Raw genomic sequence first — 57671 nt, 5'->3', positions numbered from 1 at the left:
GGGGCCAGCGTTTAAACGCTTGGTTTCCTTTCTAGGTCTTTTGTCTTTTGGTGCTGCTTCTGTGATACCTTTATGCGCGTCGTCTACCGATGGAGGAAGATGCGCTGTCCAAAGTGTGGTTGTGAGGAATCAAAGGTTGTAGATTCTCGTCCGTCCGAGAGCCACGACGCCATCAGGAGAAGGCGTGAGTGCGTTCGATGCGGCACTCGCTTCACCACCTACGAGCGCAGGGAGGATATGCCCCTGCTGGTTGTGAAGAAGGATGGGCGCAAGGAGACCTTCAACAGGCAGAAGGTGATGCGTGGCCTCGTTGCAGCCACCGTCAAGCGAGACATCCCCATCGAGAGCCTCGACGCCCTCATCGATAGCATCGAGAACGAGCTGAGGGACAAGGGGCAGACCGAGGTCTCCTCGCAGGAGATTGGCAAGATGGTCCTCCAGAGGCTCGTGGACATTGACAAGGTCGCCTATGTACGATTCGCCTCGGTTTATCGCGACTTCAAGGACATCGACGAGTTCAGCGAGGAGCTCAAGAGCATCATGGAAGAGCAGTCCTAGCAGGTTGGAGGTCAGATGAGCAGGGACGAGCAGGCTCATATCCAGGTAGCGGTCAAGCGTATCGACGGGGGGGTCGAGCTCCCGTCGTATGCATACGCCGGCGATGCCGGGCTTGACCTCAGGTCGAGCGAGGACGTGGTCCTTAAGCCATTTGAGCGCAGGCTCGTCTCCACCGGGTTGGCGGTTGCCATTCCCGAGGGCTATGCGGGATACGTTCAGCCGCGTAGCGGCCTCGCTCTACGCGAGGGCCTGTCAATGGCAAACACCCCCGGTCTCATAGACTCTCACTATCGCGGCGAGCTCAAAGTCTGCGCCATCAATCTCGACCCCGTCAAAGACATTCACATTGAGCGCGGTGAGCGCATCGCCCAACTCGTCATCCTTCAGGTTCCCTTCGTCAAGCTGGTTGAGAAGGGTGAGCTCGACGATACCGATCGTGGGGCCGGCGGGTTCGGCTCCTCTGGGGTCTAGTTTCTTCCTTCTGGGTTTCCCGGCCGTGTGAGCGGCCGTGAGATTGGCTGGTGGGGGCATGCTGCCAGGTGTCCGCCGGTTTCTGTTGTTCTCTGGTGGCATGGGAGAGAGGTCTCAACATGGACAAGTTCTTCAAGACGGGCGAGAGGGGCTCGTCGGTCGGCCAGGAGGTGCGAGCGGGACTCACCACGTTCCTGGCCATGGCGTACATCATCGCCGTCAACCCCGCCCTTCTCCAGGAGGCGGGCGTTCCCGCGATGGCAGCCGTCACCGCTACCTGCCTTGGCGCCGGCATCATGACGATTTGCATGGGCCTGTTCGCCAACCGCCCTCTTGCCTGCGCCTCGGGCATGGGCATCAACGCCGTCGTCGCCTACACCCTCACTGGCATGACCAACGGTGACTGGCACGCCGCCATGGCCGTCGTCTTCATCGAGGGCGTCGCGATCACAGTCCTGGTTCTCTGCGGGCTGCGCGAGGCCGTCATGGACGCCATCCCCGTTTCGCTTCGCCATGCGATCTCGGTTGGACTTGGACTCTTCATCGCGATGATCGGCCTCAAGGACGGTGGCGTCATCGTCGCCAACGAGAGCACGATGGTGGCGCTTGGCAACGTCACGGACCCCGGGTTCATCGTTGGCATGATCTCCATCATCGCCTCGGTCATCCTCTTCGTCATGAACGTCAAGGGTGCCCTGCTCTGGGGCATCATCATCGCCATGGTCGCAGGCATCCCTCTGGGCGTCACCCAGGCCCCCAGCGGCATCGTCTCCGGCCTTGACTTCTCGACCTTCGCGGCGCCGTTCCAGACCGACGCCAACGGCGTCATGGGCATCGCCAAGGTGTTCGCCACTCCCGCGCTCCTCGTGTTCGCCTTCTCGCTCATGATGTCCGACTTCTTCGACACCATGGGCACCGCCATGGCGGTCGCCAAGCAGGGCGACTTCCTCACCGAGGACGGCAACGTGGAGGACATCCGCCAGATCCTGACCGTCGACTCCATCGCCGCCGCGGTCGGTGGCTTCGTCGGCGCCTCCTCCATCACCACGTTCGTCGAGTCGTCCTCTGGCGCCGCAGACGGCGGCCGTACCGGCCTGACCTCGGTGACCACCGGCGTCCTCTTCATCCTCGCTGCGTTCTTCGCCCCCGTCATCACCATCGTTAACTCCGCCGCCACCTGCGGTGCCCTCGTTATCGTCGGCTTCCTCATGATGGGCGACGTCGTTGACATCGACTGGTCCGACGTGCTCCAGGGCTTCCCCGCGTTCATGGTCATCGCGGGCATCCCCTTCACCTATTCCATCTCCGACGGCATCGGCCTCGGCTTCATCGCCTACGTGATCGTTGCCGCCGTCACCGGCAAGATCAAGGAGATCAAGCCGCTCATGTGGGTGGCCACCATCGCCTTCATCGTCTACTTCCTGCTCGTCTAGGCTTCCAAACAGATCTGGTCAAGGGACCCGCCCACAGGGGCGGGTCCCTTTTTCATGTCTACGCCCCATGAAAGATATGTGAGTCTCTGCCTAACATAACTGTCGTTGCCCCATATGGGGTATACGTGCAACAGTCAACGAAAGGGGAGTGCACCATGAGCACCCAGCATATAAGGGATTTGGTCATTGTCGGTGGCGGCCCTGCGGGACTCTCTGCATCTTTGTATGCCGCACGCGCTTTGCTCGACACCGTTACCCTCGAGCAGGAGGCCGTGGGCGGCCAGGCCATCCTCACGAGTGAGATAGACAACTACCCGGGTCTGCCGCACACCGACGGCTTTAGCCTCTCTGACGCAATGAAGGGGCAGGCCGAGGAGTTTGGCGCAGACATCCGCATGGAAGATGTCAGATCAATCGAGCGGGACGATACGACCGGAATCTTCACCGTTGCCACGTCCTCTGGGAGCTATGCCTCCAAGGCAGTCATCCTTGCCGGAGGAGCCTCGCCGCGCGAGGCGGGCTTTGAGGGCGAAAGGGAGTTTCGCGGCCACGGCGTCTCGTACTGCGCCACGTGCGATGGCATGTTCTATCGCGGCAAGCAGGTGTTCGTGGTGGGCGGCGGCAACTCCGCCTGCGAGGAGGCGCTCTTCCTGTCAAAGTTCGCAAGCAAGGTCACGCTGCTGGTGAGGAAGGACCACCTGCGCGCCACGGCGCTCGTCGCTCGCGAGGTGAGCCAGAACCCCAAGCTCGAAGTCAGGTTCAACACGTCGCTCGTTTCCGTGACGGGCGGGACGCTCCTGAGCGGGGTCACGCTTCGAGACAATCTCAGCGGACGCGAGACGACCGAGAAATACGACGAGGGCTCCTTTGGCGTTTTCGTCTTCGTCGGACGCGTTCCTGGCTCCAGCCTCGTCGAGGGACTTGCTGAGCTCGATCCCAGGGGCTACGTCGTTACCGATGACCACATGGCAACGCGTACGCCGGGACTCTATGCAGCCGGAGACGTCAGGCGTACCCCGCTCAGGCAGGTCATCACGGCTGCGTCCGATGGCGCCGTCGCGGCAACCAGCGTTGCCACGTTCCTCGGACAGCCGCTCGAGGGGTAGCTTCGCCAGAAACGTGGGATGCCAGAGGGCGTCGTTCCAAAGTGGGAGGCGCCCTTTTCTTTCCCCTTATATAACCGCGATAATATATGTTATGTAAAGTGGGAAATTAGTTCGAAGAATGGGGAGGGCGACCAATTCTCGTGGTCGCCCTCCCCGTGCGTAAGCTTCTGACAGGACCTACAGCAGAACCTACATGCGGTCGTGGCAGGTGCGCGCGATGACGTCGAGCTGCTGCTCGTGCGTTAGGTCGATGAACTTGACGGCGTAGCCAGAGACGCGGATGGTGAAGTTGGCGTACTCGGGCTTCTCGGGGTGCTCCATGGCGTCCTTGAGCTTGTCGACGCCAAATACGTTCACGTTGAGGTGATGCGCGCCCTCGCTAAAGTAGCCGTCCAGCACGTGGACCAGGTTGCCGATGCGCTGCCCCTCGTCGTTGCCCAAGGCACCCGGGTTGATGGTCTGGGTGTTGGAGATGCCGTCGAGCGCGTACTCGTACGGGAGCTTGGCGACGGAGTTGAGCGAGGCGAGAAGCCCGTTCTTCTCGGCTCCGTAGGAGGGGTTGGCGCCGGGCGAGAACGGCGTGTAGGCGGGGCGCCCGTCAGGCAGCGCGCCGGTCGCCTTGCCGTACACCACGTTGGACGTGATGGTCAGGATCGAGGTCGTGGGCTCGGAGTTGCGATAGGTGTGGTGCTTGCGGATCTTGGTCATGAAGGTCTTGAGCAGCCACACGGCGATGTCGTCGGCCCTGTCGTCGTCGTTGCCGTAGCGCGGGAAGTCACCCTCGACCTTGTAGTCGACCACGAGGCCGCTCTCGTCTCGAACGGTCTTGACCTTGGCGTACTTGATGGCGCTCAGGGAGTCGACCACGTGAGAGAAGCCCGCGATGCCCGTTGCGAAGGTGCGCCGCACGTTGGTGTCGATGAGCGCCATCTCGGCGGCCTCGTAGTAGTACTTGTCGTGCATGTACTGAATGAGGTCGAGGATGTTGACGTAGAGGCCGGCGAGCCAGTCCATCATGAGGTCGAACTTGTGCATAACCTCGTCGTAGTCAAGGTACTCGGACGTGATGGGCGCAAGCTCAGGACCGACCTGCATGTGGTTGCCCTGCTTGTCGTTGAACTTTGCGTCCTTGCCACCGTTGATGGCGTAGTTGAGGCACTTGGCAAGGTTGGCTCGGGCACCGAAGAATTGCATCTCTTTGCCCGTCTCGGTCGCGGAGACGCAGCAGCAAATGCTGTAGTCGTCACCCCAGACCGGGCGCATGACGTCGTCGTTCTCGTACTGGATGGACGAGGTGTCGATGGAGATCTTGGCGGCGTAGCGACGGAAGGCCTCGGGAAGGCGCTTGGAGTACAGCACCGTGAGGTTGGGCTCGGGCGCCGGCCCCATGTTCTCGAGCGTGTGGAGGAAGCGGAAGTCGTTCTTGGTCACCATGGAGCGACCGTCCTGGCCAAGGCCAGCGACCTCGAGCGTCGCCCACACGGGGTCGCCCGAGAACAGCTCGTTGTACGAGGGGATGCGGGCGAACTTGACCATGCGGAACTTGAGGACCAGGTGGTCGATGAGCTCCTGGGCCTCGGACTCAGTGATCTTGCCCGCCGCAAGGTCGCGCTGCATGTAGATGTCCAGGAACGTGGAGATGCGACCCACGGACATGGCGGCGCCGTTCTGGGTCTTGATGGCGGCAAGGTAGCCAAAGTAGAGCCACTGCACGGCCTCGTGGGCGTCACGCGCGGGCTGGCTGATGTCGTACCCGTAGGCGGCGGCCATCTCCTTCATGCCCTTGAGGGCGCGGATCTGCTCGGCGATCTCCTCGCGGAGCCTGATCACGTCGTCGGTCATGGTGCCGTCGCCGCAGTTGAGGAGGTCCTCCTGCTTCTTGGCGATCAGGAAGTCGATGCCATAGAGCGCCACGCGCCTGTAGTCGCCCACGATGCGGCCACGGCCGTAGGTGTCGGGCAGGCCGGTGATCACGTGGCTGTGGCGCGCCGCGCGCATCTCCGGCGTGTACGCGTCGAAGACCGCCTGGTTGTGGGTCTTGTGGTACTCGTTGAAGATCTTGTGGTACTTGGGGTTGATCTTGTAGCCGTAGCTCTCGGCTGCCTGCTCGGCCATCTTGATGCCGCCGTAGGGCATGAAGGCTCGCTTGAGAGGCTTGTCGGTCTGCAGCCCCACGACCTTCTCCAGGTCCTTGAGCTCGGGGTCGATGTACCCGGGACCGTAGGCGGTCAGGCCCGAGACGACCTCGGTCTCGCAGTCGAGGACCCCGCCGTTGGCGCGCTCCTGCGCCTGCAGCTCCTGGACCTTGCCCCATAGGGTGTCGGTCGCCTTGGTGGGGCCCTCAAGGAACGACTCGTCTCCGTCGTAGGGCGTGTAGTTGCGCTGGACGAAGTCGCGGACGTTGACGTCGTCCGTCCAGTGTCCAGCTGTGAAGCCGCCCCACTCTTCCCTCATGTGCATCGGTGCTCCTTCCATCGTTACTGGCGAATATTTGAGAGGCCCTACTCCCCCTTGCAGAGGATGCGCCTCGCGTGCTCAATGCTCTCCTGGCTCGGAGGTTCCACGCCCTCGAGCGGATACGGGATTCCCAGCTCGTCCCACTTGAACTTGCCCAGCGTGTGGTATGGGAGGACCTCCACGCGCTCGACGTTGGGAAGACCGTCCACAAACGCCCTGGTGGCTCGCAGCTGCCCGTCGTCGTCCGTGACGCCCGGGACCAGAACCTGGCGTATCCACACCGGCTCCCCCACCTCCGCCAGAAAGCGCAGGCCATCGAGGATGTTCTCGTTGTCGTGTCCCGTCAGCCACCTGTGGCGCTCCGGGTCAATATGCTTGATGTCTGCCAGCACGAAGTCGCAGAACTTGATGAGGCGACGGAACGTGGAGAAGAACGGCTCGTCGCGCGTGAAGGGCTGGAGCGAGGTGTCAAGGCAGGTTCCAATCCCCCGCTTGCGTGCCTCCTCAAAGAGCTCGGCAACGAAGTCCGCCTGGAGAAGCGCCTCTCCCCCACTGACCGTGATGCCACCTTCCGGCCCCCAGTACGAGCGGTACCGCTCGGCCTTGTCCAGAATCTGCGTTGCGGAGAGAAGCTGGCCGCCGTCCCTGTCCCAGGTGTCCGCGTTGTGGCAGTAGCGGCACCTCATGTCGCAGCCCTGGAGGAAGACGACGAAGCGCACGCCGGGGCCGTCTGCGGAGCCAAACGACTCTGTTGAGTGAACCCTACCCAGCACGACAGCCCCCTCGGATTGTTTCGTCTTGGTGACAGGGACAATCTATCCGAGGGGACCGCATGCGTTCCATGATTCTGGTCAAGTAACGAAAAGGTCAGGGTATTTCATACCTCATATTGTGGGGCATCGGCAGAACCACCCGAAATCTTGCGGAGCGCCTCGGGGTCCATGACCTTGAGGCGCCCGCGCCCAAGCCGCTTCACCACGCCCTCGCGCTCCAGGGAGGCCAGGTTGCGCGAGACGGTCTCGGGCCTCAGGCCAACGGAGGCAGCGATGTCCTCGAGCTTGAGCGAGATCTCGCCCCCCAGGCAGCGGTGGTCCCTCAGCAGGAGGAAGCCGGCAAGCCGACGGCGCGGCTCGCGAATCCCGAGCATCATGACCTTCTCCTCCGCGTCATCGAGCTCGGTGCAGACCATCCTGATCAGGCCCATGGCCACTTCGGGGCGCTGGGCGATCAGCTTTTCGAAGCTCTTGCTGTGGATGCGGCACACCTCGACGCGCGAGAGGCACCCCACCGAGTAGTGGTAAGACGTTGTCCTCCAGGAACATCCCGTGCCAGATGGCCTGGCCGTCGTGCAGGATGTCGAGAACTGTCTCCTCGCCGCTGGGGTCCACGCGGAAGGTCTTGATGCGGCCCGAGCGCACGATGAGTATGGAGTCGATGGGGTCACCCTCGGCGACGATGATGTCGCCCCGCTGGTAGGTGGTCTGCGTGGCATGCGAGAGGAGCTCACGCCTTGCCTCGAGGTCGAGGCCGGCGAAGAGGCGTATCTGGCTCATGCAGACCGCGCCGTTCCTGTGGAAGGCGCACTGAGTCCCAAACGGGCATTCGCTTGGCGCCATGGGCACTACCCTCTTCGCACTCGAATCAATCGGCACCTTCGTTCCTCCCTGACGGCGCTTGGCACTCACGCCTGACGGCTACCATTCGAGGGTACCTCGTACGGCAACCTGGCACACGTGGATCACGAATACTGAACCCTGGGACCCGGGCGCTAGCGCGAGCGCGGAGTGCGCTCAGTGGTCACCGAGCCTCGCGCGAGGTTCCAGACAGCTCGGTCGCTCTCGCCACCTGCGGTCATGATCACCAGGATCTCGTCCAGAGCGAGCAGCTTGGTCGACCCCGTGGGGACGATCTCGGTGGACCCGCGGCTGATGGTCACCACCCTGGCCCCCTCCGGCCAGGGTATCTCGGCAAGGGTGCGACCCTCCATCCTGCTTCCCGCGCCGACGGTGTAACTGTGCAGCTCCCTCTCGCCGCCCGCTCGTGTGCCGCGGGTGGGCTTGGTGGAGCCAAGGAGCCTCGAGAGCAGGTGCTCGTAGAACGGGTCGACCCCAAGCAGGCTCGCGGTGACATACGAGACCATGGAGACAATCGAGGCGCTCAGCATGGCGTCGAGGCTTCCCGTGAGCTCGAAGGCCAGCACCACGGCGGTGACGGGCGCCTGCACCACGGACGCGAAGAGCCCCGCAATGCCCAGCACCACGAAGTTGGTGACGTACGATGCGGGGAGGCCCAGGTACTGGTTGGCGAAGGTGCCAAACAGGAGACCGCAGAGCACGCCCATGACGCAGAGGGGGAATAGCGTTCCGCCCGGGGCGCCCGAGGCAAAGCTCACGGTCGTGTACAGATACTTTCCCACAAGTAGCAGCACGATGGTGCCCAGCGCCAGGTTTCCGGGCGCGGCGATCTGCTCCAGGATTGCGTCGCCGCCGCACATCAACTGCGGCGCCAGGAAGGCGATGGGGAGTGCGAGCGCAAAGGGGATGGCGATCCTGGAATACGGCACGCCCCTGGTGATTCGGGAGTACAGGCGCTCCGTGCAGGCGAACATCCCCCTGTTGTGGAGGGCCCCCGCAACTCCGCAGAAGAGCGCAAGCATCACCACGTAGGCATACAGGGGATGCGGGAGGTCGCGCGAGAAGACGAACTGGAGGACCGGCTTGACCCCCAGCACCTGTGACACCAGGAAGTCGGAGGCAATGGACGAGGCCATGACCGAGATGATGAGAGGGGCCGAGAACTCCTTGTGGATCTCCTCCAGGGCAAAAAGCACGCCCGTGAGCGGGGCGTTGAAGGCGGCGGACATCCCGGCGGCGGCGCCGCACGTCACGAGAAGGCGCTCCTCTCCCCTGCCGCGACCGAGGGCGCGTGAGACCGCCTTGCCGCCCATGGCACCCAGCTGCACGCTGGGGCCCTCCCTGCCCAGGGACAGGCCCGAGAAGGCACATAGGGTTCCCTCGGCGAACTTTGCGAGCATCACGCGGTGCCAGGGCATGTCGAGCTTGCCGATGACCTCCGCGTCCGTCTGGGGGATTCCGGAGCCCTGGGTGAAGGGCTCCCAGGTCATGAGCCTTCCGACGGCGAGGCACGCTGCGACGAGGAACATCGCGAAGAGCACCGTCACGATTAGGCTCGTCCTGGCAAGTGCGATGGTGCCCCTAAGGGCGCGTTCGGCAAAGGAGAGGGACAGGCGATACAGCGTGACGACTCCCCCGCCTGCCAAGCCAACGAGGACGCCCTCCCAGACCATGTCGACCTGAAACCTCCTTGAGAGCCTCCAGGTGACTCCCCTGCGCCCTGCGCCCAACACCATACCGAGAGCCCCGCTTTCCTCGTTTTCCATAAACCACCGTCCCATGGTAGGACACGGGGCGGTGTTGAAGCGTCGGGATAAGGAAGAGGGGCGGGTGCGGCAAGCCTGCCGAAATCCCGCCCCTCCGATGGTGCGTTGGCATGAGCCTAGTACGTTCCGCCGCCGATGAAGGAGTACACGGAGGCGATGCAAACCGTCCTGCCGGGATACGGGGCATGAATCATCTGGCCGTTGCCGATGTAGATGCCCACGTGACCCGAGCTGGGGAACACGAGGTCGCCCACCTTGAGGTCGCTCATGCTGGTCTTCCAGTCGCCGGAGGCCTTGAGCGAGGCGATCATGTCGTAGGTGGTGCGGCCGCGCTTGTAGCCGTAGGAATAGCAGACCAGGCCGGAGCAGTCGACGCCACTCGCGGAGGTGCCACCCCACACGTACGGCACTCCGATCATGGAGTAGGCGGTGCTGAGCCCGCCGCCCGAGGCGCCGCCAGTCGTGGAGGAGCTGCTATTGCCCGACGAGCTGGAGCTGGAGCTCGAGGAGCCGCTAGATGAGCTGCCCTTGTTGGAACTCGAGGAGTTGGAAGACCCGGAGCTTGAAGAGCCCGAGTTGCCCGTGCTGCCGCTTGAGCTAGATCCCGAGCTGGAGTCGCCGGACGAGGTGCTTCCGGAGGTGGAGCTACCGGAGGTTGAGGAAGCCGCAGATCCCGTGGAGGACGTGGACGAGGAGCTCCCCTGAGTGACCTGCTGGAGCACCGCTGCGGTCGCCGACGAGTCGCCGCTGCCGTCAGACTGTGACGCCTCCGCAGCAGCCTGCGCCTGCGCCTGAATCTGTGCCTGCTGCTCGGCACTCAGGCTGTTGTAGTAGCTCTGGGCCTCCGAGATCTTGTCGTTGTAGTCGGCAAGCTGGCTGTTGAGCGTGTCGACCGCAGACTGCTGCTGTGACTGCTGCTCCTTCAGGCTCGCTTGCTCCGCCTGCAGCTGCTCCTGCATCTGCTTGACGGACTCGATCTTCTCGGATCGCGACTCGTTCACCTTGGTTGCGTAGTACAGGCGAGAGACGAGGTCGCTGATGTTCGAGGAGCCCAGCACGACCGAGGTGAGGTCAATGCCGCCCGACTTGTAGTCGTTGCGCAGGCTCTGCTCCAGCTCCTGTTGCGCCTGGGCGACCTTCTGCTGGTCATCGTCTATCTGCGACTGCTTCTCGTCGATCTGGTATTGGGTGTCCTCGAGCTTCTGGGTCGTCTCGGAGAGCGAGGACTGGAGCGACTCGGCCTCCTTGCTCAGCGTCTCGATCTTCTGGGACGCCGCATCGAGGTCCGACTGGTCGACCGCCAGGGCGGCGGTGGGCACGCTCCCGAGGGCGAGGGTCGCGGCGAGACCAGCACAAACTGCCCTGCGCGCGATTGACTCCCTGTGGGAAGAGAACTTCATGAGACCATCCTTCCGTAATCTGGACCCATACATTCTAGCGCCAGCGACGCGAAGGGCATCAAAAGCCTCCTCCAAGCCACCCAAAGAGCGGCCCCGCCAGCAAGATGGCGGGGCCGCTACCTGCACGTTTCAGCAAAGATAGTGCTTGTGTGCTTCTAATGCACCTTGATGAGCGTGAACACGTCCTGGTCAAACTCCTCGCCTATGACCTTGCGGGGGTTGAGGAACTCGAGCTCGAGGACGAAGGAGAAGCCAACAACGGTCGCGCCGCCCTGAAGAGCGAGCTTGGCGGTTGCGACGGCGGTGCCACCCGTGGCGACGAGGTCGTCCACGATGAGCACGCGGTCGTCGGCGGTGACGGCGTCCTTGTGCATCTGGAGCTCGTCCGTGCCGTACTCAAGTGCGTAGTCCTGGGTGTAGACCTCGCGCGGGAGCTTGCCCGGCTTGCGCGCGGGGACGAAGCCGGCACCCAGGCGGTATGCGACGGGGGCACCGATGAGGAAGCCCCTGGCCTCCGCGCCCATGACCTTGGTGACACCCGCATCCTTGAAGTGGTCGGCAATCTGGTCCACGGCCTCGTGCAGCCCCTCGGGGGAGGCCATGAGGGGGGTGATGTCCTTGAAGATCACGCCGGGCTCGGGGTAGTCGGGGATGTCGATGATGTACTTCTCAAGGTCGACGGTAGACACGGGAGTTCCTTTCTCGCTGCGGGGGTCCCACATACCGCAGACGATGTTACTCCCTCTACTGCTCCATCTGGCTGAAGGTCTTGGAAATCTGCCGTCTGATGAGCGTGTCCCTCACCTGGTCGGTGAGCACGAGCATCTGCTGAAAGGCCATGCCAAACTGCTTGCGGTTCTCGTCGGTCAGTTCCATCTCGACCCCGCCGCCCTTGCGGGCGAACACCACGAGCGCCTGCTCAAACATGGCGCTCTCCCTGTTGGCCGCCGTGACGTACTGGCGCAGGTTCTTGGGGCCAATCCCAAAGTGGCGCAGCTCGTCGCACGCCCGGATGAGGGGGAAGTCCCTTCCGTCCACCAAGTCTCTGCCGTGAGGGGACTTCTTGAGGGGGATCACGCCCGCCTCGGAGAGCTGCCGCACGAAGCTGACCGGCACGCCAAGGAGCTCGGGCATGCGGTCGATGGGGTGGAGCTTCTCGGCTGCCTCCTCGTCCTGCGGGAGCAGAGTGGGGGACGAGATTGCGTCCAACGCTGAGCCGCCCTCCCCTGTCTTGCCGTCCAGCTGCTCTTTGATGACCGAGAGCGGCAGGAACCGGTTCTTCTGGAGGTAGAGGATGGTCTCGAGCCTATGGACGTCGTGCTGCGAGTACAGGCGGTACCCCGAGGGCGTTCTCGAGGGGTTGAGAAGCCCCTCGTCCTCGAGGTAGCGGACCTTGGAGATGGAGAGGTCGGGATACTGGGCCTGGAGCTTCTTCACGACCTTGCCGATTGTGAGGTACCCGGCGTCAGGCATCCTTAGTTCCCAGTCTCGATCCTGGTTGCGCGGCGGTTGGCGTGGAACACCATGCGGAAGGTGCCGATCTGGATGGTGGAGCCGTCCTTGAGCATGGCGCGGTTAACGATGGCGCCGTCGACCCAGGTGCCGTTTAGGGACCCGAGGTCCTCGATGGTCGCGAAGCCGGAGCCCAGGCCGGAGAGGTCCAGGCGCGCGTGGTGGCGCGACACCGTCATGTCGTTGAGGAACACGCTGTTGCTGGGGTCTCTCCCGATGCTTACCACCTTGTCGGTGAGCTCGAAGACCGACCCGGTCTGGGGGCCCTTGACGATGGTGAGGGTGGGATTGTTGGGCTGTGCCTGCCCCATGATGTCGGGCGAGGTTGCCTCTGTGGAGGGCATGCGAAAGATCTCGGTTGCGCCCATCTCTGCATTTGTGTCCTTGGACTGCATGCTTCTCCCATCAGATCGATTGCATTTCAGAACATGATACCGCTACCTGCAGGCGATGCAGTCCATCTCCACCAGCGCGCCCAGTGGCAGGGCTGCCACCTCAACGACGGAACGCGCCGGCGCGGGAGTGGGGAACCTCCTGGCATAGACCTCGTCGACGGCGGGAAGTAGGTTCAGGTCGGTGAGGTAGAGCGTGGTCTGGGCCACGTCCGAGAGGGAGCATCCGCACTCGTCGAGGAGGGTCTCGAAGACCTGGATGATACGGTCGGTCTGCTCGCGCACTCCACCGTCCACGAGCCGCTGGGGATCATGGGGGTCTACGGCCACCTGGCCCGAGGCGAAGATGAGTCTCCCGGCGGTCGTTCCCTGGGAGTAGGCGCCCAGGGGCTCGGGTGCGCCGGGGGCGTTGATGGAATACTTCATGCTACCTCCCTGCTGGCTGGCGTCTGAGGAACCCTGAGCGGCGGAGTCGCCAAGGGATATGCCTCGCCGTTGGTTGCGGTTGCCTTAGCTACATACCCTAAAGGGAATGTAGCTATCAACCGTCAGCCAAAGATGCCACGGGAACCGATGAAGCCGCCCTCCTCGCGGACGAGGCCATGGGAGAGAAGCTCGTTTGCATCGAGCTTGAGGGTATCCGTGGTGCCGAGGAAGGGCATCCAAGGAAGTGCCTGTTCGACCCTGGCGGCTAGCCCCGTGGTACCGAGCGGGGAAACCGAGGGGAACGAGAGGAGGCTCCTCCACATGACGCGCGCGAAGGCGGGTGGAACGAGAAGGAGGTACGCGGGTTCGTCGCCCAGTTTTGGCGAGGCGACGAGAGACTCGATCCTGCCGTCCAGCATGAGGTTGCCCACTCCACCCGGGGTTGGGACACCCTCCCCGCCGCGGGCGTAGTCCGAGAGGACGGCCGTGGCGGTGCTCCCCCACAGGAGGAGGGGCACGAGCCTCTCGCCCACCTCCTCGAGGCTGACGCCCCCATAGGGACGGAAGCCGTCACTCTCGATGCCCTTCACGAAACCAAGCCAGGCAAAAAGGGTCTCTCCCCTGGGGGTGAGGTCCCAGAGCACGTACTCCTGCCGTCCGGTCCTGGAGGCGAGGGGGACGGAGGCCATGGAGCCGTCGCCCAAGAGGGACGCCTCGAATGCCGTCTCGCCTACTGCGAGGCGACTTCCCGCGAGGGTTGCCTCGGCAAACTGCTGGGAGCCATCGCCAGAGATCAGAATGGTTGGTATTCCGCTGAGGTCGACGAGGACGCTGCCGTCCACGGGGTCTGGCTCACCTGTGGAGCCAATGGGATAGGAGCTGGGACCCAGGAGTCGGCGTCCCTCTCCCCCGTCAAAGGTGCCACCAAGGAGCAGGTGCTCCTCGTACAGCGGGGAACGTTCCATTGCGGGTCCTCCCCTACGCCGCGTCGCCCTGCGGGATCGTGTAGAACAGCGGCAGCTCGAAGATGTTGAACGCCGGAATCCGGTAGAGCCGCGTGCCTGCCACGTAGGTGGTGCTGCAGACCCTCCTGCCATCCTGCGTCCACTCCGCCATGCCGTAGGCCCCGCCGGGGTCCACGAGGTTGTTGGCGTTGAACAGGTTAGTGGTGTACGAGATGTCCGCCTTGGGATACGAGCGACCATTCGCGTTGGCCGTGCTGCTCACGAGCAGCTTGCCAAAGAAGCTGGTGGAGCAGTTGGCGACGCGGATGACCTGTCCCCTGCGAACAAAGCTCACGTGGTTGAGGTAGGTGTCGAACGCCCAGTCCATGAGGGTCTCGGTGTCCTTGAACCTGCCGTCGTTGGTGGAGCACCCCAGGACGCAGGTGAAGAGCTGGACGCCCCAACGCTTGGCGGAGCCCAGGAAGCTGGTGCCAAACTCGACCTTGCCGGTCTTGATGCCGCACAGTCCCACGTAGGTGTCCATGAGGTCGTCGGTGGAGTGCAGGGTTACGGATGCGCCACCCGCCGTGACGGTGTAGCTGCGCGTCATGACCGCCTGCGCAATGAAGGGGTAGTTCTCGAGCGCGTAGCGTCCCAGGACGGCAAGGTCATGCGCGCAGGAATAGTGCCCGTCCGCCTCGAGGCCGGAGGGGTTGGCAAAGTGTGTGTGCGTGAGCCCCAGCTCCTGCGCCTTCTTGTTCATAAGCTCAACGAAGGCGTCGACGCTCCCGGCGACGTTGATGGCGACGTTGTCGGCCGCGTCGTTTCCGGAGTAGACGAGCATCGACATCATGAGGTCGTAGAAGCTGGGTGTGTCGGTGCTGGTGTAGCCCACCAGCTGAGCCCCCGCTTCGAAGTCCTCCTCGGTGATGGTGCAGGTATCGTCCATCGACTTGCCCGAGTCGAGCGCGACGATGGCGGTCATGATCTTGGTTATGGACGCCATGGGCATCTCGGCGTAGGCGTTGCTCTCGCTCAGCACGTTCCCGCCCTGGTCCATGACGCAGTAGGCCTGAGCCTCGGAGAGCGTGGGTGCGGCGGCGCCCGTGGCTGCGAGTGCGAGGGACGGGGAGCAGACGAGCGCCAGTGCGGAAAGGGCGAGAGTCGCGAGGGCGAAGGCAAGGCGACGCATGGGGGCGCGCACGCTACCTCACGCTCCCAGAGTCCTCCGAATCGCCCTCCTGGGCTGCCTTGGCGCGCTCCGCGAGAACCTCGTGCTTGATGGCGAAGCCGATCTGGAAGTACCGCACGGCCGTGATGAACGAGCACACGACTCCCGCGTACACGAAGTAGATGCCCAGCGCCGCCCCCACGTCGTTGAACCCCGGGAGCCACGCCACGTGGACCAGGTGGAGCGCGGGAATCTGGGGAACGGACAGGAGCAGGTCGCAGAAGCCCGTCATGAGCAGTGCGGTGGCCACCTTGCCGATGTAGATCACGTCGACGGGGCGGGTACGGTAGCGCTGGAGCCTGAGCTCGCCCAGGAACAGGACCACGTCGCGACCGATCACGAACACGGCGACCCAGATGGGGAGCTCCCCCGTGATCATCAGGCCGAGCACGCCCGTAAAGAGCAGCACGCGGTCCATGATCGGGTCCATGATCTTGCCGACCCAGCTCACGGTCTGGGTTCGTCTTGCCACCTGACCATCGAGGAAGTCGGTGACGGCGGCGATGGCGTAGCAGCTGAGGGCGACCGCCCTGTTCCCGCCGTTTACGAACTGGACGAGGAAGGCGACAGTGAGCACGAACCGGCAGAGCGTGATGCAGTTGGCGACGGTGAGCACCTGGTTGGAGGGGTTGTTGGGGGTCCCGACGGGATCCGTGGTCGTTCCCGCGGCCTGGGCCACGGCAGCATCATGGTCGGCGAGGTTCTTGCCCTGCCTCTTGATCTTTTCCTTGGTCTCGGCCAATGGAACTCCCATATCACCGCAAGTGCCTGTAGTGAAAGCCATCTGATAGTACCGCAATAGCGAGACGGCACACAAAGGCTTCGAACGTAGGGGAGAACCCCTTGCCTCGGGTCCGTTATCCCGGGGCGTGTGGGGCTACTCCACCTTCTGGGCGAAGTTGTAGTACTGGATCGAACTCATCTCGTTGAGATCCTCCGCGAGCGTTGTCCCATCGTCCTGGTAGAGCGAATGCCAGGTTCCGCTGGAGTCGCGGTACCCGTAGATGTTGACCGCGGGGAAGGTGGTTCGAAGCTGGAGGCTCGCCTTCTGGTACGTGGTGAGCGGCGCGCCGATGACGCTCGAGAGCTTGGCGGCAAGGTAGTTAGGCGAGATGTTGTCCGTCTCGGCCGTCTGAGAGTTGCCCGCCACGTCGTAGTTGGCCCACAGCACGTAGGAGGTCTGGTGCGTGCGTTCCATTGCGGAGAGGTCGTCCTCGTCGGGATAGAGCGCCTTCTGGAGCGTGGGGGTGAACTCGGGTTGGTGGTCGCCAAAGAACAGCAGCACCACGGGCTTGTTGAGCTTGCGAAGCTCGGTCACGAAGTACTGCAGCGCCTCGTCGCTCTTCTGGATGCAGGCCAGGTACTCGGAGAGCTTGGAGTTGGTCTCGGAGTCGACGCCGGGCACCTCGTAGTCCACGAGGTCGCTTGCGGGGATGTTATTGGTCTCGTAGCCGCTGTGGTTTTGCATCGTGACATCGAGGATGTACTGGGGGTTGTCGTCGGTCTGCAGGAGCTCCAGGATCTTCTTGTAGGTCTCCTGGTCCGAGACGCCGTTGTGGTAGACCTCGGCACCCTGGAAGTCATCGATCGTGAGGAAGTTGTCAAAACCGAGCTCGGGATACACGCGGTTGCGCTTCCAGTTTGCCCCGTTGTTGGGGTGGATTGCGGTGGTGTCGTACCCCAGCGCCTTGAACTTCTTGGCGAGCGAGTCCACGTCCGAGAGGTCATAGAGCATGTAGGGGTACTTTCCGTCGCCGATGAAGGCCATGGAGTTTCCGGTGTTTGCCTCGAACTCGGTGTTGCAGGTGCCACCGCCGATGACCGAGACGGCCAGGCTCCCCTGCGACAGGGAGTCGGTCATGCCGGTCTGGAGGAACTGGGGGCCTGTGTAGCCGATGCCCAGCCCGTCGTAGTCGGTGGCAAGGTCGGAGAAGCTCTCGTTCATGACCACGATGACGGTGGGCTTGGTGGAGCTGAACTGCGCCGCAGCCTCGGCGTAGGTCTTGGCGGAGTCGCTCGCGTCGTACTCGCCGGCGAGCTGCTCCTCGGCCTTCTCTGCCGAGGAGTCCGAGTAGCCCTCGGGCTTCTTGATGGGCAGGTCGCGAGCGGCGGTGATGAAGCCGGGGAGGAAGCCCTGCTGGTCATAGTAGTCCATGGCAAACCAGTAGTTGCCAAACGTCACGCCCAGGTCGTCCCTCCACGAGGGGACCAGGACCAGGAGCGCGATTGCTCCGACGGAGACGGCGGCAACGAGCAGGTTGAGAAGGACGCGACGGGCGCCCCCCCGGCCTGCCTTGGACTTGGCATCGCTGTCCTCGCCAGAGGGGTCGGTGTCCTGCGCCGGATTGTCCTCACGCCACGCCGAGGGAACGATGAGCGAGAGGAGCAGGGCAGCCCCCGCAACGCACAGCAGACCCCACAGGCACATGTCCGTGACCGTGTAGGTGTAGCCACCTGCGACTTCGGCGGCGGTTCCCGCCGCAAGGACGTCGGAGGGCAGGAGCGCGGTTCCCTTGAACTCCCTCACGAAGAACTGGGCCATGCCGATGAGGAACAGGGCGAGGACGCCACCAACCGCAGCACCTCCATGGCGCTGGACGATGAAGACGAGGGCGAGGAGCGCCAGGCAGATGAGGACGAACTCGATGGCGAAGGTGTTGGGCGGGAAGAACGGGAAGTACCTGTTCCAGGGGAGCTCGAGCGCGCACATGCCCAGGAAGGCGGCGCCCAGGAAAGCGATAATGTTCTTGATGACCGTGCCCGCCTTCCCAAACCTGCCCGAGAGGGAGGCGAGGAAGCCGCCCCTGAGCAGCTCGAGGTAGGAGAAGAGGACGAGAAGGACCGCCACGATGGCGACCTCCCAGATGGGCGCAAGGTCAAGCCGGAGGAAGCCGATGATCGCGACCACCACGGCAACGAACACGTTGAAGCCGACGTAGGCGATCGTGCCGCCGGATGGTCTCTCCTCTCCCCCGTTGGCGAAGGGCCAAACGCCCTTGGTTCGAGCAAAGACGAGGAGCACGCACAAGGCGGCGGACGCTAGGCCCAGCAGGCCGGACGCGATGGCGGTAGTCATGTCGGACATCTTTGGAAGTTCCCCCATTTGTCACTTGGACAGGCAAAACAACAGAGCATTCTACAGGCAAACACAAGGCAGGTGCCTGAATCGATGGCCAGGTACCTGTCTTTCACACATAAGAGTCCAAAAGGGTTGGAGTAAATGGGCAAGAGTTGCGGCATTGCGCCGGAACGACTCTCTACCCGCAGCTATTGTATGCGCGCCTACTTTGAAGGGCATGGAGGAGAATGGGGAAATGGCGGGAGTCCTGGGGTTTGCGCTTTGCGCGCTTTTGCCTCCCTCAGACGAGAAGGCCAAGGCTGCACGTCACCTGCAAGAACGTTTGCTGCGGCGAGCATCGCCGGCATTAACGGGGCGGCGCGCGTGCTTAACAGCGCTAGCCCTCGTGCAGAATTACCCCCGATCGCTTAGCCCCTCTGACCCCCTTGTTAGCTGGATGGCGGAAACCCACAAGAGGCTGGGAAACGTTAAGCATGTAGGGGCGTTCTTTCCCCATGACGAGAAACGACCCCCATCTGCTCAATGACTATCGAAATCCCGTCACGAAAGTTGAAGCTTCGAACCTGTGGTCTTTGAAGATGGCGTCCCCGATGCGGCCGACCGAACGAACCAGGCCAACGCCCCAGATTGCCAGAGGCGTTGGCCTGAGAAATCGCTGTCCCGCAGCGCCAAAACCTACTCTGCGGGAGGCATCTGCGCGGTGGGGTCGGAGTCGCCCCTCCCCGGCCTGCGCGCGAAGCCCGCGGCTCGAAGCACGTCTGCCACGGTCTGCTCCTTCTGCGCGGGGGCCGGCGTCTCGCGGTACTGGCGCATCATCTGGGAGAAGAGCTCCGCCGTCGAGGGCGGGGTGAACGTCACGGCGTTGGCTCCCGCCTCGACCGTGGCGGCGCAGGACTCCTCGGTCCTTCCGGCGGAAGCGATGATGGGTACGTTGGGGAAGCTCTCGCGGATGTGCCTTACGATCGAGGCCGTGTTGGCACCCCCCGCCACGTTTATGATCGCGGCGCCTGCCTGAAGGCGCGCCTCGATGTCGGTGTCCTCACTCACTACCGTGATGACCGTGGGAATGTCCACGGCACGCGACACAGCGGCAAGGTTGACGTTGGAGACGGGCGAGTTGAGGACCACGCCCATGGCACCCTGGCACTCCACGTCGTGGGCAAGGGTCACGGTCCTGACGCCGCGGGTGGTTCCGCCACCGACGCCGCAGAACACGGGGATGCTCGAGGCGCTGATGATCGCGTCGCTGATGGACTGCTGCGGGGTGAACGGGTACACGGCGAAGACCGCGTCCGCGTTGCAGTTCTTGATCACGGCGAGGTCGGTGGTGTACACGAGGGTGCGGATCTTGCGACCAAAGATGACGATGCCGCTGGCGTCCCATGCTGCCTGGGGCATCCTCAGTATCTTGTGCCTGAGCCTCGCCTCGAAGATGGGCGCCTGCTTGTTCACGACCGGTGCGACGTTGGTCTCGGTTTCGTCCGCCATTATGGAGCCTCCCCTCTTTCGTCGCCCGAGGACCCCGGGCGACCAACCGAGCCAATTGTTCCCCAGCGTTGACAGCATCTTTCACGGCTGGCGCTAGATTGCGTCACGCGTGGCCACCACGTCCACGCCGGTCCCGCACACATCGCGCAGGACGACGTCTCCAATGTGGACGGGCGCCTCTGCCCTAACCCCCGATAGCTCAGCCACCACGGACTCGACGAGGCGCTTGGGGACATCGCCGGCGGTCTTCACCGAGACCACTGCCCAGTCCGTCGAGCCGTCCACGGGAACGGTTGTGGTCACGACCCTTTCGGGTGCGGTGACCTCCTTGCGGGCGTAGGCCTCCCCACGCGGGCAGCAGTTGCCCTCAACCGCCACGACCTCGCCGCCTTCCAGGCTCACGGTGACCTGGCAGCCCCTTGGGCAGCGTATACAAGTGAGAGTTTCGCGTTCCATCCTAGGCCCCCTCCACGACGACGGTGAGCGGCTCGTCTCCCCCGGCGCTGGCAAGCTGCTCCGCACGCACCTTGAGCTCCTGCATCTCGCCGGGGACCACGATGTCGCGCCTCCTGGTCGAAACGCGCTCGTTGCCCAGGTAGGCGCTCAGGCGGCAGTGCTCCCGCACGCCGGTGACGCGAAAGCGCAGTGTGACCGCCTCGGGCATCGTCCTGGGATGGAGGGAGCTGGGCACCGTGTACCGAACGCCATCACCGGCTACCACCGTAACGGCGACCCCAGTGTCCGTGGACCCATCACCCATCGCGTAGCGAGCCGCGCACTCGCCGGCATGTGCCGCCTCCTCGCTCACAAAGTCAACCAGGTCGTGGACGTGCAGCACGTTGCCGCAGGCGAAAACCCCGGGCACGCTCGTCATGAGCGAGTCGTCCACGTACGCACCACGGGTGGCCGGATTGATCCTCACGCCCGCCTCGCGCGAGAGCTCGTTTTCGGGAAGCAGTCCAACAGAGAGGAGGAGCGTGTCGCAGGGGATGCGCTCCTCGGTGCCCGGTATGGGGCGGAGGCGGTCGTCGACCTTGGCAAGGGTAATGGCCGAGACGCGCCCCTGGCCCTCCACGCCCACCACGGTATGGGAGAGGAGCAGGGGAATCCCAAAGTCGTCGAGGCACTGCACGATGTTCCTCTTGAGTCCCCCGGAGTAGGGCATGAGCTCGGCCACGCACCGCACGTGCGCGCCCTCGAGCGTGAGGCGACGCGCCATGATCAGTCCGATGTCGCCAGACCCCAGGATCACGACCTCCCTGCCGGGAAGGACGCCCTCAACGTTGACCAGGTGCTGCGCGGTTCCCGCGGTGAACACGCCGGCTGGGCGCGTGCCCGGGATGTCGAGCGCGCCGCGAGGCCTCTCGCGGCAGCCCATGGCGAGAACGACCGCCTTGCAGCAGATGCGGAACACGCCGTGCTCGGGACTCACCGCCACGATGCCCTGGCCCGGGACCACCCTAAGGACCGTGGTCTGGGTCATGACGTCGATGGGCCTCTCCCCCAGCGCCCTCTCATAGCGGGCGGCGTACTCGGGGCCGGTCAGCTCCTCGCCAAACCGGTGCAGGCCAAACCCGTTGTGGATGCACTGATTGAGGATGCCGCCCAGCCGCACGTCGCGCTCCAGGACCAGGACGCGGGTCGCTCCGGCATCGTACGCGGCGATGGCGGCGGAAAGCCCCGCTGAGCCCCCGCCGACGACCGCCACGTCGTAGTCTGCCAGCCTGGAAATCGCCTCAGGCCTCATGTGCCTCGCCCCCAATCCCGTCCTTGTCCCTTGCGACAGCGAGCTCCGAGCCCGGGCCCGACTTGCAGACGCCGAGCAAGTCGAGGTCTGGAACCTCCTCGCAGAGGATCTGCATGATGCGGGGCGTGCAGAAGCCGCCCTGGCACCTTCCCATGGTCGCCCCCACGCGTCGCTTGACGCCATCGACGCTCCTCGCGCCAGGGACCCTGCGGCAGGCGTCCCGTATCTGCGCCTCGCTCACGCGGCAGCAACGGCACACCACGCGCCCGTATGCGGGGTCCTTGCGCACGAGCTCGTCCCAGTCCTCAAGAGAGATCCGGTCGAGACGCGGGAAGCCCCTCCTGGTAGCGACGAATCCCTCCCGCTCCGAGAGGCCAAGGATGTCGCGGACGATCCCCGCGACCATGCGGCCGATGGCGGGGCTGGCGCTGAGGCCGGGGCTCTCGATTCCGGCGCAGTCCACGAACCCGGGCGCGTCGGGCACCTCGCCGATGGCAAACTCGTGCTCGGGACGGTGCGCCCTGAGGCCGGAGAACGACGTGATCGTCTCCCGGAAGGGAATGTCGCGCACCGTAAGCATGCTCGCCTCACGGACCCTGGCAAGGCCCTCCGCGGTGGTCTGGGTCCCATCCTTGTCCTCGATGTCCTCGGCCGTGGGCCCCACTAGCAGGTTGCCATGGACAGTGGGCGTCACCAGCACGCCCTTCCCCATCTTGGTGGGAAGCGCGAACACCGTATGCCGCACGTGGTTCCCCGCGGTGGTGTCGAGAAGCTCGTACTGCCCCCGCCTGGGAACGATCTTCATGGGCTGAATCGACGCCATGCCGTGCACCTCGTCGGCATGGACCCCGGCAGCGTTGACCACGACCCGCGCGACCCTTGTGCCCCGCGTGGTCGAGACCCCCCAGGTGTCGTCGGGAAGCCTGTGGAGTCCCGTCACGCGCTCGTTGAGGGAGAAGGACACGCCGTTTGCCGCGGCGTTCTCCGCAAGGGCACAGGTGAGGTCAAAGGGGTCGCAGATGCCGCCCGTGGGCGCCCACAGCGCGGCAACCGCTGCGTCGGACACGTTGGGCTCCATCCGCACCAGGTCGTCCCTCCCCACGATGGAGAGCTCGGGGACGCCGTTTGCCCTGCCCCGCTCAAGGAGTGCCCGAAGGGCGGGGAGGTCCTCCTCGCGGGTGCACACCACGAGCGACCCAATTCGCTCGTAGGCAAAGTCGAGGTCGCGCGACAACTGGGGGAAGAGGGAGGCGCCCTCCACGTTGAGCCTGGCCATGAGCGAGCCGGTCGGCGCGTCAAATCCTGCGTGCACGATGGCGGAGTTTGCCTTGGAGGTACCGCAGCACACGTCCTCGCGTGCCTCCACCACGAGGACGCTCGCCTGGAGCCGGGAGAGCTCGCGCGCTATGGCGCAGCCGCACACCCCCGCCCCGACAACGACGACGTCCCAAGTTGGATCGCCCATGCCTGGCACCCCCTCCTGTTTGCACGGACCCCGATTGAGCGACGGAACCGATGATACGGTCGTTGATATGTCACCCGCGGGTTCGTCTGGCGGACGGTAGAAAGGCGAGGGGCGTCTGGAGCGCTACGCGCCCGAGGCGGACTGGGCAAACTGGCTTTGGTACAGCCGCGCGTAGAAGCCGCCGCGGGCAAGCAGCTCGTCGTGCGTGCCGCGCTCGATGATCTGGCCGTCGCGCATGACCAGGATGCAGTCGGCGTTGCGGATGGTCGAGAGCCTATGCGCCACCACGAGCGAGGTGCGGTTCTCCATCATGACGTCAAAGGCGCCCTGGACCTGCAGCTCCGTCCTGGTGTCGATGGAGCTCGTTGCCTCGTCCAGCAGAAGGATGGGAGGGTCGGCGAGCATGACGCGGGCGATGCAGAGGAGTTGCATCTGACCCTGAGAGAGCGTCTCGCCCGAGCCTCCCACCACTGTGTCGTACCCCTTGGGGAGCTGCATCACGAACTTGTGCGCGTGGGCTCGCTTTGCGGCCTCGACGACCTCGTCCATGGTGGCGCCGGGCTTGCCGTAGGCGATGTTGTCCCTCACCGTGCCCTCGAAGAGCCAGGTGTCCTGTAGCACCATGCCAAACGCGGCACGCAGGCTGCCCCTGGTGAGTTCCTGGATGTCATGGCCATCCACGAGGATGCTGCCGGAGTCAACGTCGTAGAACCTCAGCAGGAGGTTGATCAGCGTGGTCTTGCCGCACCCCGTGGGACCGACCAGGGCGAACCTGCTCCCGGCGGGAATCGCAACATCCACGTCCCTCAGGAGCGGGCGGCCCTTGACGTAGGAGAAGCACACGTGGCTCAGCTGGAGGCTCCCCCTGGGGTCATGCAGCTCCTCGGCATCCGACGCGTCCGGCACCTGCTCTGGCGCATCGAGGAGCGCGAGGAGCCTCCTGCCCGAGGCGAAGGCGCCCTGCACCTGCGTGACCACGGCCGAGACAGCGTTGAAGGGCTTCATGTATTGGTTGGCGTAGGCAAGGAAGCTCTGGACCTGCCCAACGGTCAGGGGGGAGGGACTTCCGGTGATGACGCAGAGGCATCCCACGACGGCAACCGCCGCGTAGGTGATGTTGTTGACGAGCCTGGTGGAGGGGTTGGAGAGGGAGCTCACGAACTGGGCCCGCTCGCCCGCCCCATAGAGCCTGGAGTTGATTTCTTCGAATCTCTCGGCAAAGGCGTCGCCCTGCGCGAAGGCCTCCACGAGCTTCTGGTTTGAGACGACCTCCTCTACGAGGCCCCCGAGCTCGCCCTGGATGCGCTGCTGGGAGGCAAAGCTCTTGGTCGAGAACCGTGCCACCCCCCATGCCACGAGGATCGAGAGGGGTGTGAGCACGATCACCACGAGCGCCACGGGGACAGAGAGGGACAGCATGAATCCGATGGTCGCGACGATGGTGACGATGCCCGAGAAGAGCTGCGTCAGCCCCTGGAGCACGCCGTCGCCCACGGCATCCACGTCGTTGACCACGCGGGTGAGCAGGTCGCCGTGGCTATGCGAGTCCACGAACGACAGCGGGAGCCGGTCGAGCTTGTCGTAGGCGTCGTTGCGCAGGTCGCGCGCGGTCTCGTAGGCAAGGCGCGTGGTCACGAACGAGGCGAGCCACTGCGTCGCCGCCGCCGCGACCACCACGGCCACCAGCCCTGCCAGGAGGGGCGAGAGCGAGGCGAAGTCCACGCGTCCCTCTCCCACCATGGTGTCTATCGTCCTGCCCACGAGGATCGGCACGTACAGCTGAAGAACCGAGGTCACTACGGTGCAGGCGAACGAAAGCAGGAGGAGCCACGCATGCGGCCCTGCGTACCTCAGGACCCTGCCCACGACTTGGCCCGAGGAGTAGGAGAGGGCGGCCTCGTCCAGGGACGCATCTCCCCCATCGCCGGGGTCGAAGCCCCTCACGTTGGAGAGCGTTCCCTGTGCCGTCGCGGACGAGGTGTAGGGGTTTGCCATCAGCGCATCGCCTCTTCCCTGGAGAGCTGCGACTCCACGATCTCGCGGTAGAGCCCGCACGAGGAAAGGAGATCGTGGTGCGTGCCCAAGCCAGCCTTCCTGCCGTGGTCAAGCACGAGGATCTGGTCAGCCCCCATCACGGCCGAGACGCGCTGGGAGATGATCACCGTTGCGGTCTCGGGAAGCGTCGAGAGCGCCGCGCGCAGGCGGGCGTCCGTGGCGAAGTCGAGCGCGGAGGCCGAGTCGTCCAGCACGAGGACCCGGGGGTGGCCCACGAGCGCCCTTGCGATGGTGAGGCGCTGGCGCTGCCCGCCGGAGAAGTTCATCCCCCGCGCCTCGACTGGCTCGTCCAGGCCGTGCTGCTTCTGGGCCACGAAGTCTGCCGCCTGGGCGAGCCTGAGCGCCTCCCAGAGCTCGTCGTCGGTCGCTTGGGGCCTCCTCCAGAGCAGGTTGCTCCGGATGGTTCCGCTCACGAGCGAGGCGCGCTGGGGCACCAGCGAGACCACTTCGCGAAGCTGTTCCAGGGGATATTCGCGCACGTCGGTCCCCAGGACGAGGACAGAGCCCTCGGTCGCATCGTAGAGCCTGGGGAGGAGGTTGGCCAAGCTCGACTTTCCCGAGCCCGTGCCGCCGATGATGCCGAGCGTGCCTCCCTCGGCGACCTTGAGCGTCACACCGTCCAAAGCGGGCCGAGAGCTGTCTGCGTAGGAGAAGCCCACGCCCCTCAGCTCGAGGGCCGGCGCCTTGCCCGCGGGGGGAAGCGCGAGCTGCGTTGCCGAACCATCAGTGACGGAGGGCTCGCGGTGCAGGACCTGCATGACCCTCTCGCCCGAGGCGGCGCCCCTGGTGAAGGTGACCACCAGGTTGGCGACGTAGGCGACGGCGAGCAGGGTCTGCGTCATGTAGTTGACGAAGGCCACGATCTCGCCCTGGGTGAGCGTGCCGGCCTGGATCCTGAACGAGCCGGACCACAGGATTGCGACGATGCCCAGGTCGAGGGCGATGAGCGTCGCCGGGTTGAGGACGGCGCCTAGGGTACCTGCCCGCACTGCGGAGCGCGTCTGCTCGTCAGACGCCTGGTGGAACCTGTGCGACTCGAAGGATTCGCGCCTGAAGGCGCGGATGACCCTGACGCCCGAGAGGGCCTCCCTCACGATGAGAGTGATCCTCTCCAGGCCCTCCTGCATGCGCTGGAAGAGCGGGACGGAGCGTGACATGACCAGCCAGAAGACCAGGCACACGACCGCCATGCACCCCAGCAGGATCGACCCCAGCGAGGGGTCGATAAGGCAGGCGGCGACGATGGAGCCGATGGCCAGGAGTGGCCAGCGCACGAGTTGGCGGATGCCCAGGGCCACGGCGACCTGCACTTGGTTGACGTCGTTGGTCACGCGGGTCACCAGGGAGTCGCCGCCTAGGGCATCAACGTCTGCCGCCGAGAGGGAGCAGATGCGGCGGAAGACCGCGTTTCTCATGTCGGTGCCAGAGCCCTGCGAGACCAGGGCCGCCATCTTCTGGCAGACCAGGGTGAAGCAGTAGCCCAGCGCGGCGAACAGCACGAGCAAGAGGGCGTACCTCTCCACCAGGCCGACGTCGCCATTTGCGATGCCACGGTCGATCATGCGGGCGACTATGACGGGGGTGAGAAGGTCAAAGAGCACCTCGACGAACTTCGTCGTGACGGCCAGGACCACCTTCCCCCGATAAGGCCCGAGGAACCTAGAGAGCAGCTCCGTCACGCGATTCCGCCTTCCTAGTCGATCCCCAGTCGTTCGGCGAGCTCGAGCCACTCGCCCTCGAGCGAGTCGACCTCGTCCTGCGCGTCCTGCGCCTGCTGCTGGAGCCTCATGAGGCCCTCGTAGTCGGACGGGTCGCTCTGCGCCATGAGGGCGCGGATGCGGTCCGGCTCGCCGGAGACCTTGTCGAGCTTTCTCGCGACGGCGTCAAACCGCTTCTTGAGCTCCCTGCGCTCCGCGTTGGAAAGGCCCGTCTCCCCCGTCGCAGCAGCCTTGGTCGCCTCCCCTAGGCTAGGACCAGAGGCGGCTGAAGTCACATCCCTCTTTTGTTGGGACGCATTCAAGAGGCTAAGGTACTCGTCCACCCCGCCCGGGACGTGGCGGAGATGGCCGTTCAGGATGGCATACTGGTCGTCGGTGACGCGCTCCATGAGGTAGCGGTCGTGCGAGACCAGGATGAGGGTGCCCGGCCACGTGTCGAGGAGGTCCTCGAACACGGCGAGCATGTCGGTGTCGAGGTCGTTGCCGGGCTCGTCGAGCACGAGGACGTTGGGTTCCTCCAGCAGCACGCACATGATGGCGAGCCGCCTGCGCTGACCTCCGGAGAGGTCGCGTATGAAGGTGGGAAACTCCCTGCGCGAGAAGCCCAGGCGCTCGAGCAGCTGCTCGGGGGTCTGCTCCTTGCCGTCGATGTAGTAGTGGCTCTTGTATGTTGCCATGAGCTCGGAGACGCGCAGGTCCTCGCTCTTGGCGAGGCGCGCGAGGTTCTGCGACAGGAAGCCGAACTTGACCGACTTGCCGATCTTGACGTAGCCCTTGCTGGGGAGGAGACGCCCGGTCATGACCTTGAGCAGCGACGACTTGCCCGCGCCGTTCTCGCCCAGGATTCCCACGCGGTCCCCCGGGCCTATCAGCCAGTCGATGCCAGAGAGCACCACGTGGTCGCCGTAAGAGACGGTCACGTTCTTCATCTCGATGACACGCTTTCCCAGCCGGCTTACCGCGAGCCTCTTGAGCTCGACCTCGTTCCTCACGGGAGGGTCGTCGGCGAGCAGCGCCATGGCGGCGTCGATTCGGAACTTGGGCTTGCTCGAGCGTGCCTTGGCGCCGTGGGCGAGCCAGTTGAGCTCCTTGCGCAGGATGTTCTGGCGCCTGGCCTCGCTTGCAGCCGCCTGGCGCTGGCGCTCCACGCGCTGCTGGATGTAGGCGGAGTAGCCGCCCTCAAAGGGGTCTATGACCCCGTCATGGACCTCCCACATGTGCTCGCAGACCTCGTCCAGGAACCAGCGGTCGTGCGTCACAACGAGAAGGGCGCCCGTGCCTTGCGGCCAACGGCGCTTGAGGTGCTCGGCGAGCCAGGTGATGGCGCCCATGTCCAGGTGGTTGGTGGGCTCGTCCATCAGCAGCACGTCCCAGTCGCCGGCGAGGACGCGAGCGAGGTCCGCGCGCCTGCGCTGGCCGCCCGAGAGCTCGCCTATGCGGGCGTCCCAGGGGACGTCTCCCAGCAGCTCGTCCACGATGGAGCGGACCTTGGGGTCCGAGGCCCACACGTATTCTGGGACGTCGCCCACCACGGCGTGGCCGACCGTCTCGTCGTCGTCCAGCGAGTCGGATTGTCCCAGCATTCCCACGGTGATGTTGCTTCGGTAGGTAACCTCGCCGGAGTCGGGAGTCACGCGACGGGCGACGAGGTCGAGGAGCGTCGACTTGCCGTCACCGTTCCTACCTACTATGCCAATCCTCTCCCCCTCGTTGATGCCGATGGTCTGGTCCTTGAGGACCGTCTTGCCCGGCCACTCCATCGAGAGGTGCTCGCAGCCAATCAGGATTCCCACGTCAGTGTTCCCTTCCCTCCCGGGCCAGCGTCCTGAGGAGACGAATCTCGTCCCCGTAGCCCTCGAGGTCGTTTGGCGTCTCGAGGATCATGGGGAGGTCCCGCGTGCGGGGGTCGTTCACGATGCGCTCGAAGGTGGCGACCCCCAGGGTGCCCCTGCCGATGCGCTCGTGCCTGTCCTTGTGCGACCCGCAGGGGTTCTTGGAGTCGTTGAGGTGGAGGGCGCGCAGCCGGTCGAGCCCGATCACGCGGTCGAACTCGTCGATTACCCCGTCCAGGTCCGCGGCGATGTCGTAGCCCGCGTCGCTCACGTGGCAGGTGTCAAGGCACACCCCCAAGAGCTCGTCGTGCTCCACGCCGTCGATGATACGTGCCAGCTCCTCAAAGCGGGAGCCCACCTCCGTGCCCTTGCCCGCCATGGTCTCGAGCAGCACGGTGGTGCGCTGACCCGGTACCAGACACTGGTTGAGGCCCTCGACGATCAGGCGGATGCCCTCGTCCACTCCCTGGCCCACATGGCTTCCGGGGTGTAGGTTATACAGGTTGCCGGGAAGCGACTCCATGCGCTCCAGGTCGTCCGCGAGGGCGTCCCGCGCAAACTCCACGGTGCGCTCCCTGCCGGAGCACAGGTTCATGGTGTAGGGCGCGTGAGCCACCAGGGGACCGATGCCGGCTTCCCTCATGACCCGCTTGAGGCCCCCGACGTCCTCGGGATCCAGTGGCTTCACGTTTCCGCCGCGTGGGTTCCTCGTGAAGAAGGCAAAGGTCGTGGCGCCAAGGGATTGGGCGGTCCTGCCCATGGCCGCGTAACCGCCAGCGGTGGAGAGGTGGCATCCCAGGCAGAGTGCCTCTCCCCTCACTTTTGCGCCACCCGGATCATGGGGGACAAGCGGTCAAGGATGCGGCTAGCGACCTCGGCCTTGGGCAGGCAGGGGAATTCCTCCACGCCGTCGGCGGAGACGAACGCCACGCGGTCCGTGTCGGAGCCAAACGTGGAGTCGTCGCGCGACACGTCGTTGGCAACAATCATGCTGGCACCCTTGGACCGGAGCTTTCGCTCCGCGTTCTGGAGCAGGTCGGTGGTCTCGGCGGCAAAACCTACCACGGGACGATCCCCTCGCACAGAGCAGAGCTCGGCGAGGATGTCCGCCGTCTCGACGAGACTAATGGACGAGAGGGGCTCGCTCGACTTCTTGAGCTTGTGATCGGCGGGCTCGGCAGGGGTGTAGTCCGAGACGGCGGCGGCGCAGATGGCAGCGTCACAGTCATGGAAGGCATCGACGGCGGCATCCCGCATCTGGCTGGCGGAGACGACAGACACCACGCGCACACCAGCGGGGGCGGCAAGCGAGACTGGCCCCGACACGAGCGTGACGTCAGCTCCTCTGGCGGCGGCGGCTGTCGCAATGGCGTACCCCATCTTCCCGCTCGAGGAGTTGGCGATGTAGCGTACCGGGTCGATCGCCTCGTGCGTGGGCCCCGCCGTCACCAGGAGGCGGACCCCCTCGAGGTCGCGTGGCACATCGTCGTCGCCCAGCGCGCCGAGCGCCGCGGAGGCGATGGCATTGACCGGGGCGAGCTTGCCCTCCCCCACCTCGCCGCACGCCAGCATACCGGAGTCGGGCATCACAAAGCGCACGCCCCTCTTCCCTAGCGTCGCCACGTTGGCCTGGGTGGCGGGGTTCCTCCACATGTGCACGTTCATGGCGGGCGCCACCAGTACGGGGCAGGTTGTGGCGAGCAGCGTGGACGTGAGCGCGTCGTCCGCGATGCCCGCTGCCATCTTCGCCATCACGTTGGCGGTAGCGGGGACCACGAGTGCCAGGTCCGCCCCCTCCGCCAGCCTGATGTGCGGAATGGGGTCGCCGGGGTTGCCATAGAGAGAGGTGACCACGGGGTGCTTGGACAGCGCCTCGAAGGTGACGGTCCCCACAAATCGCATGGCGTCCTCGGTCATGACCACGCGCACGTCACGCCCCGCCTTCTGCAGGGAACGCAGCACCTCGCACGCCTTGTACGCGGCGATCCCCCCGCACACGGCGAGGAGGACGTAGCCGCGGCCCTCCCCCTCGCTACTCCGCATCGAGGGCACCCTCCACCACGAGCATGCGGTGGCAGTACGGGCACTCCGCTATGGGCTCGCCCGCGCTTCTCAGGTCACCGTACTGGCTGGGCTGCAGCTTGACGCGGCACACAGAGGGCACGTTGCCCTGGAGCCGCTCGACCGCAAGCCCACCAAAGCGCTTGGACTTCTCGTCGTAGGTCTGCGCGGTCTGGGGCGAGAGCTGTGCCAGGACCGCCTTGCGCTCGCGGGCGAGCTCCCTAACTCGCGCCATGATGTCGGCACTGTCACGCTTGTACGAGGCCTCGAGCTCCTCTCCCTCACGGTCCAGGCGCTCGCCGAGCGCACGCGCGTTTGCCTCCGCCTTCTCGAGCTTGCCGAGCGACGCCTGAAGCTCGCCGTGGGCAAACTCCAGCTTCTCGACCTTCTTGGCGAGCGAGGTCAGCTGGGACTCGATGTCCCCCACCTCGCGGTAGCCGGACTCCTGGGCCTTCTCCCTCACCTCGTCCATGATCTGGAGCAGCCTGATGTGACGCTCCTCGTTATCGTCCAACTCCATCTGGGCGTCCTTGCGCTGGCCAACGATCTTCTGCGACTCGGACTTGAGCTTCTTCTTGGCCTGGGCCAGAGCCGCGAGCCTCTTCTGCTGGGGCATCTGCCTCAAGGCGTGGCTGTCGCGCATGAGCTGCAGGTCGATCTCTTGGAGTCGCAGCAGAGCCTGTGATTCGGACATGTTCTTCTCTCCTTTGCCGGATGGCACGGGGACGTTATCTGGTGGTGCCGCGCTCGGCGGCGACAATCCTAAGGAGCGCGCTTGCGAAGGCGTCCAGGTCGTCCTGGGGAACCCTCTGGTCAAACGAGACCCTGAGCGAGCCCAGGGCCTGCTCACGCGGGATGCCCATCGCGGTGAGCACGTGGCTGGCGTCGAGCGATCCCGACGAGCAGGCGGAGCCGGCGGAGACCTCAAACCCCTCCTGGTCGAGCTTGAGGATCAGGGTCTCGGAGTCCAGACCCGGCGCCATGACCGACACGATGCCGGGGAGCCTGCCGGGGCCCACGGGGACGTTTGAGGTGGCGACGATGCCGGTGCCCTCCCCGCACAGCCGCTCCGTGAGCCGCGCCGCCCTGTTGCGGACCGTCCGCGCCGTACCGTCGAGGTCCGCAAAGCACGCGCGAGCGGCGGCGGCGAAGGCGAGGGCGTCCCTCACGCTCTGGGTGCCCGGGCGCCTCCCCTGCTCCTGCCCTCCGCCAAAGCTCTGGGGCCTGAGGGGGCAGCGCCCGCGGATGGCAAGTGCGCCAATGCCCACGGGGCCACCGATCTTGTGCGCCCCCAGGCTCACCGCGTCCACGTTTGCGAGGTCGAGCGGCACCTTGCCAAAGGCCTGGGCGGCATCGGTGTGGAACAGCGCCCCCGCAGCGTGGGCGGCCTTGGCGATCTGCCCCACGGGTTGCACGATGCCCGTCTCGTTGTTTGCAGCCATCACCGAGGCGAGCGCGACGTCGATTCCCATCAGCTCTCGCACGGCATCCGCGGTCACCACGCCGTCGCGGTCGGGCGAGACGAGCGACACCTCGAACCCGCGGTCGCGCAGCGCGGGAATCACGTCGAGCTCGGAGTCGTGCTCGATGGCAGAGACCACCACGCGCGTGCGACGGCGGTCGCGGTCCCGCGCCCCCATCGCCATGCCAAACAGCGCGAGGTTGTTTGACTCGGTGCCACCCGAGGTGAAGATGACGTCTGCCGGGCGGAACGAGCCCCCCAGGCACCTTGCGAGGTCCCTCCTCGCGCCATCCAGAGCCCGGTCCGCCTCGCGTCCCAGGGTGTGGAGCGAGTTTGGGTTTGCCCCCGCGATGCGGGACGACTCGTAGTCGGCCTCCGCCCGCAGTGCCTCCTCGCACATGGGTGCAGAGGCGGCGTAGTCCAGGTACACGTAGCGCTGCGGCATTCCCTAGGCCCTCCCAGCTATGCCGCGGGTTCCTGCCTCGCGGATCGTCTCTATTGCAACTCCCCTGTCCGGGGCGCCAAAGACCGCGCTTCCCGCCACAAGGACGTCCGCCCCCGCGGCGCACACGCGCTCAGCGTTGGCGACGCCAATTCCGCCGTCGACCTCGACGAGCGGCGACACGCCCAGCGAGGAGCAGAGCGAGCGGAGCTCGCCGAGCTTCTCGCATGACCCCTCGATGAAGCTCTGGCCACCGTAGCCGGGGTCTACGGTCATCACCAGGACCATGTCAACGTAGGGAAGGATGGAGGACAGCGCCGCGACGGGCGTGCCCGGGTTGATCGCCACCGAGGCGAGCGCACCGTGCTCGCGAATGAGCGTGGCGAGCCTGTGCGCATGGCGCTGCGCCTCGTAGTGAAAGGTCACGATGTCGGCGCCGGCCTCCAGGTACCAGCCTACGCTCTGCTCGGGGTCCTCGACCATAAGATGCACGTCGACCGGCATCTGAGTGTGACACTTGACCTGCCTCAGGATGCCCGGCCCAAACGAGAGGTTGGGCACAAAGTGCCCGTCCATGACGTCGTAGTGGACGTAGTCTGCCCCCGCAATTGAGTCGAGCTCCTCCCCCAGCCTGGTGAAGTCGGCGGAGAGAATAGAGGGTGCGATGCGCGCAGCCCTTTGCGTCATGGGTCCAACCTCCGTATTCCGTTGTCCCGACCCCGTCAGAGGCCGTAGAACTCCTCGTTTGGGTCCCTGTCCAAAAGCGAGTGCCGTGCCTCGTCCATGGGCATGCCCTCGTACAGGATAGCGTGAACGGCCCTCGTGATAGGGGTCTCGATGCCACGTTCACATGCAAGCTCCCAGGTGCCCCTCACGGCCTTGGCGCCCTCGACGACCATCCCCGTTCTGGCCTCGTACTCCTCGAGCGACGTGCCGCGGGCAAAGGCCTCGCCAAAGGTGCGGTTGCGCGAGTGGGACGACGTGCAGGTGGCCACCAGGTCGCCCATCCCCGCGAGCCCCATGCAGGTCATGGGGTCGCCGCCAACGGCGCTTACGATGCGGCCGATCTCGGCCAGCCCGCGCGTCATTAGCACGGCGAGCGTGTTGTCTCCCATGCCCAGGCCCCAGCAGATGCCGCAGGCAATGGCGATCACGTTCTTCACGGCCCCGCACACCTCCACGCCGCGGAGGTCGTGCGAGCAGTACACCCTGAAGTCGGGCGAGACGAACATGTCCCTCGCGGCTCGGGTGACCCCCTCGTCGGGCGAGGCGACAACGGCGGCCGACACCATGTCGCGGCAGATTTCCTCCGCGTGGTTGGGCCCGCTCAGGGCGGCGATGCGGCAGGGTTCGCCCACCTCGTCGCCCACGACCTCGCTCATCAGCTCGAGGGTGCCCTCCTCCATGCCCTTGGTCAGGACCACGACGGGGACGCCAGCCGGCACGTGGGGCGCGACGGAGCGCATGGTCGAGCGGAGGAAGGCCGACGGCGTCGCAACCACCACGGCGTCGGAGCCCTCGAGCGCCTCCGGCGCCTGGGTGGTGGCCCCCACGTTGTCGGGGAGCACGTAGCCCCGCAAGTGCCGCGGGTTCCTGTGCGCCTGGTTGATGGAGTCTGCGACGGCACCGGAGCGCGCCAGGAGCGTGACGTCAGCGCAGTTCCTGGCGAGAAGCCCCGAGGCTGCGGTGCCCCACGAGCCCGTCCCTATGACCGCGACCCGCTGGATGCCCATCACCTCTCGCCCCCCTTGCGGACGGTGAACTGGCGCTCCTCGTGACGCGCGAGCTTCCTGATGTTCTGGCGGTGCGACCAGATGACCACCACCGCCACGATTGCCATGGGCAGCGTGTTGAGAGGCCCAAAGCCCAGGGCGAGGCAGATCACCGGCAGCGAGGCCGCCGCGCAGATGGAGCCGAGCGAAACGTAGCGCGAGGGCACCGCGAACAGCAGGAACACCACGAGCAGGCCCACGCCCACGGGCCAGTACATGCCCAGGCCGGCACCAAAGCCCACCGAAATCCCCTTGCCGCCGTGGAAGTGCAGGTAGGGAGAGAAGACGTGGCCCAGCACGCAGGAGGCGTACACCAGCGTGGACGCAAGGCCAAACGGGGTGAACGGCGCCACCATGGAGGCGTCGCCGCCAAACGCGACGGCAGCTATCACCAGGCGTGCGACGATGGTGCACAGGACGCCCTTGCCGGCGTCGCACAAGAACGTGAGGAGGGCGGCGCGCGCACCCACGGAGCGCGCGACGTTGGTCATCCCGATGTTGCCCGAACCCACCTTGCGCACGTCCACGTGCCCCTCCGAGCCCCTGGCGATCAGGAGCCCAAAGGGGATGCCGCAGACGAGGAACGACGCGATGCAGCAGCCAAGCGTCGCCACGACCAGGGATGTCATTTTCTGGTGTCGTCCTTCCGCTTGAACTTGAGGCGAATGGGGGTCCCGCCAAAGTCGAAGGTGGAGCGCATACGGTTCTCGAGGAACCGCTCGTAGTTGTCGTCGATGAGGTCGGGCGCATTGCACCAGAAGGTGAACGAGGGCGGCTTGGTTCCCGTCTGGGTGCCGTAGTGGATCTTGAGACGGCGGTTCTTGTCGGTGACGGTGTGGCCGCCCTCCCTTAGCTGGGCAAGCAGCTTGTTGATGTCGGAGGTCTTGACCTCGCGCTGATGCGCCTCCGCCGCGGCGAGCGTTGCGGCGAGGATCTTGTCGACGGCGCGCCCCGTCAGGGCCGAGATGTTGACGTAGGGCACCCAGGGCGCGTAGCCCATCCGCATGTCGAGCGACTCCATCACGCGGTCGCGCTTCTCCTGGGTGTCAATAAGGTCCCACTTGTTGAGGGCCATCACCACAGCGCAGCCGCGGTCCACGGCCATGCCCAGCAGCTTCTGGTCTTGCTCGGTCACGCCCACCGAGGCGTCCACCACGAGGATGCACACCTCCGCGCGGTCCATGGCCTGGAGCCCGCGCACCAGGCTGTAGTACTCCACGTCCTCGTGAACCTGTGACTTCTTGCGCATGCCCGCGGTGTCAACGAGCCTGATGCGGTTGCCCTTCCACTCGATCAGGGTGTCCACGGCGTCGCGAGTGGTGCCGGCAACGTCCGAGACGATCGAGCGGTTGCGCTTGGCGAGTCGGTTGGCGAGGGAGGACTTGCCCACGTTGGGACGCCCGATGATGGCCACACCCAGGTAGCCGTCGTCCTCCTCGGACTCCTCGTCTTCGGGCGGGAAATTGGCCACGACCTCGTCGAGCAGGTCCCCCGTGCCGTAACCGTGGTTTGCCGAGATGGCATGCGGCTCTCCCACGCCAAGGGAGTAGAACGGCCAGGCCTCGTCCTCGCTGGACGGGTTGTCGACCTTGTTGACCACCAGGATCACGGGCTTGTTGGAGCGCCGGACAACGCGGGCGACCTCCTCGTCCTCGTCCGTGACGCCCACCGAGCCGTCCACGACGAATACGATGACGTCCGCCTCCTCGCAGGCGGCGAGCGCCTGCTCGCGGATCCTGGGGGCAAAGACGTCCTTGCTCTTAACTGACTCGATGCCGCCGGTGTCGATCAGCACGAAGTCGCGGCCATTCCAGTCGGCCTCGTGGTACGAGCGGTCCCTGGTGACTCCGCGCGACTCGTGGACGATGGCGTCCCTGCTCACGGCGATGCGGTTGACCAGGGTGGACTTTCCTACGTTGGGGCGGCCTACGACCGCCACGATTGGCTTGGGCATGATTCTCCTTGCTCTGGTTCCATCCCGTGAAGTCTAGCATGCGACAGTATCGCGACCACGGGCCGAGCAATTCCTACCCCTCTATTACCATATATTTTCTCGTAGTGTGTCTTGCCCCCGCACCAACCAAAGGTTGGTCGACCTTTGCCGGTGGCACGGGAGAAGCTCGTTCAGCAGTTGGCCGAGACGGGCGTGGCGGTGGCGACGGCTTGTCTCAGGGGTGAAAGAGATGGGGGTCAGCCATGCGGACTCGTCGCGTTAACTCACCCGTTGGCATCAATAGGCAAAGAAGAGGATGGTCATGCGTGCGATCCCGGCGGGAAGTGGCGTTGCGGAGAGGGGAAATCCGTGCCTGCTTAACATGTCCCGGTCTCTTGTGGATCTGGAGCCGGGATGCTTAGAGGCGCTACTCCTCTTGTGGGTTTGGAACCGAGGTGCTTAGCGATGCTAGGCCTCATGCTGGTTCTCTCTCCTCCAACCCACATGAGGGCTAGGGCGATTAAGCATTTAGTTCCGAATCGATAAGTGTGCTAGCGGGATTATGCATCATGTCATGAATTTGGCAGGAGGCCTAGTGGGATTAAGCACGATGCGTCGCGGTCAATGTAGGCGCAGCCCCTCCACCGCGTTTGGCGATTCCATCCCACAACGGCCTCCGTCATTTCTCAGGCTCTGCTATTTTGATCGAGAAAGGCGAGCGCTGCGGTCAACGACGAAGCGACGACCCCGTTCAATATAGAGGCCCACGGCACTACGAGGCCGTCCCCGTCAGCGCTTCCTCGCTCACTCGGACATCCGGCAATGCCCTACGATGCCGTCCCGGCTCTGGAGGATGTCCTGCTCGTAGGACGTCTGAAACGGGTCGTTGTGGTGGATCACATACGGCACGCCATCACCGTTCCTCCCGTCCGAGACGACATCGGCGTGATTGCTGAAGACTACGATGTCCCCGCCCCGCCAACTGCCGATGTCATGAACGTCCATCGTGAGCCTGGTCTCTTTTCGGGTCCAGCTGGCAGCGGAGGGCGTCGACCATGGCGGAGGGGGTCGTCTGGCACACGACCGCCCTGCCGCCGCGACGGTCTATCTCGTCGAGGATCTGCGCCTGCGAGCCACCGTCGAGCGTGACCTTGTCAAAGTTGAACATGACCTCGGGGAGCAGCACGACCGTCCCCGAGAGGTCCTTTGGGAGCTGGGCCAGCAGGTCCACGGACACGATGAGGCCCGTCACGTTGACGTCGCCGCCGTAGTAGTCGTTGTGGATGGCGAGGGCGGAGACCAGCCCCCGAGCCCACGCGGCGCAGAAGCCGCGGATAACGCCCTCTGCCGCCTCGCCGCACACCGCGAGCGCGCGGAGCCCACGCGAGCGAAGCGCGTCCACGATGCCGTCGAGCTCGTCCGCGTGGTCCTGGCAGATGTCGCGGGCCTCGTCCAGGAAGCTCCTGAGCATGCCAATGCCGTCGTAGAACTGCGGGTAGCCGTCGTAGGTCTCGGACTCCGGAACGGGCAGCTGGGCGTCGAGGTAGAACTCGTCCGAGAGCTGGAACCGTGTGCGGCCCAGCCGCTCCCTGGCACGGCGCTGATAGGGCTCGATGAGCCGGACGACCTCGCGGGACGCCTCCACGTCCTCGGAGAACGAGTGGGAGAAGTTCCGCGAGTACTTGGTGTAGCCCATGGGGACGAGCGCCAGCGAGGTGATGTTGTCCCTCTCCTCCACCCAGTCGAGCGTGCGGCGGAGCTCCTCGCCGTCGTTGATCCCGGCGCAGAGCACGATCTGCCCATGGACCTCAAGCCCGGCGTCGCAGAGCGCCTGCAGAACGTCCAGGCCCCGCTGGGCGTGCGGGCCGATGAGCGACCTCCTGACATCGGGCGACACGGCGTGGAGCGAGACGTTCATGGGCTCCAGCCGGCACTCGATGATGCGGGCAAGGTCGTCGTCCGTCACGTTGGTGAGCGTGACGAAGTTGCCCTGGAGAAACGAGAGCCGGTAGTCGTCGTCGCGCAGGCTGAGGGAGGCGCGGGCGTCGTCGGGCAGCATGCGCATGAAGCAGAACTGGCAAGCGTTGACGCAGGTGCGGATGCCGTCGAACAGCACGTCCTCGAACTCGATGCCCCAGTCCTGCCCTGCCTCGCGTTCCAGCGTGCAGGGATAGGTGAGCCCGTCGTCAGGCGTGAACACGCTCAGCTGGCAGGTGGCGTCGGAGGCCTCCCACCGCCAGTCGATGATGTCGCGGAGCGGCTTGCCGTTGACGGTCTCCACCCGCATGCCGGGCTCGATGCCCGCCTCCCAAGCGGGGCTTCCCTCCTCGACGCTCGCCACCACGGCACCCGTGGCCTGGGGGCGCGTGGAGGCGTAGTCGGCCCTGCCCTGCTGGCTGGCCCTCATCGCGTGCCGCCCATTCCCTCGACGGCGGAGCAGACCGTGTCGATCTGCTCCTGCGGCGTGGAAGCCCCGGCAGTGATGCCCACCAGGTCTGCTCCGTCGAACCACCCCGCCTGGAGCTCGGAGGCAGACTCGATGTGGTGAGTGCGCGGGCAGCGGGCGGAGCAGATCTTGGCCAGGCGCGTGGTGTTGGCGGAGTTCCTGCCCCCGATCACGACCATCACGTCCGCGCGCGCCGAGAGCTCCGCCGCCGCGGCCTGCCTGCTGGAGGTGGCCTCGCAGATGGTGTCGTGCAGCCTGAGCTCCTCGCACCTGCCGATGAGGGCGGAAACGATCGCCCTTAGGTTGTCCCTGGCCTGCGTGGTCTGGACCACGATGCCCACGCGCTTGCCGACCTTGATGCCCTCGAGCTCGGAGACGTTCTGGACCACCACGGCGCCGGGGGCGTTGCCCAGGGTCCCCAGGACCTCGGGGTGGCCCTTCTCGCCCACGATGATCACCTGGTAGCCCTGGTCGTACAGGGCGCGGGCACTTTGGTGGGCGCGCAGCACGAACGGGCAGGTGGCGTTGATCACGCGGTCGGCGTGCTCGTTGGCGCTGCGCTCCTCCTGCGGGGTCACGCCGTGCGTCCGCAGCACCAGGGTGCCGCCATCGACGTCCTCGGGCGACGACACGGGGGAGACGCCCGCCTGTGCCAGCTCCGCGACCACCTGGGGGTTGTGGATGAGCGGCCCAAGCGTGTGCACCTGGCCCCGTTCCGTCTGGACGGAGTCCCTGACCAACCGCAGTGCGCGCTCCACGCCGTAGCAGGCTCCCGCCTGGCTTGCGACCTCGACTCTCATGGCAGCCTCCTACATCTTTCCGGGATGCTCGCGGCGGAGCTCGTCGCGAAGCTGGTACACGCGCCCCATGGCGACCTCCTCCATCTTTGCGTTGCGTGCCTTCTTACCCCTCACACCCAGCTCGTCAAAGGTGATGCAGTCCCCGACCTTGAGGTACACCCTGCCAAACCGCTTGAGGTGCGACCCCTTGGGCGTGATGTCCCGTGCGCCCACGATGGCCATGGGCTGCACGGGCGCCTTTGCGAGCTGCGCCATCAGGGCAAACCCGCCGTGGATGGTGACCTCCTGGTCGTCGGACTTCACGCGCGTGCCCTCGGGGAACACCAGCACCATCTCGCCGCGCTTGAGGGCGCGTTCGGCCCTGCGCACGGCCTTTACGTCGGCGGTGCCCCTGACCACGGGAATGGCGCCCGCTCGACTAAAGAGCCAGGTCACGATCTTGGCGGAGTCGAACTCGCTCTTGTAAACGCACCTCACGCGCTGCCCGTGGAACAGGGCGCTCACGATGATGCAGATGGGGTCGAGCATCGAGGTGTGGTTCATCACGATCACGCGGCCGCGCTCGTCGCCCCAGAGCTTCTCGCCGTCCTCGATGGTCCACGGCCACAGGACCTTGGTCACACCGCCCACCACAGCCGCCACAAAGCGGAGCATCGCGCGGCTGGGTGCGGGGAAGTCCCTCATGTCGTGGTCAAAATAGTCGTCAAACGAGTTGCCGGCAAAGGCGCGCATGCGGTCTCGCTTGCGGGCAGGGGTCTCCGTCGCAGCGGCTACCTTGGGGGAGACGGGCTTCTCGACGTCCCCGCCAACCCCTCCCTCTGGCACCCCGGGCACCTTAGCTTTGCCGTTAGCCTTCGCCCCGGCAGCGCCTTCCTTGGAACTGGCCGCGTTAGCGCCGTCCGCCACGGGCTCGGGGCTTGCCGTCCCGTTGGAGTCACCCGAGGCGCCGGCGGAATCCGCCGCGGCCTCGTGGCCAGACTCCTCTCCCCCGCCTGCCGCGTCGGCGCCCTTGCCCCGCCACCCTGCGGCGACCATGAGCGAGACTATCCTCTGAACCTCCTCCTCGACGGTCATGGAGGAGGAGTCCATCTTCACGCTGCCCTCGGCGGGCCTGAGTGGGGAGTCCTCGCGGGTGGAGTCGATGCGGTCGCGCCTGACCAGATCGTCGAGGATCCTCTGCTCCTCGGCGGTGTCGGCCCCTGCCGCCTCGCCCCCTCGCTGCACGGCACGGCGGTGTGCCCGCGCCTTGGGATCTGCGGTGAGGAACACCTTGACCTCCGCGTTGGGGAACACGACCGTGCCGATGTCGCGCCCCTCGGCCACCACGTTGCCCGCGCTGCCGAGCTCGCGCTGCCGGGCGACCATGGCCTCGCGCACGGCGGGCACGGCCGCGGCGGCCGAGACGTTGTGGTCGACCTCGGCGGTCCTGATGGCGGAGGTGACGTCCTCCCCCGCCTCGCTCACCGTCTGGGAACCGTCCTCGGCGACGCCAAACGAGATGTCGCAGCCCCGGGCGACCGCGGTGACCGCCTCGGCGTTAGAGAGGTCGATCGAGCGCTGCAGGCACCTCAGCGCCACGGTGCGGTACATCGCGCCCGTGTCCAGGTACGTGAGGCCGCACCTCTTGGCGACCGCACGCGCAACCGTGGACTTGCCCGAGCCCGCCGGCCCGTCGATGGCTACTATCACTCGTCATCACTCCCAGATAGCTTCTCTGTTGTGTCCCTGCCCAGCAGGGCGGGGTTCTCGGACCTGCGGACGACCTCCTCGGGTGCGAGCCCCAGCGATGCCAGGCGAAACGTCCCGTCGTCGCAGGTGATGACCTGCGAGCTGACGTTGGGGATGCGCACGTTCCAGAAGGTGTCGAGGGGGACGCTCATCATGCGGCCCAGCAGGGCCCTTGTGAAGCCGCCGTGCGTGACGCAGGAGGTTCGGCCCTCGAGCGGCCTCAGCTGTTCCAGCAGGGCTCCCGCCCGCGCGTACAGGTGCTCAAAGCTCTCGCCCCCCTGGATGGGACGCGACCTGCCCTCGCCGTCCAGCTGCCAGGGGAAGTCGTAGCCCAGCTCCCTCACCTGAGCCAGCGTGAGGCCCTGCGCCCGGCCAAACTCGATCTCGGCCAGGTTGGGGTTGACCTCGCAGGGGATGCCCAGGGCGTTAGCCGCCTCGCGTGCGATGGACTGGCACCGCGAGAGGGGCGACGTCCAGATGCGGTCGGGCCGCCACGCCACGATGGCGCGGATGGCACGGTACATCTGGTCCTCACCCTCAGCCGACAGGTCCACGTCGCTGCGCCCCGAGAGCGTCCCCGCGATGTTGGCCCTGGTCTCTGGATGCCGAGTGACCAGGATCCTCTGCCTACGCACGGTCGTCTCCCCTCTCCCCCGTCGCGAGCGCCTCCACGGAGCGGACCTCCGCGGGGGTGAGCGGCCTCCACTGCCCGGGCAGGAGCCCCGTCAGCTCCAGCGGGCCAAACTCGTCGCGATGCAGCCGAACGACCTCGTGGCCCACGGCCTTGAGCATGCGCTTGACCTGGTGCTTGCGTCCCTCGTGGATGCGCAGCCCCACGACCGACATCCCCATGGGCAATCCCTCGGGAATAACGGGGATGGCGGCGGGGTCGCGGGGCGAGAGCACCTTGGCCTTTGCGGGCTGGGCGCTGCCGCCACGCAGGTAGACGCCACTCCGCAGCCTGCCGAGCTCCTGCTGCGTGGGGACGCCCCTGACCAGGGCCACGTAGTGCTTCCACACGTGACGCGAGGGGTGGAGCATGCCGTTTGCCACGTCCCCGTTGGTGGTGAATAGCAGTAGCCCGGTCGTGTCGCCGTCAAGCCTACCCACGGGGAACAGCCCCGGGTAGCGGTCGGTAGGCACGAGCGAGGCCACGCAGGGGCGGCCCTCCGGGTCGCTCATGGTGGTGAGGTAGCCCGCCGGCTTGTAGAGCATGATGTAGGCGTGCCCGTCCTCAAGGCGGACCCTCCTGCCGTCGACCTCCACCACGTCGAGATCGGGTGTGACCTTGCTCCCCAGCTCGGTCACCACTTCGCCGTTGACCCTCACGCGACCGGCGGTCATCAGGTCCTCTGACTTGCGGCGGCTCGCGACGCCCGCGCGCGCGAGGAACCGCTGCAGTCGCATGGTGTAGTGGATGTCGTCCGTCTCACTCACTCGTCGTCACCCCGCTCGTCTCGTCCGCGTCCGCCGCCGCCACGTCATCCTGTCCGGACTCGGCATCCTGCTGGGCGGGCTCATCGCCCTCGTCCCCGCCAAAGTCGTCGCCCAGCAGCTCACGCTCGTCCTCCATGTCCTCGGAGGCCTCCTCCAGGGTGGACGACACCGCGCGGCCTGAGAGGCGCTCGCGAATGAACTGGCGCGACTCCTCGTCGGGCGCGAAGTCCTCCAGGGGCGGCAGGTCCCGTAGCGACTTGAGACCGAACTCCTCCAAAAAGCGGCGCGTGGTGCCGTAGAGGGCGGCGCGGCTCCTGTCCCCCTCGCGCCCGACCTCGCGCACCAGGCCCTTCTCGCGCAGGGACGAGATCACGCCGTCGGAGTTGACCCCACGTACGGCCTTCACGCCCTCGCGCGTGACCGGCTGGTGGTAGGCGATGACCGCCAGGGTCTCGAGCGCCGCCTGCGAGAGGTGCCGGGTGTCCCAGGACAGCACGTACCTCTCCACCGCATCGTGGTAGGCGGGGTGCGTGAACAGCCTCCACCCGCCGGCGACCTCCCTCAGCTGAAAGCCGCGGTTGGCGTCCGCGTACTCGGCGGAGAGCTCCGCCAGCAGCGACGCCGCCTCGCCCGGGGCTATGCCCAGGATTCCCGCCAGGTCCGTGGCGGGGACGGGGTCGGACGAGACCAGGAGGAGGGCCTCCAGGGCCCCCTTGGTGGAGTCGGGTCCAAGGTTCTCTAGATCCTGCATCAGGAGTCCTCCTCAATGCTCGTGAGGTCGGAGCTGTCCAGCTCGAACGGCGGCGCACCCTCAACGCGGGCGACCTCGATCTCGCCAAACACCCTCGCCTGCGAGAGCGTGACCATACCGCGCTTGCACAGCTCCAGTATGGCGAGGAAGGTCGCCACGAGGGTCTCGGCACGCTCGTCTCCGTCCAACAGCTCGCTGAACGTGGTCAGCGGATGCGCGCGGGTCACGCGGTCCACCGACGCCACGGTGAGGGCGATTGGGAGCCGCTTTGGCGCCACGTGCTCGGCCTCAAGGAGGAAGCCCTGCCGCCTGCTGTCCAGGTCCGCGCAGATAACCGCCAGGGAACGCAGCGTGATTCCCTTGAGGTAGTCCGGCATCAACCCCAGGAACTCCGGGTCGGGTCCTGCCGTGCGCGGGACCATGCGTCCCTCGGCCTCGAGCCTGCTCCCCAGGGCCGCCGCCGCATTCCTGAACTGCTTGTACGCCACCAGCCTGGCAACCAGGACCTCGCGCGCCTCGTCAGGCGAGAGGCCCAAGAGGTCGTCATCCTCGTCCCCCTCCGCGTCGCTTACCCTCCCCGCTGGGTGCTCGGGAACGAGGGACGCCGCCTTGATCTCGAGCAACGTCGATGCCACCAGGAGGAAGTCGCTGGCAACGTCCAGGTCCAGCTCTCCCATGGCATCGACCTCGTCGATGTACTGGTCGGCAACCTCGGCGATCGATATCGAACCAATGTCGACCTTCTGCCGGCTGACCAGCTGCAGCAGGAGGTCGAAGGGGCCGCTGTACGCCTGCGTCCTTACCTTGTATGAACCGCTACGCGCCAAGGAGAAGACCACCCAACCCATATGCCGTCGCGTCCAGGTACCAGCTCACGGGGTCGATGCCAGCAAGCGAGGGGAGAACGTACAGCAGGATGATCAGCACGGGCATGGAGTAGGCCTGCATCATGCGGTAGCGCTCGCGCCCCTGGGCGGAGAGGAGAGGCGAGATGACCTTGGATCCGTCGAGCGGCGGCAGCGGGATCAGGTTGAAGAACGCCAGCCCGCAGTTGAGGTAGGTGAACTGCGACAGCGCCACGAGCACCCAGTACAGGGCGTCCTGTGCGCCACCCCACTGGGTGAAGAGGGCGCGGAACAGGATTGCGGAGACCAGCGCCTCGAGCAGGTTGCAGGCCGGTCCCGCAAGAGCCACCAGGACCTCGTCCCGGCGCTCGTCGCGCAGGCGGTACGGGTTGTACGGCACGGGCTTGGCGTAGGCGAAGACGGGACCTCCCAGGAGCGACATCAGCAGCGGCAGCACGACGGAGCCAAACGGGTCCAGGTGCTTGAGCGGGTTGAGCGACAGACGCCCGGCCTCCTTTGCCGTGGGGTCACCGAGCTTCCATGCCACCCAGCCGTGCGCCACCTCGTGGGGAATCACGGCAACCATGACCAGGGCGACCGAGGCGAGCGACGCCAGGATGCGCGACAGCGAGAGGGAGAGCATCCCTACCTCCTCAGGGAGTGCGCGGCCTTGGCCAGCGCCCAGTCAACCACGAACAGCACGACGGCGGCGACCATGAAGTCCCCGCGCATGACGCCGCCAAAGGGCGTCTCGAACACAAAGGCGCCCGAGAGCGCCGGGGGGAGCCACGTCGACACCATGGCCGTAATCGCCACGAGCCTGATGCGCAGCGACCCCAGCACAAAGGCGTTGGCCACCGAGAGGAGCGCGAGGGCTATCGCCGCTACCCTGCACAGGACGGAAAGCACGGAGAGGAGCGCGGGGACGGCCCTCCCGCCATGGCCAGTGGACGGCTTGCGGGAGCGGCGCTCGTTCCTCTCCCCCAGATACGGGTCCGCCTGGGGAGGGCTGGGGACGGCCTGGCGCTGCTGGTACTGCGGCCGTGAGGTTGCGCTGTACTGCTGGTAGGGGTCCTGGCCGTAGGTGGCGTCTGCCTGCGGGCGGTAGTAGGGGTCCTGCCCGTAGGCCTGGTTGGACTGCGGCTGGAAGGAGGTCTGGTTATAGCCCGCATCCGCCCGCTGACGCGTCTGCTGCGGCATGCGCCTGGTCGCCGTGCCCGAGGCCTTTGCACCGGTGCCCGGCGTCAGGACCGTCTTGTCCAGGCCAGCATCGGTGTCGTCCTGCCTGAACCTAGGCATCGGCACCCTCCTCGATCCGGGTGCTGAGCTCGAGCCACTCCTCCTCCAGCGAGGGGATCTTCTTCGCCAGGGCGTTGTACTCCCTCATGCACTTGTCAAACTTGTCGGCGTCGTTGTACAGCTCCTCGTCCGCCATCATCGCCACCAGCTCGTCGTAACGCTTCTGCGCGGGCTTCAGGGCCGCCTCAACCTGCCGGAGCCTCTTGCGCTCCTCCTTCAGGGCCCGGTTGGCGGCGTTGCGCGCCTGGGCCTCGGCACGACGCTGCTCCTTGGTCTTAACGTTGCGGCCCTGAGAGCGGGAGTCGTCCTCCTGCGGTGCGCTGGGCTTGGGGGCACCAGCGGCGTCGCCGCCCTGCTCCCGTGCCTCAAGCTCGGCGCGCTTGTACAGGTAGTAGTCGTAGTCGCCATCGTACACGGTGACCTTGTGGTCACGCACGTCGATGACCTTGTTGGCAACCGCCCTCACCAGGTGCTCGTCGTGCGAGATCAGGATGATCGTGCCGGGGAACGTCACCAGGGCCTGCTCAAGCACGTCGACCGAGTCGATGTCCAGGTGGTTGGTGGGCTCGTCCAGGCACAGCAGCGGGTCGGGCGCCACGAGCATGCGGGCCAAGGCCAGTCGTGCCTTCTCGCCGCCGGAGAGCACGCCCACCCGCTTGTCCACGTCGTCCCCGTGGAATAGGAAGGCGCCCAGGAGCCTGCGCTCCTCGGAGGTGGTCCAGCCGGGGGCCGCCGCGTCCATCTCCTGCAGAACGGTGTTGCCCTCGTGCAGGGTCTCGAGCTGGTGCTGCGCATAGTAGGCCTGCGTCACGTTCTGGCCCAGCTCGATGCGCCCGCTCGTGGGCCGCTCGTGCCCGTTGACCAGCTTCATCAGCGTTGACTTGCCTGCGCCGTTGGGGCCCACGAGCACGGCGTGGTCGCCGCGGTAGAGCTTGAGGCTCACGTGGTCGTACACGTCGTTGTCCTCGTAGTGCTTGGACACGTCGTCCACGCTCACGACCATGTCGCCCGTGCGGGGCGGCTCGGGAAACTTGAAGTGCACCTTCTTGGACGACTCGGGAAGCACCACGAGCTCTGACTTGACCTTCTCGAGCATCTTGATGCGCTCCTGCACCTGGCGCGCCTTGGTCGGCTTGTACCTAAAGCGCTCGATAAAGACCTCCAGGTGCTGGATGTCGCGCTCCTGGGCCTCGCGCTTGGCACGGAGCTGCTCCAGGTTGTCCTCACGCTGTTGCAGGTAGCTGGAGTAGTTGCCCACGTAGGTGACCAGGCGCTTGTTCTCCAGCGCGGCGATGTGGCTCACGCAGGAGTCCATGAACGAGCGGTCGTGCGAGACCAGCAGCACCGCCCCGTCGTAGGACGAGAGGAACTGCTCCAGCCACTTCACGCTCTCCAGGTCCAGGTGGTTGGTCGGCTCGTCCAGGAGAAGCAGGTCGGGGTGCCGCAGAAGGAGCTTGGAGAGCGAAATGCGCATCTGCCAGCCGCCCGAGAACTCCTCCGCCGGCTTGTCAAAGTCCTCCACGGGAAAGCCCAGGCCCGAGAGGATCTGCCGAGCGCGGGCCTCCAGCTCGTAGCCACCCAGGCGCTCAAAGCGGTCCTGCGCGCTGCCGTAGCTGGCGAGGAGGGCGTCCTGCTCGGGTCCTGGCTGAGACGAGCTTATGCGCTGCTCCATCTCCTCTATGCGTGCCTCGAGGTCCTTGATCTCGTGCGCGGAGTCAACGACCTCCTGCAGCGCGGACTTGCCGCCCACGAGCTTGGTCTCCTGCTCCAGGTACCCGACGGTCGTGTCCTTGGCAAAGCTCACGGTTCCCTCGTCGGGAGACTCCTGCCCCATGATGATCTTGAGCAGGGTCGTCTTGCCGGCGCCGTTGGGCCCCACAAGGCCCCAGCGCTCGCCGGCGTTCAGCTGCAGAGTTGCGGCCGCGTACAGGACACGGCCGCCAAAGGACTTGCTGATCTTGTCCGCAAGAGCAATCAAGCGTACCCCTTCGACGTTCAGGCATAATCCCTAGGATTATACGTGACGCCCAAGGCAGCCGAGCCCGATACCCCCAACACCATGCATCTTGCACTCGCGGTGCATCAACGAGACTCAACCTCACATACCTCAAACGGATGATGGGAGCCGCCGCTTAGCACCATTAGCCCTCATGCATTTTCGACGATCAGCTGCTTAACAAACCTAGACCTCTTGGGACTCAAAGGCCCAAAACTCCCATGAGACCTAGGCTTCCTAAGCAGCCAAACCCTCAAATCACAAGAGGCGTAGTATCGCTAAGCACCCCCTATGGACACGCAAGGCAGGTGCATTCTAGCCACCCCACCAGCAGGCTCGGTGACTCCACTCGCCGCGAAAGCTCCAGCCCCCAACCCATCGCCCCACTCTTAGCCGGTCTTTCCCAGGTCAATCAAGACGCCCAAGAAGGGCCTCACCCATACCGTGGAGCCCCCACCACACATATGCCAAGCGAGACACACGCCACAGACGCAGGCGCAGCCCGCGCACCCGGCCGGGTGCGCCCCTCTTAGCCCAAAGCCGTACTCCTCGAAGCGCGCGAGAGACCCAGCGCACCTTTCGCGTGAGTCCGCGCTCCGTCCACGACCCCTACTCGTCGCAGGTCAGATGGATCGCGAACCCCGCAATCTGATCCTTGAAGTACACCAGGTGCGTGGACCCGTCGGGGTTGAGCGCGCGGGCGTTCTGGTCGATCTGGAACCCGCGGGCCTCGAACCAGCGCTCTGCCGCCGGGATGTCGTTGACGTAGAGGCCGATGTGGCCCTTCTCTCCCCTGTTGCTGCCGGGACGCATCACCTCCACCAGCGTTCCGGCAAACACGGAGACGGGCGCCACCACGTTGCGCTGCAGCCCCATCAGCGTCTGGAACTTGGAGACGATCTGCTCCGCCTCCTCGTCGCTCGTGGCGTTGATCCCGATGTGGGAGATGTGCATGTTGAACAGCTGGACCGGATCTTCCTCTTGTGCCATGGGAGTCCCCTCTCGCTCGGGCTAACAAAAAACCCGGACATCTTAGATGCCCGGGCATATCTTACATGGTGGAGAATAGGGGATTCGAACCCCTGACCTCATGACTGCCAGTCATGCGCTCTCCCAACTGAGCTAATTCCCCGTTCGCGTTGGTGCGGTAGCTATATTACCAAAGGCTCAAAATGGGTCAAGCGGGAATTTGACTAATTTGGAAAAAAGTTTGGATGCGCCTCTCCAACTGGGCAAACTCCAACTACAAGCAAGCACCTACTTGGCCTTCTGCGCGGCGACCACCTGGCGGGCGTTGGCAAACGACACAAGAGCCAGGGCCAGCACCAGCAGGACCAGGATCATGTAGACCGTGTTGCGGTCGGCGCGCACGGGTGGCATGACCACGAAGATCGAGGCGACGAACTCGACCAGCACCATCACCGAGCTGGTGTCGCGGATGCGCTTTGCGTTGGACGGGACGTTGGCCCAGATCGACCCCCTCAGTCCCAGGTACGCCCCGGTGACACCCACCAGGGTCAGCATGTAGTGCGAGACGGACAGGGGGTTGGAGACGATGGCGATCACGCCGAGGACCACGGTGACGACGCCGACGATGAGGTCGGCGATGCAGGCGATTTTAATCCTCTTCATACTCTGGTTCATGTGCACCTCTTTGGTTTCGTGTCTCACGGCCATGGCCCGGGGCGTGTGCCGTCGGCACTCCCCCGCCTGGCGCCAGACGGCTGCAACACCCCTGAGTTTACCCTCGCGCAGGTGCCACATTCCCACGGCATAGGCGAGAGGTCGGCGATGGTGCGGGCATCAGCAGGCGAGAGACGCGCGGCCAGCCTGGTTGTCGCCAATCCCGCCGGCATCGGGCAGCACTACTGCGCGTGGGTCGTCTCACGGGACGGCTCGGGCGTGACGCAGGTCCAGGTGCCGTACGACATCATGACCCGCAACGGCTACGGGAGCTCCTACAAGTTCCTGTTCCACGGCTCGAACAGGGGCAACGGACTCCTGTGCTCCCAGCTCTCGAACTCCGGATCAGCCATGTCCACCACGCAGCGCTACGTTGTGAAGGACGTGAAGCTCGTGGCGGACGGCGACGCCATCCAGTCGCAGGACTCTCAGCCAAAGGAGAGCGCAACCCCCGACAAGGCGAAGGGCCTCGTCGTGCTCACTGGCACCGTGCGGAAGATGACAGGTGACGAGGTGCTCAACCTATGCGTGAGCCTTGGAGATAGGGGCGAAAGCTACGGCCCCGGGGCACACGACCGCTTACCGCAACCTGAGATATCACTGAATGCTTTGTGCCTAAAATCTCCTGAAAGCCATGTACAACAGATGGGAGATGACCATGAGGAAGCGTTTCACCATGCTTGCGATGGTTGCCCTCGCTCTCGGGCTAGTCACGGGCGCCATTGCGCCACCAACTGCGTTGGCAAATGACGCCGGCAAGACACAACCCATGTACCGTTGCTACAACCCCAACAGCGGAGAGCACTTCTACACCGCCAGCGAACAGGAGAGGGACCACATAGTCTCGGTAGGTTGGCGTTACGAGGGCGTGGGATGGACGGCCCCAGGGAAGTCGTCCACGCCCGTCTATCGCCTTTACAACCCCAACGCAGGCGACCACCACTACACTACGAGCCTCGCCGAGAGGGATCATCTCGTGAAAGTGGGCTGGCGCTACGAGGGCGTGGGCTGGTACAGCTCGGACACCAAACTCGTGCCGCTCTACCGCCAGTACAACCCCAATGCAGTCACCGGTACCCACAACTACACCACGAGCAAGGGAGAGAACGACTATCTGGTCAAGGTTGGTTGGCGTGCCGAGGGCATTGGCTGGTATGGGGTTGGCGGTGGAACCTATACCGTCAAGTTCGTAACGGAGACCGACCAGGGCACGAAGGTGGTTTCCGAGCAGAAGCTCAAGATTGGCCAGGCAGTTCAGCTGCCCGATAACCCCACTCGCGACCGGTACGAGTTCCGAGGATGGGGAGACGGCGTCTCGGATGGAATGGCCTGCCAGGGGGACGCCACATACGAGGCCGTGTGGGCGCCGGATGACGTCGACTCCACGTCGGGCGACTACGGCACCCAGCTCTCGTACATGGATAACACGAAGTCAGTCACCGGGACCGTCTCAGCAGACGGGAAGAGCGCGACGATCCCCACCGACCAGGCAAGGCAGCTCGAAAAGGACGACATCGTCGTCGTGAACCCAACCGACCCCTACGCGATGACCGCAATCAAGGTTGATAAGGTCGCTCAAAGCGGTGGCTCAACCGTGGTGAGCGGCGAAAAGGCAAATCCCGTCGACTACGTAAAGCAACTCTCAATGAAGAGTGACCCCCAGCAATCAGGCGATTGGATGTTCGTCCCCGAGAGCGAGCTTGAGGCGGCGGGTGCATCTCGTCCTACACGTAGGCCGTCGCAGGGAGATGCAGAGGTCGATTTCGCCGCCAATAATGACCTCTACCGAACGAAGGGGGGCATCAAGTCGAACGCTACAGGCATGACATTCACTGGAGAAGTCGCACGAGATGGGCTAACCAGGAAGATCACCACAGAGGATGTAAGAAAGTACCTTGGCCTGAAGGATGGCGAATCGAGCAACCTGTCAGTTGACGCCTCGATTACGGTCAACCCAAAGATCAACGTAGACATTGACTATAACTATTTGAAGGGCTTTACGAAGCTTCAGACCGACTTCGACATTGGCACAGACGTCAATGCAAACATTTCCAACTCCACAGACGCTGATGGTGAGCATCTGATCTATAGGTTGGGCGTATTCTACAGTCCAGATCCTAAGGTCCCCCTGGTATTTCAGCTCTTTGCCACGTTCCATGCCGATGGCAGCGTTGAGCTTACTGCTTCCCCTGAGGAGACGGTAAGCGTTGCCCTAGAAAACTGGAGGTTCTCAGCAACGAGGAGGGATGACCTCGGCAACCCGACCATTACTGCAAACGCAAATGCCAAGATCGGCATCATGCCCTCCCTAGCTCTTGGCTGGAAGGACCTTACTGTCGCAGACATAGACCTGGAAGGCGGCGCTGCTGGTAAAGCCAAGCTCACGCAGCATTTCGACCCAGTCCTACAGTGCATCGATCTAAATGCGTGGTTCTACCTCGACCTCAACACCGCGCAATGCGAGGGCTTGGAGAAGTCCGCCTTTGAGCTCCACAAGCAGCTTACGGGTGATGAGGTCCCCGTAAGCCTGAACCTAGTTGACGAGTCCAACTCTCCCCTCAAGGGCTCCTGGCATCTAGAAGACGGTAAGAAGGTGCCCAAGTGCACATGGGTAATATCCAATGCAAAGGCAAAAGGACTCGTCGTGCTCACGGGCACCGTGCGGAAGATGACAGGTGACGAGGCGCTCGACCTATGCGTGGGCCTTGGGGTAGTAAATCCCTCGGAGGCCGATTATATGAGAAGCTATCCAGGCTACGGCATAATGCTTTCCGATACCTATACGCTCTTCGTACTCGACGAGCCACAGGAGATTGAGTGGTATGAAGCCCTAGGGGAAATGACCACCGACGGGTTGAAGACCTACGTTATATCTATGCCGAGCGAAATGGGCTCGTACGACGGCCAGCATGTGACTGCCGCTTTCGACAACAAGAAGGGCGGATGGCCTTCCGAGGCCAACCCGATAGGCAAGAGTCCTTGGTGTTATAGCGTAGAAATCCTCGACGTGGGCTAGATTTCTCACTACCCGCACCCATATGTAGCGAGCCATGATACGGCCCGGGACCCTCGCGATTTCGAGAGTCCCAGGCTAGATCTTTAAAGATGCAAGCCAATTGCTTCAGGCGCTGCCCGTGGTTGCAGGAATCATGCCAGCGCGAAACTATGACGCACGGATGGTGGCGCAGCTAGCTTGGGACTCCGAGGGCGTACGCGAGCGCGTGTTCGTTACGAGTTCCTCCTGGCGCGGCGAGCCCCTGGCCAGTTGCAGGGAGGGGTCCTGCCGGTCCCCGCGGCGTGAGACCCGATTCCGGCGGGCGGGGCTGTGGGCGGGTCGTCTCGCTTGCTACATCGCCCGTCGCGCTACGCGACGGGCGTCTGCCGGGTGGCCCTCCCCGTCATGACTCAATTCGAAAGGAGGGGGTCCCGCCTCTGAACTGCCTCCCATTTCTTGGACATGGAAATGAAAGTCCGAGAGATGGGAGGCTTTTCCATGTCCATCGACCCGCGATGCAGGCACGACCGATCGGTCAGGGAGCTGGCCGCCGGGATGTTCGACGAGGGCCGGGGGTGCGAGTCCGTCGCCAAGAGCCTGGGCATCCCTGCCAAGGCCGTGCGAAAATGGCAGCTGACGTACCGGGCCGTCGGGAGGGACGGGCTGCTGAAAATGGGCAAGAAGCACGCGAGATACGACTTCGAGACCAAGGTCGCCGCGGCCAGGGCCGTGGTGGAGGGCGGGATGTCCAAGCCGGGGGCGATGGAGCGCTTCGGAATCGCGAGCTCCAGCCCGCTGGACCAGTGGTGCCGGCCGTACCGCGGGGGCGGCGCCGAGGCGCTCAGGCCCAGGCCGAGGGGCAGGCCGAGGGGGTCGGGCTCGAAGGCCGCGCCGATGACCCGCGAGCAGGAGCCCGGGCGCGAGGCCGGGAGGCCCGGGGCGCAGGTGGCGTACCCAAGAAAATCGATAGCCCCGGAGGCGGAGCCGCGCTCCCGAACCGGGAGAAGGCCCTAGCGGTCGCCGAGCTTTCAGGGCAGGGACACGGCCTCTCCGACCTGCTGGGGGCCGCCGGACTCGCCAGGCCGGGCTACTACTACGCGCTGTCCCATCCCAAGGCCCCCACCAGGCCGGAGCTGCGCGCCAGGGTGACGGAGATCTTCGGCAGGCTCCCCAACGGCGTCGGCCACAGGCAGGTGGCCATGGAGCTGCGCGCGGTGGACGGGGTCCGCATCGCAGACAAGACCGTGCTCAGGATGACGGACGAGATGGGCCTCAGCTGCGGCATCCGACGCGAGACGGACCGCCACGGGCACGGCTCGTACAGGGGGAAGGTCGGCGAGACCTTCGAGAACGTCATCGGCCGCGACTTCGCCGCCGACGGGCCGTGGCAGAAGATGGGCACCGACGTCACCGAGTTCAATTGCGGGTTCGGCAGGGCCAACCTCGCGCCCGCGTGCGACTTCGGCAGCAGGGAGATCGTGGCCTGGTCGGTCTCCGAGCGCCCCGACCTCGCCCAGCAGGAGGAGATGCTCGCCATGCTCGTGGCCGCCAAGCCCGAGGGCGCGGCGCCGGTCCTGCACTCCGACATGGGCTGGCAGCACCGGCACGCGTCCTACGTCGCGAAGCTCAGGGAGAACGGCTTCGTGCAGAGCATGTCGCGCAAGGGCAACTGCATCGACAACGGCGCGACCGAACAGGTCTTCGGGCACATCAAGGACGAGTTCTTCCGGGGACGCGACTGGAGCGACTTCGAGAGCTTCAAGCGCGACCTCGAGGCGTACATCCAGCATTGGAACCACGTGAGGCGCCAGGTCAGGCTGAAGGGCCTGACCCCGGTCGAGTTCCGGGACCAGGCCCTCCGGGAGACAGCCTAGCGGTTATTATTTATCGCGTCCAAGTTTTGGGGCGCAGTTCACTTTTCGGGTTCGTCCCCCTGTACTTCCTTTGCCCGGGGCGAGCTCGTCGATCCAATCGCAGAGGTACTCCCTGCTGGCGTGATAGCCCATCTTGCGCATGGTCCTGGCGAGCCTCCTTCCGTGCGCGAGGTAGTAGTCCACGGCAGCCCGCCTCATCTCCAAGGCGAGCCTGGGCTCCCGCTGCCGCTTCGGGGGGCCTGACCTCCCCATGCTCCAGATGGTCCTTGTGCCAGGCCCTGAGCGAATGCCTCGTCGGGTAGCCTAGCTCGGCAACGGTGTCTGCCGCGCTCAGGTCGAACTTGACGTAGGTCTCGATTGCCAGCTTGCGCTGCTCCGTGCCGTGCATGCGGTCCTCCGTGTAACCTTTTCCTGGTCCAGGATCACCACCGCAGTCCCGTCCGGTAAAAAACAAACAACATGCGAGTCCGCCAACGCTGCGAAGCTCCAGCGGTTCGTAGGCTACGGCCACGAAGCCTAGTCCACGGCCCTCACTCGCATCAGATGCGCCATAGCAAGATTGGAGTGCTTCTGACGTCCACTCGGCAGGGACGATGGAGATTGACAACTTCTACCTCGAGGCCAGGTCGGCAAGCACAGCGAAGCGGGAGCCACAGTTAGCTTATTCCGAAAGCATCATTACATTACCCCTCAGAGTCATTCACCTGTTTACCTTCTTCGCGAAAAATCTCCTTATATATATCCATCAATTCCAAATCTCGTTGAAAAGTAAGGCGAATAGCGGAGTATTGTATGCGTTTACGAAGATAATTTATATATTCTTGTAGATGCAAGACCTTTCCGTATTGCATACATTTGAAAATATAGCTTGTTAAAAAGAATATTATTATACAACTCATCAATAAGCACACATCTAAAGACCCGTTACAAACAGCTAGCATGATGATGAAAATTAGCGATGATACGAATGCTGCAACACCAGCCGAAGTTTGATCTGGAAGCCGTTTTATTCCGACACTCTCATTTGAGCCAACACAATTAAGGTACCGGCAAACTCGTTCTTCAGCATGTAGTTTTAAGATTTTTCCCACTGCTTTACTCTGAGGACCATCTGACAAGCTTGCTAATTTATTTGAGATCTCAAGCTCTTTATTAATTTTATCCCAGTTTTTATTAAATAACGCATCTTTTAAAAATAAGGTAGTTCCGATTGACAGCAAGCTTGTTAGCAACGTGCCCAATAATTGACTCATTGAAAAGCCCCCTCCGCATCTTTTAATTCTTTACTTTTTGACATTATATTGGCCTGAAGTAGATATCTATTGATTTAGTCCCATTATATGTTGCTTACGTATATACCTTAGATATCTATCCGAATGCATGCGCATTAATAGTCATTCCAACAACAGTCCTACGTGGTCGTAGGGGCGAGACGACCACCTTCACGATCAAGTTCGACAAGAGCGCCTATGGGCATTCGGACATCGTCTCCAGCGTCTCCGCAAAGGTGGGACCAGCCACACAACACTAATTTCCGAGACGAACTATTTCGATGTCAAGTTTGTGAATTTTGACACCAAGGCGGACGGGTCCGGGACAAGCTACGCGGACGGCGCAAGCTTCTCCTACAGGTCGTCCGGGTCCGGCAAGCAGGACGGCGTCACCCTCTACGCGCAGTGGAAGGTCAACACCTACACCGACACCATCGCGCACTGGATGGGCGGGCTCAAGAACGGCGAGGGTAACAACGGGACCGCAAAGAACTACTTCCTACTCGGGGCGACCTCCTGGAGGCAGGACTTCGGGACGCAGTTGACCTACGACGCCACCAGGCAGACCAAGGTCCCCAATGGCACGCTCCCCCGCACGTCCTTCAAAAGCCCGTCCTTCGGCACGGGCTGGGAGTCGTACACCATGCCAAAGACCTTCACCCTGCTCGGCTGGTCGGCGAACGCCTCCGACACGGCGGCCGACTACTCCGTGACCAACGCCGTCAACGGCGACTGGATCCTTGAGAAGTCGCCCAAGACGGACCTCTACGCCGTGTGGAAGATCAACCAGTACTACGTGGACGTGAACGTGATCATCGACGGCAAGGTCAGGAACAACTCCGGCGCCTGGGACGGCAAGAGCCTCGGGAGCTGGGGAGACAGGAAGATCGTCACCTTCGACATGTACGTGAACGGCAGCAGGGTCGGCACCGGCGTCAGCGACTTCTGGGAGAAGCACGACTACGGCAGCAAGATTGAGCTGAGGGACATACGGCCCGCGGAGGGCTTCGAGCTCGACCCGGCGTCGCCCACCTCCGAGACGGTGCCCGATTACGACACCCAGCTCAACATCCGCCTCAACCAGACGGCGTACAAGATCACCTACGACCTCGCGGGCGGCACGTTCGGGTCGCAGGCCGCCCCGACCACCTACCACATCGGCGACGCGCCGGTGACGATCCCGACGCCCACGCGCGACCACCACGTGTTCCTCGGCTGGACGGGCTCCAACGGGACCACCCCGCAGACGTCGGTCACCATCCCAACGGGCTCAACGGGAGACAGGTCTTACTCCGCCAACTGGAGGAGCGACAGGTACACAGTCAGGTTCGATAAGAACTCTGCGGACGCAAAGGGGTCGATCGCCGACATGGCCTGCGAGTGGGGCAAGGACCTCAAGGCGCCCGACGGCTCCGCCTACACGCGCACCGGCTGGCACGTGACGTCCTGGAACACCAAGGCCGACGGCAGGGGACGGTCATCGCCCTCGGCGCCACGACCAGGAACCTCGCGGCGGGCGACGGCGCGACTGTCACCCTCTACGCCCAGTGGGCGCCCAACTCCTACACGATCGCCTACGACGGCAACGGGGCCACGGCAGGGTCCATGGCACCCACCGCCGCCACCTACGGGACCGACGTGACGCTCGCCGCCAACGCCTTCTCGCGCAGCGGATACTCGTTCGCAGGCTGGTCCGCGTCCGCCTCGGGCGGGGACGAGCAGCTGACGGCGGCGGAGCAGGGCGGCACGCTCGCGGGCGAGATCGCGCCCAGCGTGACCGCGGGGGCCTCCGGCGCCCCGGACTGGGCACCCACCGCCTGGGGCGGCTACGCGAAGCTCGCGACGGCGGCGGCCCCCCAGGCCGTCTCGGCGAACGCCCGCTGGGCCGCGGGGGCCTCGGGGCGCCTCGCGCTCTGGGCCGCGCCCGAGGGTTCGGGCTCCGTCGAGCTGGCGCTGGAGCTCCACCTCGCGGACGGCTCGGTGGCCTACGCGCAGAGGGAGACCACGACTCTGACGGCGGGCTCCTGGCGCCTCGTGATAGCGCTAGCTTAGGTTTCACCAGATTGACCAACACGCGCCCCAATCCGACCAGCGCGAATGCGCCAGCCAAACCAGCGTAGTTTCACCACTTTCACCAACTAGGCTCAGCCCCGAACCGACGA

The 57671-nt window shown here is 64.8% G+C and carries 53 protein-coding genes and 1 tRNA gene; 10 read left to right on the top strand and 44 right to left on the bottom strand.

Annotation, left to right across the window (positions count from 1 at the left end; all coding sequences use genetic code 11):
- The first annotated feature begins 99 nt into the window (after positions 1–99).
- The 4 genes from nrdR to FYJ68_RS02980 all read left to right on the top strand — a co-directional run bounded on the left by nrdR (position 100) and on the right by FYJ68_RS02980 (position 3568).
- Positions 100–558 carry a transcriptional regulator NrdR gene (gene nrdR / locus FYJ68_RS02995; RefSeq protein ID WP_154433853.1) on the top strand — a complete coding sequence of 153 codons (459 nt, stop codon included), beginning with the start codon at positions 100–102 and terminating at the stop codon, positions 556–558.
- Between the two features lie 15 nt (positions 559–573).
- A complete protein-coding gene (dut, locus tag FYJ68_RS02990; RefSeq protein WP_154433851.1) occupies positions 574–1029 on the top strand; it encodes a dUTP diphosphatase in 456 nt (151 codons plus the stop codon).
- Positions 1030–1148: 119 nt separating this feature from the next.
- On the top strand, positions 1149–2462 hold the full coding sequence (locus tag FYJ68_RS02985) for an NCS2 family permease (protein WP_154433849.1): 1314 nt from the start codon (positions 1149–1151) through the stop codon (positions 2460–2462).
- Positions 2463–2617: 155 nt separating this feature from the next.
- Entirely contained in the window at positions 2618–3568 is a 951-nt protein-coding gene (locus FYJ68_RS02980) for an NAD(P)/FAD-dependent oxidoreductase (RefSeq protein WP_154433847.1), read from the top strand.
- A gap of 189 nt (positions 3569–3757) precedes the next feature.
- Here FYJ68_RS02980 and pflB read toward each other — a convergent pair whose 3' ends face one another.
- The 43 genes from pflB to FYJ68_RS02765 all read right to left on the bottom strand — a co-directional run bounded on the left by pflB (position 3758) and on the right by FYJ68_RS02765 (position 49318).
- Positions 3758–6022: a formate C-acetyltransferase gene (pflB, locus tag FYJ68_RS02975; RefSeq protein ID WP_154434411.1), complete on the bottom strand. Its 2265-nt coding sequence runs from the start codon at positions 6020–6022 to the stop codon at positions 3758–3760.
- 47 nt (positions 6023–6069) lie between these two features.
- Entirely contained in the window at positions 6070–6798 is a 729-nt protein-coding gene (gene pflA / locus FYJ68_RS02970; RefSeq protein WP_326832184.1) for a pyruvate formate-lyase-activating protein, read from the bottom strand.
- Between the two features lie 104 nt (positions 6799–6902).
- The gene (locus tag FYJ68_RS02965) at positions 6903–7229 is read right to left on the bottom strand and encodes a Crp/Fnr family transcriptional regulator (RefSeq protein WP_154433845.1); all 327 of its coding nucleotides are present in this window, start codon (positions 7227–7229) and stop codon (positions 6903–6905) included.
- Positions 7192–7641: a Crp/Fnr family transcriptional regulator gene (locus tag FYJ68_RS02960; protein WP_154433843.1), complete on the bottom strand. Its 450-nt coding sequence runs from the start codon at positions 7639–7641 to the stop codon at positions 7192–7194. Before FYJ68_RS02960 ends, FYJ68_RS02965 begins: the two co-directional genes overlap by 38 nt.
- Positions 7642–7793: 152 nt before the next feature.
- Positions 7794–9395: a ClC family H(+)/Cl(-) exchange transporter gene (locus FYJ68_RS02955; RefSeq protein ID WP_154434407.1), complete on the bottom strand. Its 1602-nt coding sequence runs from the start codon at positions 9393–9395 to the stop codon at positions 7794–7796.
- A gap of 146 nt (positions 9396–9541) precedes the next feature.
- Positions 9542–10825 (bottom strand): C40 family peptidase, encoded by a 1284-nt coding sequence (locus FYJ68_RS02950; RefSeq protein WP_195837697.1) that lies wholly within the window; start codon positions 10823–10825, stop codon positions 9542–9544.
- A gap of 155 nt (positions 10826–10980) precedes the next feature.
- Positions 10981–11514: an adenine phosphoribosyltransferase gene (locus tag FYJ68_RS02945; RefSeq protein ID WP_326832183.1), complete on the bottom strand. Its 534-nt coding sequence runs from the start codon at positions 11512–11514 to the stop codon at positions 10981–10983.
- 55 nt (positions 11515–11569) lie between these two features.
- Positions 11570–12298, bottom strand: coding sequence for a transcriptional regulator FtsR (ftsR, locus tag FYJ68_RS02940; protein ID WP_154433836.1), 729 nt, complete (start codon positions 12296–12298; stop codon positions 11570–11572).
- Positions 12299–12300: 2 nt separating this feature from the next.
- The gene (locus FYJ68_RS02935) at positions 12301–12732 is read right to left on the bottom strand and encodes an FHA domain-containing protein (RefSeq protein ID WP_154433834.1); all 432 of its coding nucleotides are present in this window, start codon (positions 12730–12732) and stop codon (positions 12301–12303) included.
- Between the two features lie 42 nt (positions 12733–12774).
- Entirely contained in the window at positions 12775–13155 is a 381-nt protein-coding gene (locus FYJ68_RS02930) for a RidA family protein (protein ID WP_154433832.1), read from the bottom strand.
- Between the two features lie 122 nt (positions 13156–13277).
- Positions 13278–14120: a hypothetical protein gene (locus FYJ68_RS02925; RefSeq protein WP_154433830.1), complete on the bottom strand. Its 843-nt coding sequence runs from the start codon at positions 14118–14120 to the stop codon at positions 13278–13280.
- A 13-nt stretch (positions 14121–14133) separates the two neighbouring features.
- Positions 14134–15303 carry a D-alanyl-D-alanine carboxypeptidase family protein gene (locus FYJ68_RS02920; protein ID WP_326832182.1) on the bottom strand — a complete coding sequence of 390 codons (1170 nt, stop codon included), beginning with the start codon at positions 15301–15303 and terminating at the stop codon, positions 14134–14136.
- Position 15304: 1 nt separating this feature from the next.
- A complete protein-coding gene (locus FYJ68_RS02915; RefSeq protein ID WP_195837696.1) occupies positions 15305–16084 on the bottom strand; it encodes a CDP-alcohol phosphatidyltransferase family protein in 780 nt (259 codons plus the stop codon).
- A 123-nt stretch (positions 16085–16207) separates the two neighbouring features.
- Entirely contained in the window at positions 16208–18415 is a 2208-nt protein-coding gene (locus FYJ68_RS02910) for an LTA synthase family protein (RefSeq protein ID WP_195837695.1), read from the bottom strand.
- A gap of 669 nt (positions 18416–19084) precedes the next feature.
- Positions 19085–19897: a beta/alpha barrel domain-containing protein gene (locus FYJ68_RS02905; RefSeq protein ID WP_229771986.1), complete on the bottom strand. Its 813-nt coding sequence runs from the start codon at positions 19895–19897 to the stop codon at positions 19085–19087.
- Between the two features lie 93 nt (positions 19898–19990).
- Positions 19991–20353 carry a DUF1667 domain-containing protein gene (locus tag FYJ68_RS02900; protein ID WP_154433823.1) on the bottom strand — a complete coding sequence of 121 codons (363 nt, stop codon included), beginning with the start codon at positions 20351–20353 and terminating at the stop codon, positions 19991–19993.
- Between the two features lies 1 nt (position 20354).
- Positions 20355–21644 carry an NAD(P)/FAD-dependent oxidoreductase gene (locus FYJ68_RS02895; protein ID WP_229771985.1) on the bottom strand — a complete coding sequence of 430 codons (1290 nt, stop codon included), beginning with the start codon at positions 21642–21644 and terminating at the stop codon, positions 20355–20357.
- Positions 21634–23109: an NAD(P)/FAD-dependent oxidoreductase gene (locus tag FYJ68_RS02890; RefSeq protein WP_154433821.1), complete on the bottom strand. Its 1476-nt coding sequence runs from the start codon at positions 23107–23109 to the stop codon at positions 21634–21636. Before FYJ68_RS02890 ends, FYJ68_RS02895 begins: the two co-directional genes overlap by 11 nt.
- Before the next feature lie 123 nt (positions 23110–23232).
- Positions 23233–25104, bottom strand: a complete 1872-nt coding sequence (locus FYJ68_RS02885) for an ABC transporter ATP-binding protein (protein ID WP_154433819.1) — start codon at positions 25102–25104, stop codon at positions 23233–23235.
- Complete coding sequence (locus FYJ68_RS02880; RefSeq protein ID WP_326832181.1) at positions 25104–26843, bottom strand: ABC transporter ATP-binding protein; 1740 nt, start codon at positions 26841–26843, stop codon at positions 25104–25106. The genes FYJ68_RS02885 and FYJ68_RS02880 overlap by 1 nt, the downstream gene beginning before the upstream one ends.
- A 14-nt stretch (positions 26844–26857) precedes the next feature.
- Positions 26858–28675 (bottom strand): ABC-F family ATP-binding cassette domain-containing protein, encoded by a 1818-nt coding sequence (locus FYJ68_RS02875; protein ID WP_326832180.1) that lies wholly within the window; start codon positions 28673–28675, stop codon positions 26858–26860.
- Between the two features lies 1 nt (position 28676).
- On the bottom strand, positions 28677–29534 hold the full coding sequence (locus tag FYJ68_RS02870) for a deoxyribonuclease IV (protein WP_326832179.1): 858 nt from the start codon (positions 29532–29534) through the stop codon (positions 28677–28679).
- The gene (gene coaBC, locus FYJ68_RS02865; RefSeq protein WP_154433817.1) at positions 29531–30757 is read right to left on the bottom strand and encodes a bifunctional phosphopantothenoylcysteine decarboxylase/phosphopantothenate--cysteine ligase CoaBC; all 1227 of its coding nucleotides are present in this window, start codon (positions 30755–30757) and stop codon (positions 29531–29533) included. The genes FYJ68_RS02870 and coaBC overlap by 4 nt, the downstream gene beginning before the upstream one ends.
- Positions 30747–31469 (bottom strand): zinc ribbon domain-containing protein, encoded by a 723-nt coding sequence (locus tag FYJ68_RS02860; protein WP_154433815.1) that lies wholly within the window; start codon positions 31467–31469, stop codon positions 30747–30749. The genes coaBC and FYJ68_RS02860 overlap by 11 nt, the downstream gene beginning before the upstream one ends.
- A gap of 34 nt (positions 31470–31503) precedes the next feature.
- Entirely contained in the window at positions 31504–32682 is a 1179-nt protein-coding gene (locus FYJ68_RS02855; protein ID WP_154433814.1) for a cysteine desulfurase family protein, read from the bottom strand.
- A 3-nt stretch (positions 32683–32685) separates the two neighbouring features.
- Complete coding sequence (gene rpe, locus FYJ68_RS02850; protein WP_154433813.1) at positions 32686–33366, bottom strand: ribulose-phosphate 3-epimerase; 681 nt, start codon at positions 33364–33366, stop codon at positions 32686–32688.
- Between the two features lie 35 nt (positions 33367–33401).
- Positions 33402–34412, bottom strand: a complete 1011-nt coding sequence (locus FYJ68_RS02845) for an NAD(P)H-dependent glycerol-3-phosphate dehydrogenase (protein WP_154433812.1) — start codon at positions 34410–34412, stop codon at positions 33402–33404.
- Entirely contained in the window at positions 34412–35080 is a 669-nt protein-coding gene (locus FYJ68_RS02840; protein WP_154433811.1) for a glycerol-3-phosphate acyltransferase, read from the bottom strand. Before FYJ68_RS02840 ends, FYJ68_RS02845 begins: the two co-directional genes overlap by 1 nt.
- Positions 35077–36405: a ribosome biogenesis GTPase Der gene (der, locus tag FYJ68_RS02835; RefSeq protein WP_154433810.1), complete on the bottom strand. Its 1329-nt coding sequence runs from the start codon at positions 36403–36405 to the stop codon at positions 35077–35079. Before der ends, FYJ68_RS02840 begins: the two co-directional genes overlap by 4 nt.
- A 783-nt stretch (positions 36406–37188) precedes the next feature.
- The gene (locus FYJ68_RS02830; protein ID WP_154433809.1) at positions 37189–37389 is read right to left on the bottom strand and encodes a DUF1287 domain-containing protein; all 201 of its coding nucleotides are present in this window, start codon (positions 37387–37389) and stop codon (positions 37189–37191) included.
- Positions 37376–38791 carry a DUF512 domain-containing protein gene (locus FYJ68_RS02825; RefSeq protein ID WP_154433808.1) on the bottom strand — a complete coding sequence of 472 codons (1416 nt, stop codon included), beginning with the start codon at positions 38789–38791 and terminating at the stop codon, positions 37376–37378. The genes FYJ68_RS02830 and FYJ68_RS02825 overlap by 14 nt, the downstream gene beginning before the upstream one ends.
- The gene (gene ispH / locus FYJ68_RS02820; protein ID WP_154433807.1) at positions 38788–39630 is read right to left on the bottom strand and encodes a 4-hydroxy-3-methylbut-2-enyl diphosphate reductase; all 843 of its coding nucleotides are present in this window, start codon (positions 39628–39630) and stop codon (positions 38788–38790) included. Before ispH ends, FYJ68_RS02825 begins: the two co-directional genes overlap by 4 nt.
- A 9-nt stretch (positions 39631–39639) precedes the next feature.
- Positions 39640–41319 (bottom strand): (d)CMP kinase, encoded by a 1680-nt coding sequence (gene cmk, locus FYJ68_RS10445; protein ID WP_326832178.1) that lies wholly within the window; start codon positions 41317–41319, stop codon positions 39640–39642.
- Positions 41316–41993: a histidine phosphatase family protein gene (locus FYJ68_RS02810; protein WP_154433806.1), complete on the bottom strand. Its 678-nt coding sequence runs from the start codon at positions 41991–41993 to the stop codon at positions 41316–41318. The genes cmk and FYJ68_RS02810 overlap by 4 nt, the downstream gene beginning before the upstream one ends.
- Entirely contained in the window at positions 41986–42765 is a 780-nt protein-coding gene (locus FYJ68_RS02805) for a pseudouridine synthase (RefSeq protein WP_154434395.1), read from the bottom strand. The genes FYJ68_RS02810 and FYJ68_RS02805 overlap by 8 nt, the downstream gene beginning before the upstream one ends.
- Before the next feature lie 22 nt (positions 42766–42787).
- Positions 42788–43546: an SMC-Scp complex subunit ScpB gene (scpB, locus tag FYJ68_RS02800; protein WP_154433805.1), complete on the bottom strand. Its 759-nt coding sequence runs from the start codon at positions 43544–43546 to the stop codon at positions 42788–42790.
- Positions 43546–44373, bottom strand: a complete 828-nt coding sequence (locus tag FYJ68_RS02795; RefSeq protein WP_229771984.1) for a segregation and condensation protein A — start codon at positions 44371–44373, stop codon at positions 43546–43548. The genes scpB and FYJ68_RS02795 overlap by 1 nt, the downstream gene beginning before the upstream one ends.
- Positions 44363–45034: a site-2 protease family protein gene (locus tag FYJ68_RS02790; protein WP_154433803.1), complete on the bottom strand. Its 672-nt coding sequence runs from the start codon at positions 45032–45034 to the stop codon at positions 44363–44365. Before FYJ68_RS02790 ends, FYJ68_RS02795 begins: the two co-directional genes overlap by 11 nt.
- Before the next feature lie 2 nt (positions 45035–45036).
- Positions 45037–45690 carry a hypothetical protein gene (locus FYJ68_RS02785; protein ID WP_154433802.1) on the bottom strand — a complete coding sequence of 218 codons (654 nt, stop codon included), beginning with the start codon at positions 45688–45690 and terminating at the stop codon, positions 45037–45039.
- Complete coding sequence (abc-f, locus tag FYJ68_RS02780; protein ID WP_154433801.1) at positions 45683–47668, bottom strand: ribosomal protection-like ABC-F family protein; 1986 nt, start codon at positions 47666–47668, stop codon at positions 45683–45685. The genes FYJ68_RS02785 and abc-f overlap by 8 nt, the downstream gene beginning before the upstream one ends.
- Positions 47669–48295: 627 nt before the next feature.
- Positions 48296–48676 (bottom strand): VOC family protein, encoded by a 381-nt coding sequence (locus tag FYJ68_RS02775; protein WP_154433800.1) that lies wholly within the window; start codon positions 48674–48676, stop codon positions 48296–48298.
- Between the two features lie 66 nt (positions 48677–48742).
- Positions 48743–48818: transfer RNA gene (locus FYJ68_RS02770), tRNA-Ala, on the bottom strand.
- 125 nt (positions 48819–48943) lie between these two features.
- Positions 48944–49318 (bottom strand): hypothetical protein, encoded by a 375-nt coding sequence (locus tag FYJ68_RS02765; protein ID WP_229771983.1) that lies wholly within the window; start codon positions 49316–49318, stop codon positions 48944–48946.
- A 159-nt stretch (positions 49319–49477) separates the two neighbouring features.
- Between FYJ68_RS02765 and FYJ68_RS02760 the strand changes: the two genes are divergently transcribed.
- The 4 genes from FYJ68_RS02760 (at position 49478) to FYJ68_RS02745 (ending at position 54238) form a co-directional block, all read left to right on the top strand.
- Positions 49478–50119, top strand: a complete 642-nt coding sequence (locus FYJ68_RS02760) for a hypothetical protein (protein WP_154433798.1) — start codon at positions 49478–49480, stop codon at positions 50117–50119.
- Positions 50028–52385: an InlB B-repeat-containing protein gene (locus FYJ68_RS02755; protein WP_154433797.1), complete on the top strand. Its 2358-nt coding sequence runs from the start codon at positions 50028–50030 to the stop codon at positions 52383–52385. Before FYJ68_RS02760 ends, FYJ68_RS02755 begins: the two co-directional genes overlap by 92 nt.
- Positions 52386–52862: 477 nt before the next feature.
- Positions 52863–53378, top strand: coding sequence for a helix-turn-helix domain-containing protein (locus tag FYJ68_RS02750; protein ID WP_195837694.1), 516 nt, complete (start codon positions 52863–52865; stop codon positions 53376–53378).
- Positions 53327–54238 (top strand): IS3 family transposase, encoded by a 912-nt coding sequence (locus FYJ68_RS02745; protein WP_326832223.1) that lies wholly within the window; start codon positions 53327–53329, stop codon positions 54236–54238. The genes FYJ68_RS02750 and FYJ68_RS02745 overlap by 52 nt, the downstream gene beginning before the upstream one ends.
- A gap of 683 nt (positions 54239–54921) precedes the next feature.
- Here FYJ68_RS02745 and FYJ68_RS02740 read toward each other — a convergent pair.
- Positions 54922–55491 carry a hypothetical protein gene (locus FYJ68_RS02740; RefSeq protein WP_154433796.1) on the bottom strand — a complete coding sequence of 190 codons (570 nt, stop codon included), beginning with the start codon at positions 55489–55491 and terminating at the stop codon, positions 54922–54924.
- A 310-nt stretch (positions 55492–55801) separates the two neighbouring features.
- Between FYJ68_RS02740 and FYJ68_RS10440 the strand changes: the two genes are divergently transcribed.
- Positions 55802–57151, top strand: coding sequence for an InlB B-repeat-containing protein (locus tag FYJ68_RS10440; RefSeq protein ID WP_154433795.1), 1350 nt, complete (start codon positions 55802–55804; stop codon positions 57149–57151).
- Complete coding sequence (locus tag FYJ68_RS02730; protein ID WP_154433794.1) at positions 57115–57561, top strand: InlB B-repeat-containing protein; 447 nt, start codon at positions 57115–57117, stop codon at positions 57559–57561. Before FYJ68_RS10440 ends, FYJ68_RS02730 begins: the two co-directional genes overlap by 37 nt.
- The last annotated feature ends 110 nt before the right edge of the window (positions 57562–57671 follow it).

It is taken from the genome of Olsenella porci (assembly GCF_009695875.1).
Lineage (GTDB): Bacteria > Actinomycetota > Coriobacteriia > Coriobacteriales > Atopobiaceae > Olsenella_H > Olsenella_H porci.
Note: the sequence above shows the minus strand (reverse complement) of the source record. Positions and strands in the feature narration are given on the sequence as shown.

Bases quoted from the DNA above. Each gene is read 5' to 3' on its own strand.
- nrdR (WP_154433853.1), top strand. From the start codon at position 100: ATGCGCTGTCCAAAGTGTGGTTGTGAGGAATCAAAGGTTGTAGATTCT.
- dut (WP_154433851.1), top strand. From the start codon at position 574: ATGAGCAGGGACGAGCAGGCTCATATCCAGGTAGCGGTCAAGCGTATC.
- FYJ68_RS02985 (WP_154433849.1), top strand. From the start codon at position 1,149: ATGGACAAGTTCTTCAAGACGGGCGAGAGGGGCTCGTCGGTCGGCCAG.
- FYJ68_RS02980 (WP_154433847.1), top strand. From the start codon at position 2,618: ATGAGCACCCAGCATATAAGGGATTTGGTCATTGTCGGTGGCGGCCCT.
- pflB (WP_154434411.1), bottom strand. From the start codon at position 6,022: ATGAGGGAAGAGTGGGGCGGCTTCACAGCTGGACACTGGACGGACGAC.
- FYJ68_RS02965 (WP_154433845.1), bottom strand. From the start codon at position 7,229: ATGGGCCTGATCAGGATGGTCTGCACCGAGCTCGATGACGCGGAGGAG.
- FYJ68_RS02960 (WP_154433843.1), bottom strand. From the start codon at position 7,641: ATGGCGCCAAGCGAATGCCCGTTTGGGACTCAGTGCGCCTTCCACAGG.
- FYJ68_RS02955 (WP_154434407.1), bottom strand. From the start codon at position 9,395: ATGGTGTTGGGCGCAGGGCGCAGGGGAGTCACCTGGAGGCTCTCAAGG.
- FYJ68_RS02950 (WP_195837697.1), bottom strand. From the start codon at position 10,825: ATGAAGTTCTCTTCCCACAGGGAGTCAATCGCGCGCAGGGCAGTTTGT.
- ftsR (WP_154433836.1), bottom strand. From the start codon at position 12,298: ATGCCTGACGCCGGGTACCTCACAATCGGCAAGGTCGTGAAGAAGCTC.
- FYJ68_RS02935 (WP_154433834.1), bottom strand. From the start codon at position 12,732: ATGCAGTCCAAGGACACAAATGCAGAGATGGGCGCAACCGAGATCTTT.
- FYJ68_RS02930 (WP_154433832.1), bottom strand. From the start codon at position 13,155: ATGAAGTATTCCATCAACGCCCCCGGCGCACCCGAGCCCCTGGGCGCC.
- FYJ68_RS02925 (WP_154433830.1), bottom strand. From the start codon at position 14,120: ATGGAACGTTCCCCGCTGTACGAGGAGCACCTGCTCCTTGGTGGCACC.
- FYJ68_RS02915 (WP_195837696.1), bottom strand. From the start codon at position 16,084: ATGGGAGTTCCATTGGCCGAGACCAAGGAAAAGATCAAGAGGCAGGGC.
- FYJ68_RS02910 (WP_195837695.1), bottom strand. From the start codon at position 18,415: ATGTCCGACATGACTACCGCCATCGCGTCCGGCCTGCTGGGCCTAGCG.
- FYJ68_RS02905 (WP_229771986.1), bottom strand. From the start codon at position 19,897: ATGGCGGACGAAACCGAGACCAACGTCGCACCGGTCGTGAACAAGCAG.
- FYJ68_RS02900 (WP_154433823.1), bottom strand. From the start codon at position 20,353: ATGGAACGCGAAACTCTCACTTGTATACGCTGCCCAAGGGGCTGCCAG.
- FYJ68_RS02895 (WP_229771985.1), bottom strand. From the start codon at position 21,644: ATGAGGCCTGAGGCGATTTCCAGGCTGGCAGACTACGACGTGGCGGTC.
- FYJ68_RS02890 (WP_154433821.1), bottom strand. From the start codon at position 23,109: ATGGGCGATCCAACTTGGGACGTCGTCGTTGTCGGGGCGGGGGTGTGC.
- FYJ68_RS02885 (WP_154433819.1), bottom strand. From the start codon at position 25,104: ATGGCAAACCCCTACACCTCGTCCGCGACGGCACAGGGAACGCTCTCC.
- coaBC (WP_154433817.1), bottom strand. From the start codon at position 30,757: ATGCGGAGTAGCGAGGGGGAGGGCCGCGGCTACGTCCTCCTCGCCGTG.
- FYJ68_RS02860 (WP_154433815.1), bottom strand. From the start codon at position 31,469: ATGTCCGAATCACAGGCTCTGCTGCGACTCCAAGAGATCGACCTGCAG.
- FYJ68_RS02855 (WP_154433814.1), bottom strand. From the start codon at position 32,682: ATGCCGCAGCGCTACGTGTACCTGGACTACGCCGCCTCTGCACCCATG.
- rpe (WP_154433813.1), bottom strand. From the start codon at position 33,366: ATGACGCAAAGGGCTGCGCGCATCGCACCCTCTATTCTCTCCGCCGAC.
- FYJ68_RS02845 (WP_154433812.1), bottom strand. From the start codon at position 34,412: ATGGGCATCCAGCGGGTCGCGGTCATAGGGACGGGCTCGTGGGGCACC.
- FYJ68_RS02840 (WP_154433811.1), bottom strand. From the start codon at position 35,080: ATGACATCCCTGGTCGTGGCGACGCTTGGCTGCTGCATCGCGTCGTTC.
- der (WP_154433810.1), bottom strand. From the start codon at position 36,405: ATGCCCAAGCCAATCGTGGCGGTCGTAGGCCGCCCCAACGTAGGAAAG.
- FYJ68_RS02830 (WP_154433809.1), bottom strand. From the start codon at position 37,389: ATGGACGTTCATGACATCGGCAGTTGGCGGGGCGGGGACATCGTAGTC.
- FYJ68_RS02825 (WP_154433808.1), bottom strand. From the start codon at position 38,791: ATGAGGGCCAGCCAGCAGGGCAGGGCCGACTACGCCTCCACGCGCCCC.
- ispH (WP_154433807.1), bottom strand. From the start codon at position 39,630: ATGAGAGTCGAGGTCGCAAGCCAGGCGGGAGCCTGCTACGGCGTGGAG.
- FYJ68_RS02805 (WP_154434395.1), bottom strand. From the start codon at position 42,765: ATGCGACTGCAGCGGTTCCTCGCGCGCGCGGGCGTCGCGAGCCGCCGC.
- scpB (WP_154433805.1), bottom strand. From the start codon at position 43,546: ATGCAGGATCTAGAGAACCTTGGACCCGACTCCACCAAGGGGGCCCTG.
- FYJ68_RS02790 (WP_154433803.1), bottom strand. From the start codon at position 45,034: ATGCTCTCCCTCTCGCTGTCGCGCATCCTGGCGTCGCTCGCCTCGGTC.
- FYJ68_RS02785 (WP_154433802.1), bottom strand. From the start codon at position 45,690: ATGCCTAGGTTCAGGCAGGACGACACCGATGCTGGCCTGGACAAGACG.
- FYJ68_RS02775 (WP_154433800.1), bottom strand. From the start codon at position 48,676: ATGGCACAAGAGGAAGATCCGGTCCAGCTGTTCAACATGCACATCTCC.
- FYJ68_RS02765 (WP_229771983.1), bottom strand. From the start codon at position 49,318: ATGAAGAGGATTAAAATCGCCTGCATCGCCGACCTCATCGTCGGCGTC.
- FYJ68_RS02760 (WP_154433798.1), top strand. From the start codon at position 49,478: ATGGTGCGGGCATCAGCAGGCGAGAGACGCGCGGCCAGCCTGGTTGTC.
- FYJ68_RS02755 (WP_154433797.1), top strand. From the start codon at position 50,028: ATGAGGAAGCGTTTCACCATGCTTGCGATGGTTGCCCTCGCTCTCGGG.
- FYJ68_RS02750 (WP_195837694.1), top strand. From the start codon at position 52,863: ATGTCCATCGACCCGCGATGCAGGCACGACCGATCGGTCAGGGAGCTG.
- FYJ68_RS02740 (WP_154433796.1), bottom strand. From the start codon at position 55,491: ATGAGTCAATTATTGGGCACGTTGCTAACAAGCTTGCTGTCAATCGGA.
- FYJ68_RS02730 (WP_154433794.1), top strand. From the start codon at position 57,115: ATGGCACCCACCGCCGCCACCTACGGGACCGACGTGACGCTCGCCGCC.